Source organism: Massilia putida (assembly GCF_001941825.1).
GTDB lineage: Bacteria > Pseudomonadota > Gammaproteobacteria > Burkholderiales > Burkholderiaceae_D > Telluria > Telluria putida.
In genome coordinates, this window is record NZ_CP019038.1 from 4,972,720 (window position 1) to 5,030,390 (window position 57,671).

General features: G+C 63.3%; 40 protein-coding genes and 2 pseudogenes (1 of these 42 running past the window's edge). 28 read left to right on the forward strand and 14 right to left on the reverse strand.

The annotated features are described in order from the left end of the window. Positions 1–521 carry the 5' portion of an NmrA family NAD(P)-binding protein gene (locus BVG12_RS24325; protein WP_075794637.1) on the reverse strand. It extends 382 nt beyond the left edge of the window, so the window shows 521 of its 903 coding nt (coding positions 1–521); the start codon lies at positions 519–521; its stop codon lies off the left edge, out of view. 61 nt (positions 522–582) lie between these two features. Between BVG12_RS24325 and BVG12_RS24330 the strand changes: the two genes are divergently transcribed. Next, positions 583–1,524: a LysR family transcriptional regulator gene (locus BVG12_RS24330; protein ID WP_229503702.1), complete on the forward strand. Its 942-nt coding sequence runs from the start codon at positions 583–585 to the stop codon at positions 1,522–1,524. Here the strand turns inward: BVG12_RS24330 and BVG12_RS24335 are convergent. Then, positions 1,521–2,408: an AraC family transcriptional regulator gene (locus BVG12_RS24335; RefSeq protein ID WP_075794639.1), complete on the reverse strand. Its 888-nt coding sequence runs from the start codon at positions 2,406–2,408 to the stop codon at positions 1,521–1,523. The two genes, BVG12_RS24330 and BVG12_RS24335, sit on opposite strands and share 4 nt — an antisense overlap. 100 nt (positions 2,409–2,508) lie before the next feature. Here BVG12_RS24335 and BVG12_RS24340 point away from each other — a divergent pair, with 100 nt between their 5' ends. Together BVG12_RS24340 and BVG12_RS24345 are read left to right on the forward strand one after the other, a co-directional pair. Beyond that, positions 2,509–3,417: a DMT family transporter gene (locus tag BVG12_RS24340; RefSeq protein WP_075796535.1), complete on the forward strand. Its 909-nt coding sequence runs from the start codon at positions 2,509–2,511 to the stop codon at positions 3,415–3,417. Between the two features lie 316 nt (positions 3,418–3,733). After that, entirely contained in the window at positions 3,734–5,779 is a 2,046-nt protein-coding gene (locus BVG12_RS24345; protein WP_229503703.1) for a glycoside hydrolase family 97 protein, read from the forward strand. A gap of 12 nt (positions 5,780–5,791) precedes the next feature. Here BVG12_RS24345 and BVG12_RS24350 read toward each other — a convergent pair whose 3' ends face one another. Next, on the reverse strand, positions 5,792–6,274 hold the full coding sequence (locus BVG12_RS24350) for a glutathione peroxidase (protein ID WP_075794640.1): 483 nt from the start codon (positions 6,272–6,274) through the stop codon (positions 5,792–5,794). Between the two features lie 61 nt (positions 6,275–6,335). On the opposite strand from BVG12_RS24350, the gene BVG12_RS24355 reads away from it, so the two are divergent. Continuing rightward, positions 6,336–6,776: a hypothetical protein gene (locus tag BVG12_RS24355; RefSeq protein WP_075794641.1), complete on the forward strand. Its 441-nt coding sequence runs from the start codon at positions 6,336–6,338 to the stop codon at positions 6,774–6,776. 462 nt (positions 6,777–7,238) lie between these two features. Here the strand turns inward: BVG12_RS24355 and BVG12_RS24360 are convergent, their stop codons facing one another. The 3 genes from BVG12_RS24360 to BVG12_RS24370 all read right to left on the reverse strand — a co-directional run bounded on the left by BVG12_RS24360 (position 7,239) and on the right by BVG12_RS24370 (position 12,568). Beyond that, positions 7,239–10,124, reverse strand: a complete 2,886-nt coding sequence (locus tag BVG12_RS24360) for a TonB-dependent receptor (protein WP_075794642.1) — start codon at positions 10,122–10,124, stop codon at positions 7,239–7,241. Between the two features lie 244 nt (positions 10,125–10,368). Next, positions 10,369–11,505, reverse strand: coding sequence for a PilT/PilU family type 4a pilus ATPase (locus BVG12_RS24365; RefSeq protein WP_075794643.1), 1,137 nt, complete (start codon positions 11,503–11,505; stop codon positions 10,369–10,371). A 19-nt stretch (positions 11,506–11,524) separates the two neighbouring features. Continuing rightward, entirely contained in the window at positions 11,525–12,568 is a 1,044-nt protein-coding gene (locus tag BVG12_RS24370; RefSeq protein ID WP_075794644.1) for a type IV pilus twitching motility protein PilT, read from the reverse strand. Positions 12,569–12,631: 63 nt separating this feature from the next. On the opposite strand from BVG12_RS24370, the gene BVG12_RS24375 reads away from it, so the two are divergent. Together BVG12_RS24375 and proC are read left to right on the forward strand one after the other, a co-directional pair. Further along, positions 12,632–13,333, forward strand: coding sequence for a YggS family pyridoxal phosphate-dependent enzyme (locus BVG12_RS24375; RefSeq protein WP_075794645.1), 702 nt, complete (start codon positions 12,632–12,634; stop codon positions 13,331–13,333). A gap of 40 nt (positions 13,334–13,373) precedes the next feature. Continuing rightward, complete coding sequence (gene proC, locus BVG12_RS24380) at positions 13,374–14,192, forward strand: pyrroline-5-carboxylate reductase (RefSeq protein ID WP_075794646.1); 819 nt, start codon at positions 13,374–13,376, stop codon at positions 14,190–14,192. A 3-nt stretch (positions 14,193–14,195) separates the two neighbouring features. Here proC and BVG12_RS24385 read toward each other — a convergent pair whose 3' ends face one another. Beyond that, positions 14,196–15,209, reverse strand: coding sequence for a family 43 glycosylhydrolase (locus tag BVG12_RS24385; RefSeq protein ID WP_075794647.1), 1,014 nt, complete (start codon positions 15,207–15,209; stop codon positions 14,196–14,198). A gap of 213 nt (positions 15,210–15,422) precedes the next feature. Here BVG12_RS24385 and BVG12_RS24390 point away from each other — a divergent pair, with 213 nt between their 5' ends. The 13 genes from BVG12_RS24390 to BVG12_RS24450 all read left to right on the forward strand — a co-directional run bounded on the left by BVG12_RS24390 (position 15,423) and on the right by BVG12_RS24450 (position 33,222). After that, positions 15,423–16,304, forward strand: a complete 882-nt coding sequence (locus BVG12_RS24390; protein WP_075794648.1) for an alpha/beta hydrolase — start codon at positions 15,423–15,425, stop codon at positions 16,302–16,304. A gap of 98 nt (positions 16,305–16,402) precedes the next feature. Beyond that, complete coding sequence (locus BVG12_RS24395; protein WP_075794649.1) at positions 16,403–17,455, forward strand: LacI family DNA-binding transcriptional regulator; 1,053 nt, start codon at positions 16,403–16,405, stop codon at positions 17,453–17,455. Between the two features lies 1 nt (position 17,456). Continuing rightward, positions 17,457–18,368 carry an ABC transporter permease gene (locus tag BVG12_RS24400; protein ID WP_156895722.1) on the forward strand — a complete coding sequence of 304 codons (912 nt, stop codon included), beginning with the start codon at positions 17,457–17,459 and terminating at the stop codon, positions 18,366–18,368. A 4-nt stretch (positions 18,369–18,372) separates the two neighbouring features. Next, positions 18,373–19,296: a carbohydrate ABC transporter permease gene (locus tag BVG12_RS24405; protein ID WP_083685367.1), complete on the forward strand. Its 924-nt coding sequence runs from the start codon at positions 18,373–18,375 to the stop codon at positions 19,294–19,296. Beyond that, positions 19,293–20,909 carry an extracellular solute-binding protein gene (locus tag BVG12_RS24410; RefSeq protein WP_075794651.1) on the forward strand — a complete coding sequence of 539 codons (1,617 nt, stop codon included), beginning with the start codon at positions 19,293–19,295 and terminating at the stop codon, positions 20,907–20,909. Before BVG12_RS24405 ends, BVG12_RS24410 begins: the two co-directional genes overlap by 4 nt. After that, positions 20,906–21,454 carry an SDR family NAD(P)-dependent oxidoreductase gene (locus tag BVG12_RS24415; RefSeq protein WP_075794652.1) on the forward strand — a complete coding sequence of 183 codons (549 nt, stop codon included), beginning with the start codon at positions 20,906–20,908 and terminating at the stop codon, positions 21,452–21,454. The genes BVG12_RS24410 and BVG12_RS24415 overlap by 4 nt, the downstream gene beginning before the upstream one ends. A 27-nt stretch (positions 21,455–21,481) precedes the next feature. Further along, a complete protein-coding gene (locus BVG12_RS24420; RefSeq protein WP_075794653.1) occupies positions 21,482–22,654 on the forward strand; it encodes a glycoside hydrolase family 88 protein in 1,173 nt (390 codons plus the stop codon). A gap of 104 nt (positions 22,655–22,758) precedes the next feature. Further along, positions 22,759–25,614 carry a TonB-dependent receptor gene (locus BVG12_RS24425; RefSeq protein WP_075794654.1) on the forward strand — a complete coding sequence of 952 codons (2,856 nt, stop codon included), beginning with the start codon at positions 22,759–22,761 and terminating at the stop codon, positions 25,612–25,614. Between the two features lie 10 nt (positions 25,615–25,624). Continuing rightward, positions 25,625–27,379, forward strand: a complete 1,755-nt coding sequence (locus BVG12_RS24430) for a glycoside hydrolase family 35 protein (RefSeq protein ID WP_075794655.1) — start codon at positions 25,625–25,627, stop codon at positions 27,377–27,379. Further along, entirely contained in the window at positions 27,376–29,445 is a 2,070-nt protein-coding gene (locus BVG12_RS24435) for a phosphocholine-specific phospholipase C (RefSeq protein ID WP_075794656.1), read from the forward strand. Before BVG12_RS24430 ends, BVG12_RS24435 begins: the two co-directional genes overlap by 4 nt. A gap of 11 nt (positions 29,446–29,456) precedes the next feature. Beyond that, positions 29,457–30,527: an ABC transporter ATP-binding protein gene (locus BVG12_RS24440; RefSeq protein ID WP_075794657.1), complete on the forward strand. Its 1,071-nt coding sequence runs from the start codon at positions 29,457–29,459 to the stop codon at positions 30,525–30,527. Next, on the forward strand, positions 30,524–32,407 hold the full coding sequence (locus tag BVG12_RS24445) for an alpha-L-fucosidase (protein WP_075794658.1): 1,884 nt from the start codon (positions 30,524–30,526) through the stop codon (positions 32,405–32,407). Before BVG12_RS24440 ends, BVG12_RS24445 begins: the two co-directional genes overlap by 4 nt. Continuing rightward, positions 32,404–33,222 (forward strand): NHL repeat-containing protein, encoded by an 819-nt coding sequence (locus BVG12_RS24450; protein ID WP_075794659.1) that lies wholly within the window; start codon positions 32,404–32,406, stop codon positions 33,220–33,222. The genes BVG12_RS24445 and BVG12_RS24450 overlap by 4 nt, the downstream gene beginning before the upstream one ends. Before the next feature lie 116 nt (positions 33,223–33,338). Here the strand turns inward: BVG12_RS24450 and BVG12_RS24455 are convergent, their stop codons facing one another. Beyond that, positions 33,339–36,278, reverse strand: a complete 2,940-nt coding sequence (locus BVG12_RS24455; protein WP_075794660.1) for a polysaccharide lyase family 8 super-sandwich domain-containing protein — start codon at positions 36,276–36,278, stop codon at positions 33,339–33,341. Positions 36,279–36,407: 129 nt separating this feature from the next. Continuing rightward, positions 36,408–36,755: a hypothetical protein gene (locus BVG12_RS24460; protein WP_075794661.1), complete on the reverse strand. Its 348-nt coding sequence runs from the start codon at positions 36,753–36,755 to the stop codon at positions 36,408–36,410. A 116-nt stretch (positions 36,756–36,871) separates the two neighbouring features. On the opposite strand from BVG12_RS24460, the gene BVG12_RS24465 reads away from it, so the two are divergent. The 3 genes from BVG12_RS24465 to BVG12_RS24475 are packed head-to-tail and all read left to right on the forward strand — an operon-like array spanning position 36,872 to position 38,897. Then, positions 36,872–37,270 carry a VOC family protein gene (locus tag BVG12_RS24465; RefSeq protein ID WP_083685372.1) on the forward strand — a complete coding sequence of 133 codons (399 nt, stop codon included), beginning with the start codon at positions 36,872–36,874 and terminating at the stop codon, positions 37,268–37,270. A gap of 49 nt (positions 37,271–37,319) precedes the next feature. Further along, a complete protein-coding gene (locus tag BVG12_RS24470; protein ID WP_075794663.1) occupies positions 37,320–37,547 on the forward strand; it encodes a hypothetical protein in 228 nt (75 codons plus the stop codon). Beyond that, entirely contained in the window at positions 37,548–38,897 is a 1,350-nt protein-coding gene (locus BVG12_RS24475) for an MBL fold metallo-hydrolase (protein WP_075794664.1), read from the forward strand. Positions 38,898–38,953: 56 nt separating this feature from the next. On the opposite strand, the gene BVG12_RS34235 is transcribed toward BVG12_RS24475, so the two are convergent. After that, positions 38,954–39,391 carry a hypothetical protein gene (locus BVG12_RS34235; RefSeq protein ID WP_156895723.1) on the reverse strand — a complete coding sequence of 146 codons (438 nt, stop codon included), beginning with the start codon at positions 39,389–39,391 and terminating at the stop codon, positions 38,954–38,956. A 112-nt stretch (positions 39,392–39,503) separates the two neighbouring features. Continuing rightward, positions 39,504–40,181: a PEP-CTERM sorting domain-containing protein gene (locus BVG12_RS24485; RefSeq protein ID WP_075794666.1), complete on the reverse strand. Its 678-nt coding sequence runs from the start codon at positions 40,179–40,181 to the stop codon at positions 39,504–39,506. 782 nt (positions 40,182–40,963) lie between these two features. On the opposite strand from BVG12_RS24485, the pseudogene BVG12_RS24490 reads away from it, so the two are divergent. Continuing rightward, positions 40,964–42,391: pseudogene (locus BVG12_RS24490) on the forward strand (IS1182 family transposase); the annotation flags it as partial. Between the two features lie 335 nt (positions 42,392–42,726). On the opposite strand, the gene BVG12_RS34240 reads toward BVG12_RS24490, so the two are convergent. Beyond that, positions 42,727–43,341 carry a hypothetical protein gene (locus tag BVG12_RS34240; RefSeq protein ID WP_156895724.1) on the reverse strand — a complete coding sequence of 205 codons (615 nt, stop codon included), beginning with the start codon at positions 43,339–43,341 and terminating at the stop codon, positions 42,727–42,729. A gap of 122 nt (positions 43,342–43,463) precedes the next feature. Between BVG12_RS34240 and BVG12_RS24500 the strand changes: the two are divergent. Both BVG12_RS24500 and BVG12_RS24505 read left to right on the forward strand, forming a co-directional pair. Continuing rightward, a pseudogene (locus tag BVG12_RS24500) lies at positions 43,464–44,891 on the forward strand (IS1182 family transposase); the annotation flags it as partial. Between the two features lie 368 nt (positions 44,892–45,259). Next, on the forward strand, positions 45,260–46,510 hold the full coding sequence (locus BVG12_RS24505; RefSeq protein ID WP_075790971.1) for an IS256 family transposase: 1,251 nt from the start codon (positions 45,260–45,262) through the stop codon (positions 46,508–46,510). A gap of 1,522 nt (positions 46,511–48,032) precedes the next feature. Here the strand turns inward: BVG12_RS24505 and BVG12_RS24515 are convergent. Together BVG12_RS24515 and BVG12_RS34245 are read right to left on the reverse strand one after the other, a co-directional pair. Then, positions 48,033–49,880, reverse strand: a complete 1,848-nt coding sequence (locus tag BVG12_RS24515) for a potassium transporter Kup (RefSeq protein WP_075796538.1) — start codon at positions 49,878–49,880, stop codon at positions 48,033–48,035. A gap of 308 nt (positions 49,881–50,188) precedes the next feature. Then, positions 50,189–50,554, reverse strand: coding sequence for a hypothetical protein (locus BVG12_RS34245; protein WP_156895725.1), 366 nt, complete (start codon positions 50,552–50,554; stop codon positions 50,189–50,191). 1,065 nt (positions 50,555–51,619) lie between these two features. On the opposite strand from BVG12_RS34245, the gene BVG12_RS24520 reads away from it, so the two are divergent. Genes BVG12_RS24520 through BVG12_RS24530 form a run of 3 tightly spaced genes read left to right on the forward strand, consistent with a single transcriptional unit; the run spans position 51,620 to position 57,448 of the window. Further along, on the forward strand, positions 51,620–52,813 hold the full coding sequence (locus BVG12_RS24520; protein WP_083685376.1) for an efflux RND transporter periplasmic adaptor subunit: 1,194 nt from the start codon (positions 51,620–51,622) through the stop codon (positions 52,811–52,813). Between the two features lie 10 nt (positions 52,814–52,823). Further along, positions 52,824–55,979 carry an efflux RND transporter permease subunit gene (locus tag BVG12_RS24525; RefSeq protein ID WP_075794669.1) on the forward strand — a complete coding sequence of 1,052 codons (3,156 nt, stop codon included), beginning with the start codon at positions 52,824–52,826 and terminating at the stop codon, positions 55,977–55,979. Next, positions 55,976–57,448 (forward strand): efflux transporter outer membrane subunit, encoded by a 1,473-nt coding sequence (locus BVG12_RS24530; protein ID WP_229503704.1) that lies wholly within the window; start codon positions 55,976–55,978, stop codon positions 57,446–57,448. Before BVG12_RS24525 ends, BVG12_RS24530 begins: the two co-directional genes overlap by 4 nt. Positions 57,449–57,671: the final 223 nt, after the last annotated feature.

Here is a 57,671-nt window from a genome sequence, read left to right on the forward strand (position 1 = left end):
GCCAGGAACGTCGGCAGGGCGCCGCTGCGCACGGCCTGTCCGACCATCGGGGCCCAGTTTTCCATGAAATAGGCCGCGCGCAGGAAGGTGGCGGGAACACCCGCTTCTCCCAGGCGCTGCTCGAACATGCGGTTCATGTCTATCCATCCCGCTCCGGTCTCGCGGTCGGCGCCCACCGAGGACAGGGCGACGAGCCTGGGCACGCGCGCCGCAACCGCCGCGTGCGCCGTGGTTGCGGCAATCAGGCCGGCCCGCTCGAACAGGTCGTCGAGGTTGTACTGTTGGGGGTTGACGACATAGGCGCCCTGGACCCGGCTGAGCGCCAAGGTCATCGAGGCCAGGTCCGTCAGGTCGGCTACCGCGATCTCTGCACCGCGTTCGGCCCACGGGCGGCCCTTGGCCGGGTCGCGCACGACGACGCGTACCCGGTGACCGGCGCGCAAAAGGGCATCGGCCGCAGCGGCGCCGGTGCGGCCGGTTACGCCGAACACGGCGTACGGGACGGCGGAGGAAGCAGTCATCGAAAATCTCCTGTTAAGTTGAACCGGAAGAGTGCATGATTGCTCGACATGCAACAATGGCATGAAAGTCATAGTGAAAATGCGCCAAGTGGATTTGTCTTCGGTCGACCTCAACCTGTTGAAACTGTTCGACGCGCTCGTCCGGGAGCGCAGCGTCACCCGGGCGGGCTTGCACCTGGGCTTGAGCCAGCCGGCCGCCAGCCGCGCGCTGGCGCGGCTGCGCACGATGCTGGGCGATCGCCTGGTCGTCCGTGGCAAGCTCGGGCTGGAACTGACGCCGCGCGGCGACGTGCTGGCGGGCCGGGTGGCCAGGTTGCTGGACGATGCCCGCGGTATCGTGGCGCCTGCCGTCTTCGATCCTGCTTCCGCGACGGGACGGATCACGATCGCCGCGCACGATCATCTGAGCCTGGTGGTCCTGGCCGGCCTGGTCGCCCGCTTCGAGCAATACGCGCCTGCACTCGGTCTCCATATCGCACAACCGGCCGGGGACAATGTGCGGCTCGTCGAGCATGGGACTGTCGATCTGGCGCTGGGCATGTTCGAGGACCTGCCGGGGAGCCTCTACCGACGCGGCTTGTACACCGACCACTTCGTGTGCGTGGTGCGGGCCGGCCATCCCGGCGTGGCGGGCGGGCTCAGTCTGGAACGTTATGTGAGCCTGCGCCACGTTACCGTGACCATATCGGGCCTGGGAGAGAGTGCGGTCGACGTCGCCCTCGCGGCACGGGGACTCGCCCGCCGCGTCGCGCTGCGCGTTCCGCACTTTATCGCCGGCGCGATGCTGGTGGCGGACAGCGACATGATCCTCACGCTGCCGAGCCGCCTGGCGCGCCGGCTCGCGGACAAGCTCCCGATCGTGCTCCTGGATGTGCCGCTGCCCGTTGCGCCCTTGGCGCCCGCCATGATCTGGCACGAGCGCTTCCACGGCGACCCTGCCCATGTCTGGGTCCGGCAACAGCTTGTCGATATCGTCGCGGCGTTCGATCCGGCCGGAGTCTAACCCGCCGTGGCCTGCCGATAGCGCCGCGGCGAGGTGCCCAGCGCAGCGCGGAAGCGATGTCCCAGGTGCGACAGGTCGGCATAGCCGCACAGATCGGCGATCTGCTGCAACGGCAGGGCAGTGCTCTTCAACAGCGTGCAGGCCAGGTCGACGCGGCGCTGGGCGATCCAGGCCGACGGCGGCATGCCGAACGATACGCGGAACATGCGCGCAAGATGGAATTCCGACAGGCAGGCCAGTTGCGCCAGCATGCCCAGCGTGATGGGCCGCGCCAGGTTCGCGTCGATGTACTCGGCCAGCCGGCGGCGCATCACGGGCGCCAGGCCGCCCTTGCGCCGCGGCTCACGCCGCAGGACGCCTTGCGAGCGCAGCAGCTCGCTCAGTGTGTCGTGGGTGATCTCGTTGGCGCGCAGCAGATTGTCGGCGCCTTCCCACGGCATGCCGACCAGCGACTGGCACAGCCGCAGCAAGCCGGGGTTTTCGAAATAGGTGCGGTCGGCCAGGGTGATCTCGCGCGGTTCGCGGTCCAGTTCCACCACCGCCCGGCGCGTGAAATGCGCCGGCATGAAGTAGACGTGCAGCAGGCGCAAGTGGTCGCGCACCACCCATTCCGATTCATGATCGTCCGGCAGCGTGCACAGACGCTGCGGCGCCCCATACTGCCTGGGCGCGCCGCTGCGCTCGGTGCGGTAGCCGCCCCCCAGGTAGCAGGAGAGGGTATGGTGGCCGGGCCGGGCGTAGACCGTCAGCGCTTCGTCGGTTTCGCGCTGCCAGATCGCCGCCGCCATGCCGTCGCCCAGCCAGACGAATCGCTCGAGCGTGGCGTCGGTGCCGCACATGGTGTCGAACACGGCGTGCGAGATGGGAGCGGGACGGGAGTGCATGCGAAAAGTCTAGCATGCGTCCGTGACGTGGTCCGGCCGGGCAGAGAAAGTGCGCAAGATCAGACAAGTCGGCGCCGGCGCCTGCGCCGACCATGGCGGCATGAATACCTTTCTTTACCTGCTCACCGTCGTCATCTGGGGCACGACCTGGATCGCGATCAAATTCCAGCTCGGCGTCGTCGCGGCCCCGGTGTCGATCGCCTACCGTTTCTGGATCGCGGCCGCCGTGCTGTTCCTGTTCCTGCTCGGCACGCGCCGGCCGGTGTGGCCGCCGCGTCAGGCATGGCGCTACCTGCTGGCCCAAGGCGTCGCTCTGTTCTGTTGTAACTTCCTGTGCTTCTATTACGCGAGCCAGTGGGTCCCCAGCGGCTTGGTCGCCGTGGTGTTTTCGACCGCGCCGATCTGGAACGCGATCAACCTACGCCTGTTCATGCAACGTCCGATACGGCGCCAGGTGCTGATCGGCTCCTTGCTCGGCCTGTCGGGCATCGGGCTGTTGTTCCTGCCGCAGATGCAGGGTCACTGGCGCGACCAGGGCATGCTGCTGGGGCTGGCCCTGGCGCTGTTGGGCACCGTGTGTTTTTCGACGGGTAACCTGCTGTCGACCCGGATGCAGGCGCTCGGGCTGACCCCGCTGCTGACCAACACCTGGGCCATGCTGATCGGCTCGACCATCGTCGGCGGCGGTGCGCTGTTGCTGGGCATGCCGTTCACGATCGACGACAGTCCGCGCTACCTGGGCGCGCTGTTCTACCTTGCCGTCCCCGGTTCCGTGATTGCTTTCACGGCGTACCTGGTGCTGGTCGGGCGCATCGGACCCGACCGCGCGGCGTACTCGACGGTGCTGTTTCCCGTCGTGGCGTTGAGCGTGTCGACCGTGCTCGAGGGCTATCAGTGGACGTTGCCGGCGGTTGGCGGCGTTGCGCTGGTCCTCGGCGGCAACCTGCTCGCGTTCATGAAGCCCGCTGGGCGAGCGGGGCATCCGCGCGTCGCAGCATGCCCTAAATGAGCCTGGGCAAACCTGGCCATGACGTCGAACGCTTCTTTGATTCCAGCAACATCGCCAATATCGCTTTTCTTTGCGTCGTGCTCATACTCGCGGCCTTGATGATCAATTGTCGTTTTTGACTTTACGAAGGTAGGATCAAGCGGATTCACCGGTCAAGAGGCCTGCCTGATTTTGTCAGCCGCACTGCCGGATTTCGCAATTGCAGGGTTCGTAGCGGGGCGTCCGGACATCGCACCGACAGGATAGGTGTGTAGTAATATTACATCTCCTCAATCTTGCCGGATTGCCGCGGCGGCGTCTGGCCTCACGGAGTGTAATGATGCGTGTCCGTCTCCTCGCGCTGGCCGCGATGTTTACGAGCTACATGGCGGCACCCGCCATCTGGGCGCAAACCGTCGTGGCCGCGGCAAGCTCGCCCGGCGGCGTGCTCACCGTCGACGTCCAGCTCGACGGCATGGGCAAGCTGGCCTATGACATCAAGCGCAAGGGCAAGGACATCATCGCGCCTTCGCGCCTCGGCTTCAACCTGGCCAACGCGCCCAAGCTGGACGGCGGTTTTACCTTGAAGGACAAGCGCGTCAGCGACCATGACGACACGTGGGAACAGCCGTGGGGCGAGCGCCGCTACGTGCGCAACCACTACCGCGAGCTGCGTGTCGACGTCGAGCAGAAGAACCGCGCGAACCGCCGCCTGGCCATCGTCTTCCGCATCTACGACGACGGCGTCGGCTTCCGCTACGAATTCCCCGACCAGCCGGCGCTGCGCGACGTCGCCATTACGGACGAGCTGACGGAATTTGCCGTCGCGCAGCCGGCGACGGCGTGGTGGATCCCGGCCGGCGAATTGTCCGGCCTCGAACAGATCATCGAGAAGGTGCCGCTCAAGGAAATCGGCACGGCCAACACGCCGCTCACGCTCCGCCTCGATGACGGTACGCACATCGCCTTCCACGAAGCCGCGCTGGTCGACTACGCGACGATGTGGATCCGCAAGGTCGAGGGCCAGAAGCTGCGCGCGCAGCTGGCGCCGTCGGCGCTTGGCGCAGCCGTCGTGCGCCACGGCGCGTTCGCGACGCCATGGCGCACGCTGCGCATCGCGGACGATGCGGCGGGCTTGTACATGTCGGACCTGGAACTGAACCTGAACGAGCCGAATAAACTCGGCGACGTATCGTGGGTGCACCCGTCGAAATTCGTCGGCGTGTGGTGGGAGATGCACCTCAACAAAGGGACGTGGAACGCGGGGCCCAAGCATGCCGCCAACACGGCGAACGTCAAGCGCTACATCGACTTCGCCGCCGCGAACGGCTTCCGCGGTGTGCTGGTGGAGGGCTGGAACCGCGGCTGGGAAAGCGATTGGGGCCACGGCGGCGCCGACTTCAGTTTTACGCAGCCTTACCCCGACTTCGACTTTCCCGCGCTGGCGGCATACGCGAAAGAGAAGGGCGTCCGCCTGATCGGCCACCACGAGACGGGCGGCAACGTCGCTGCCTACGAGAAGCAGATGGATGCGGCGTACAAGCTGGATGCGAAGCTGGGCGTGGACAGCATCAAGTCGGGCTATGTGCACGAAGCGGGCACGATGCAGTTCGCGGGCCCGGACGGCAAGGTCCATTACGGGAACTACGATTCGCAGGAAGGCGTGCGCCATTTCGTCAAGGCCGTCATGGAGGCCGCGCGCTACCGCATCGCCATCGACACGCACGAACCCGTGAAGGACACGGGCCTGCGCCGCACGTATCCGAACTGGCTCGCGCGCGAGGGTGCGCGCGGCGTCGAATACAACGCGTGGGGCGAGCCGCCGAATGCCGCCGACCACGAAGCGAAACTCGTGTTCACGCGCATGTTGAGCGGCCCGATGGATTACACGCCGGGCGTGTTAAGCCTCGTCGGCGCGGGCGGCAAGACGTTCAATTCGACGCAGGCCAAGCAGCTCGCCAACTACGTCGTGATCTATTCGCCGATCGCGATGGCGGCCGATCTGCCGGAGAACTACGCCAAGTATCCGGCCGCCTTCAAATTCATCCGCGACGTGCCGACCGACTGGGCCGACACGCGCGTGCTGAACGGCGCCGTCGGCGAGTACGCGACCATCGCACGCAAGGACCGTCATTCGGACGCATGGTATGTCGGCGCCGTCACGGACGGCACGGCGCGCACGGTGGCCGTGCCGCTGGCCTTCCTGGATCAGGGCAGGCAGTACGTGGCCGAGATCTACCGCGATGGCGAGCAGGCCGATTACCGCAACGCGCACCGGTTCGATCTCGTCACCGAGACGAAGACCGTGACGGCGACGGATGCGATCAATGTGCGGCTGGCGCCGGGTGGCGGGCTGGCGGTGCGGATCGTGCCGCAGCGCTGAGCGACGGCAGTCTTACTGCTGCAGCGCCTTCTCGATGTCGCCGGCGATGTCTTCCGGCTTGGTCTGCGGCGCATACCGATGCAGCACGCTGCCGTCGCGGCCGACGAGGAATTTGGTGAAGTTCCACTTGATGCCTTCCGTCCCCAGCACGCCGGGTGCCGCTTGTTTCAGGTGCTTGAACAACGGGTGCGCGGCGTCGCCGTTGACGTCGACCTTCGCGAACATGGGGAAATGCACGCCGTAGTTCTTTTCGCAGAACGCGCCGATCTCCGCTTCGTTGCCCGGTTCCTGGCTGCCGAACTGGTTGCAGGGGAAGCCCAGCACTTCCAGGCCGCGCGGGTGCAGTTCGCGGTACAGGGTCTCGAGGCCTTGGTATTGCGGCGTGAAGCCGCATTTGCTGGCGGTGTTGACGATGAGGAGGACCTTGCCGCGGTACCGGGCCAGGTCGACCGGTTTGCCGTCGAGGGAAGTGGCCTGGAAGTCGAACACGTTCATCGGAGTCTCCTGTAATCTGGCGTTAATTCGAGTGCAACAGTGTACGGCAAAGGAGGGCAGCATGCAGACCACCGTGAACATTCCCCTGGCCGTCGGCGCGCTGCTCAGCGCCGTCGCGGCGCTGCTCCACCTGGGCATCATCGCCGGCGGTCCCGCGTGGTACCGCTTCTTCGGCGCCGGCGAGCGCCTCGCGCGGGCGGCGGCGCAGGGGCGGTCGTATCCGGCCATCGTCACGCTGGGCATCGCCGCCGTGCTGTTCACCTGGTCGGCGTATGCGCTGGCGGGGGCGGGCATCGTCACGGGACTGCCGTTCCCGAAGGCGGCGCTGGTGGGCATCACGGCCGTGTATCTCGTGCGCGGGGTCGCGTTCGCGCCGCTGGTACTCGCCAGGGGCGGCAGGGTGACGCCGTTCGTCGTGTGGAGTTCGGTGATCTGCTTTGCGTACGGGGTGGTGCACCTCGTCGGCCTCGTGCAGCAGTGGGCCGTCTTGCCGCGCGCATGAAAAAACGCCCTGCGCGAGGCAGGGCGTAAAAAGCTCGCATGGACTGGCGCAGCGAGCTGAGAGACACTCGGAGGCAGCGGCTGCCCGCGGGTATCGTGGAGAGCCGGTCAGTGCTTCCAGTTCAGCGACAGGCCGGTGGTGCGGTCGTGGCGGCGGGTGTCGCGCAGGTAGAGGTTCTGGTCGTTCCAGTAGTCCACGTACTTGTAATTCAGCAGGTTCGTGCCGGTCAGGGTGATCGACAGGTCCGGGTGATCTTGTCGCTGAGCGAACCGTCCAATGTCTACGTGTAGTCGGCTTCCACGCCGAAGCCGCCCAGGAAGCCCGGCAGCTTGTCGGAGAACTGGCGGCACGTGAACGCCAGGCACTGCAGGTGGCCTTTGTCCGTGTTGAACGGTCGGGCGTTGCGGGTATGAACCGAGCAACGCCCTGTCCGGCTAGCGGGGCCTTCCTGAGCGCCGGGGCTTACATCTTCCAGCGGATGGCAGCCGAGACCGAGCGTCCGATCTGGAGCGTACCGAAATTGCTCACTTGCGCGTTACCCGCGTTGCCGAAGTGGTAGTACTGCTGCTGCACTTCGTTGGTCAGGTTGACACCGCTGATATCGATCGACATGTTGTCGTTGACCTTGTACGAGACCTGCATGTCCACGCTCTTTTCCGGATGACGCCAGATACCGATCGGATTGGCGAACAAGGCGGCTTCGTTGGCGGCCAGGAAGCCGGAGCGCCAGACATAGGACAAGCGCGCACTGACCGGGCCCTTTTCGTACGCCAGGGTGGCGTTGTAGGAGCTGTTGGACACGCCGAAGAACGGTGTCTCGAGCTGGGAGACGATGACGCCGGCATCATTGGCGTCAGGCACGTTCTGCGACGAGTGGAGTCGCGTATAGCTGCCCTGGAATCCCAGACCGTCCAGCAGGCCCGGCAGCCCTTTCGGGAAGTAGATCAGGCCGAGCTCGGCGCCACTGATCTTGCCGTTGGAGGCGTTGGTCGGCGAATTGATGACGTAGTCGTAGCCGTTCGTATGGTCGCCGCCCGAGGTCGAGTTGCGGAACGGGTCGTTCGCCGGATCGACGTGCACCCTGTGCCGCAAGTCCACGACCAGGCCGTCGATCTTGCGATTGAACAGCGTGCCGTAGATTGCGCTGTCCTTCTGGAAATACCACTCAGCCGTCAGGTCGAGGTTCTTGGCGCGCGTCGGTTTCAGGTCCGGATTGCCGCCGCTGCCCGAGCCATAACCCACCTTCGACACGTCGTCACCGAGTTGCAGGATAGGATTCAGGGCACCGAAGCCCGGGCGGCGCAGCGTTTCACCATAGTTGAAGCGCAGCACGACGTCCTTGGATGGGTCGTAAATCAGGGTCATGCTGGGCAGCAACTTGTTGGTCGACTTGCTGGCACCGGACGGCGTGACCGCCTTGGTGGTGGCATCCACCTTGTAGAAGGTCATGTCGGTCTTGACCTTGACGTAGCGCACGCCGAAATTGCCGCGCAGGCTATGGCCGAACAGTTCGTTCTGGGTATTCCCCATCAGGAAGAGGTTGGTCGTCTTTTCATCGACCTCGAACGTCTTCTGCAGGCTCAGTTTGTCCGTCGTCTGGAAGTTCGCATCGGCCGAGTGATAGAGCGTACGCCAGTCGTCGATATGGTCGCGGATGTAGTAGGCATTGGGCTCGACCCATGACCGCGGAACGTCCGAGATGGCCGTGCCGAAGTTCGCGTTGGTCGAGGCATACTCCGGACCCAGCGAGGCGAGGTTGCGGTTCAAGGTGGCCGATTGCGTCCGGTTGGCCTCGGACGCTTTGCGGTCGTCGAAGCGCACGCCGAAGTGGATCGTCTGCAGCGCACCCCAGTCGGCATCGAAGACGCCCGCCAGACTGGCCGTCGCGGCGCTGCCCTTGTTGCGGTTGGCGTTATCGTAGAACTGCGCAACATTCCACTTGGCCGGGTTGGCCAGGTCGGCATCGTTGTTGAAATGGAACGCCGTGTTGTTGTTGCCGTCATTGAAGGCGACGTTGATGGACGGTGCAACGCGATCGATCCGGGTGGCCGTGAATTCCGAGTGATAGGTGCTGGTCTGGTACGACAGGTCACCGTCCAGCTTCAGGCGGTCGCCAACGTTCCACTTGCCGTTCAGGGCATACACGTAGGAATCGGTTGCCGACGTGGTGTAGTCGCCGCTGTTGAAGCCATAGACGTTATTGACGGTACGGCTCTTGATGACGTTCGTTCCCGGGAACGTCGTGATCGACCCGGCAGGATTGCTGCCGAGATCCCCCCACCAGTCGACGAAGCTGAACAGCAACCGGTTGAAGGACTTGTCACGATAACCGTTGTACATCGATTCGAAGGTGTAGACCGAATCGCTGTTCGGTTTCCACTGCAAGGCGATATTGGCGGCAGGACGTTCACGCTCCCCGTGGACGTCGCTCTGGAAAACGGCGTCGCGCGCCAGGTAATAAGGATACGCTTTGCCGTTGAAATTCAGGGTCGAACCCGCTGCCATCGGCAGGCCGGTATGGGTACCAGGCGTCCAGATATTGTTGTCGAAGACGCGCTGCAAGGGCGTGTAACCTGCGGGATCCTCGGCGGCATTCGGGCTGACGAACGGCACCATGGCACCCGGCGTCACGCTTTCATTGCGGTATTTCGTCTTGGTATCCGACAGATTGACCAGGGCACCGAATTCGCCGGCGCCGGTTTCCCAGCGGTTGCTCAACATGCCGCTGAGCTGCGGGTTCGCCTTTTTCGCGGGATCGAGATAGGTTTCACGCGCCGACAGCGACACTTTCGAACCCTTGAAATCGAACGGCCGCAGCGACTTGACGTCGACCTGGCCTGCAATGCCGGTTTCCAGCTGGCTGGCGTCGCGCGTCTTGTAGACGTCGATCTGGCGCACCAGGGTCGAGGGAATGTCCTGGAGCGCGACCTGCGTGCCCGATGCGGTAAAAATAGTGCGGCCGTTCCAGGTGGTCTGGACGTCGGGCAGGCCACGGATGGACAAGGTGCCGACTTCGCCGCCGGCGCGGTTGGTGACCTGGATGCCCGTCACGCGCTGCAGCGCCTCGACGACATTGTTATCGGGCAGCTTGCCGATGTCATCGGCAACGATCGATTCCACGACCTGGTCGTTGGTGCGCTTGATCGCGAGGCTCTTGATCAGCGATGCCCTGACGCCCGTGACGACCACGGTCGCGGTGTCGGTCGGCTCCGTCGTTTCGGCGGCCGCTTGCGCCCACACCGAGGCGCTGCTGAGCAGGCCGGCGCCGGTCAGGGCGAGCACGCACAATTTGAGCTGGAGCGGGGGTTGGGCCGTGTTCCGGCGGCCCTTGGAGGTGTAAAACGACATATTGTCTCCTGAGAAAGTTATGGTTATGTCGAGCATTGATTTGATCTTATTGATGAGAGCCCAGAACAATCCAATGACTTTTTGCCGGAGTTTGATATCGATTTCAGTATGAAAAGCGCTAACATTTTTGACGCTCGTAGGTACAAGCGTCACTATGCTTATTGGAATTGCTCAATAAATGTTAGGGAATTTGTTGTCTAACAACGACGGACGTGGCAAGCCGTTGCCGACTTGCCGCCCCGAATCAGACGAGACCGAGCGTTTCGGTCCCCGCCGAGAAGTCGCGGTTCTTCGCGTTCTTGCTGTTGAGCTTGATATTCAGGCGCAGATCGTTCACGGAATCCGCGTTGCGCAGCGCGTCCTCGTAGGTGATCTTGTCGGCCTCGTACAGGTCGAACAGGGCCTGGTCGAAGGTCTGCATGCCCAGCTCGCGCGACTTCTTCATGATCTCCTTGATCTCGTGGACTTCGCCCTTGAAGATCAGGTCCGAGATCAGCGGCGAATTCAGCAGGATCTCCATCGCGACCACGCGGCCCTTCGCTTCCTTCTTCGGGATGAGGCGCTGCGAGATCAGGCCCTTCAGGTTCAGCGACAAGTCCATCAGCAGCTGCTGGCGGCGCTCTTCCGGGAAGAAGTTGATGATGCGGTCCAGCGCCTGGTTCGAGCTGTTCGCGTGCAAGGTGGCCAGGCACAAGTGGCCCGTCTCGGCGAACGCGATCGCGTGTTCCATCGTCTCGCGGTCGCGGATTTCTCCGATCTGGATCACGTCCGGCGCCTGGCGCAGGGAGTTCTTCAGCGCCGCCTCGAAGCTGTCCGTGTCGACGCCGACCTCGCGCTGCGTGATCACGCAGTTCCTGTGCGGGTGGACGAATTCGACGGGGTCCTCGATCGTGATGATGTGGCCGTGGCTGTTCTCGTTGCGGTAGCCGACCATCGTCGCGAGCGTCGTCGATTTGCCGGAGCCCGTGGCGCCGACCATGATCACGAGGCCGCGCTTGGTCATGATCACGTCCTTCAGCACGTCCGGCAGGTCGAGGTCTTCGAACTTCGGGATCGTCGTCGTGATCACGCGCAGCACCATGCCCACGGCGCCCATCTGCATGAAGGCGGAGACGCGGAAGCGTCCCAGGTCGCCCGGGCTGATGGCGAAGTTGGCTTCCTTCGTCAGTTCGAAGCCGGCGGCCTGCTTGTCGTTCATGATGGCGCGCGCCAGGTCGGCCGTGTGCGACGCGCTCAAGGCCTGGCTGGACACGGGCGTCATGCGGCCGTCGATCTTCATCGCCGGCGGAAAGCCTGACGTGATGAACAGGTCGGAGCCGCCCTTGCTGACCATCAGGCGCAGCAGGTCGAACATGAATTTGGTGGCCTGGTCGCGTTCCATCGTCGTGGTCTTTATTCAGTTAGCCGGGGAAGTTTTCGGGGATCTTGGCGGCGAAGCGTGCGGCCGAGGACGAGATCACGTTGCGGCGCACGAGGTCCGTCAGGTTCTGGTCCAGCGTCTGCATGCCGACGTTGGAGCCGGTCTGGATCGCGGAATACATCTGCGCGATCTTCGCTTCGCGGATCAGGTTGCGGATGGCCGGCGTGCCGATCATGATCTCGTGCGCGGCCACGCGGCCCGACCCGTCCTTCGTTTTCAGCAGCGTCTGCGAGATCACGGCCTGCAGCGATTCCGACAGCATCGCGCGCACCATCTCCTTTTCTTCGGCCGGGAACACGTCGACGATACGGTCGATGGTTTTCGCGGCCGACGAGGTGTGCAGCGTGCCGAACACGAGGTGGCCCGTCTCGGCGGCGGACAGCGCGAGGCGGATCGTCTCCAGGTCGCGCAGCTCGCCGACGAGGATCGCGTCCGGGTCTTCGCGCAGCGCCGAGCGCAGCGCGTTGTTGAACGACAGCGTGTGCGGGCCCACTTCGCGCTGGTTGATCAGGCACTTCTTCGATTCGTGCACGAACTCGATCGGGTCCTCGATCGTCAGAATGTGGCCGTACTCGTTTTCGTTCAGGTGGTTGATCATCGCGGCGAGCGTGGTCGACTTGCCGGAGCCGGTCGGACCCGTCACGAGCACGAGGCCGCGCGGTTTCATCGCCAGGTCGGCGAAGATCTTCGGCGCGTTCAGCTCTTCCAGCGACAGGATCTTGGACGGAATCGTCCGCATCACGGCGGCGGCGCCGCGTTCCTGGTTGTACGCGTTGACGCGGAAGCGCGCGAGGCCGGGGATCGCGAACGAGAAGTCGCACTCCAGCATCTCTTCGTACTGCTTGCGCTGGCCGTCGTTCATGATGTCATAGATCATGCCGTGCACGTCCTTGTGCTCCAGCGGCGGCAGGTTGATGCGGCGTACGTCGCCATGCACGCGGATCATCGGCGGCAGGCCGGCCGACAGGTGCAGGTCGGAGGCTTTGTTCTTGACCGAGAAAGCGAGCAGCTCAGAGATGTCCATTTATAATCCTTGGGCTTTTGAAGCACCCGTGTAACCGAAAAATATTTCCTGTAGAAAACCATTATGTCCACAATCGCAGCCAACTTGCAAGCTGTCGAAGCGACAATCCAGGCCGCTTGCGAGGCCGCACACCGGCCCCGATCCACGGTCCAGTTGCTGGCCGTTTCGAAGACGTTTCCCGCGGAAGCCGTGCTGGAAGCGATCGACGCCGGCCAGCGCGCGTTCGGCGAAAACTATGTGCAGGAAGGCGTCGAGAAGATCGCCGCTGTGGCAAAAGCGCGACCCGGCATGACGCTGGAATGGCATTTCATCGGCCCGATCCAGAGCAACAAGACACGCCCGATCGCGACGAGCTTCCAGTGGGTGCACACGGTCGAACGTTTGAAAATCGCGCAGCGCCTGTCCGAGCAGCGCCCGCCTGAACTGGGGCCGCTCGACATCTGCCTGCAAGTGAACATCAGCGGCGAAGCCACCAAAAGTGGCGCGAAGCCGGAGGAGCTGCTCGACCTGGCCAAGGCCGTCGTCCAGCTGCCGAACCTGCGCCTGCGCGGGCTGATGGCGATCCCGGAAGCGCAGGCCGATCCGGCCCTGCAGCGCGTCCCGTTCGCGCGCCTGCGCGCGCTCGCGCAGGACATCGCCCGCGCCGGCATCCACCTCGACACGCTGTCGATGGGCATGTCCGGCGACCTGCAATCGGCCGTGCTGGAAGGCGCGACCATCGTACGCATCGGCAGCGCGATTTTCGGCGCGCGTCACTACGAATAGACAAGCGTGCGCAGCGCGCACGCAAAATCCAAAGGACACCATGAAGATCAGTTTCATCGGCGGCGGCAACATGGCCACCGCCCTCATCGCCGGCCTGGCCGGCAAGGTCGCACACCCTGCGGACATCCACGTCGTCGACCCGAACGCCGACGCGCTGGCCCGCCTGCAAGGCACGTATGGCGTGACGACGTCGCCCGACATCGGCGCGGCCGTCGCCGCCAGCGACGTCATCGTGCTCGCCGTGAAGCCGCAGCAGATGCGCGACGTCGCCGTCCATTTGCAATCGCAATTGGCGAACAAGCCGCTGCTGCTGTCGATCGCGGCCGGCATCCGCGGCGCGGACCTGTCGCGCTGGCTCGGCGGTTACGGCGCCATCGTGCGCACGATGCCGAACACGCCCGCATTGATCGGGCAGGGCATCACGGGCATGGTGGCGATGGCCGGCGTCAGCGCCGCGCAGAAGGACGCCGCCGACAGCATCATGCGCGCCGTCGGCCAGACCGTGTGGCTGGACGAGGAAAGCCTGATCGATCCGGTGACGGCGGTATCGGGCAGCGGCCCGGCCTACGTGTTCTACTTCCTGGAAGCGATGCAGCAGGCGGCCACGGAGATGGGCCTGTCGGCGGAGCAGGGCAAGGCGCTCGCGCTCGCGACGTTCACCGGCGCGGCCCAGCTGGCGGCGCAATCCGACGAACCCGTCGACGTGCTGCGCCAGCGCGTGACGTCGAAGGGCGGCACCACGCATGCCGCCATCACGAGCATGGAAGCGGCGGGCGTCAAGCAGGCCATCGTCGCGGCGATGAAGGCGGCGGCCGCGCGCGGGCGCGAGCTGGGCGAGGAGATGGGCAAGGACGCCTGAGCGCTAGGGCGATGGCGCCTTCAGCCGGAACGCGACATCCCTGTCGCGATCGACCTCGAGCCAGCCGTCCTTGAACACCAGCTCCGCAACCTGGATGACCGTGCGCTGGTTCCAGCGCGGGTCCGTGGCCGCTTCCGCCTCGTTCGCCTGGTGGACGAAGTAGTAGATGAACGCGCGGTCGCCATCGACGACGACGTCCGCATGCTGCCCCTTGGCCCGGTCGGTTGCGTGGCGGCCCGGTTCGCCGAGGATGTAGCCTTCCTGCTCCGTCCAGCGGGTCGCATCGTCGGAGCGCAGCACCATCAGGCCTTTCCACACGTCGACGACCATCCAGTAATACCCCTTGAAGCGGAACACCTTCGGTCCCTCGCCCTTGGTCGGATTGACCGGCTGGTCGCTGACCTTCTTCCACGTGCGCAGATCCCGGCTGTCGGCGGCCAGGATCCGGCTGCCGGCGCGCTCGTCCTTGTACCACATGCGGTAGCCCTGTCCGATCTTGACGACGGTCGGGTCGATCATGCGGCCGGTGTCCAGCTTGACGGTGCTCTCGCAGTCCCATTTGGACAGGTCGGTGCTGGTCAGGTGCTCGATGCGGCCATCCGCCCCGGGAACGCCCCACCGGTGGAAGATGCCCGGCACGACCGTGAGCCACATGTGATAGACGCCGTTTTCGTACAAGATCTCGGGCGCCCACGACGTCACGTCCGTACACGCCTTGGGAAAATCGGCCGTGCCCTGGTAGCGCCAGTGCACGCCGTCCGGCGACGCGGCAATGCCGATGGCCGTGCCGTGTACCCATGCGACGTCGTTCGGATCGGGCAGCTTCATCGTCGCCCGGCGATTGGTATAGAACATCTTCCACAGTTGGGCGGCGCGGTCGTACACGATGGACACATCCGCCGCGCCGTCGAACACGGGGGCGCGGAACAAAGGCTTGGGCGCGATGTCGGCGGCGCATGCCCAGCTCGACAGGGCCAGCGGTACCGCAATGGCCAGGGTGGCGAGAAAAGACTTCATACGGTCTCCAGGTAGGGTGTGTTTTTCATGGGATTCCTGGCTTGTCGATGGCTGGGAATCAGGGCCGGACGTTAGCAGAATAGTTTGTTCGGCGATAATACCAATTTATAAGATATCGATAACAAAAATAATATCGCGAGAGACATGTACATACCCAAGACGTCGAGATAGCGCTATCATCCGGTGAACCCTATAACAACAAAGGAGACATCGATGAAAAAGCTGTTGGCAGTCTGCGCCGTGGCGCTGACCATGAGCATCCCCGCCCGGGCGCAGCAACCCGCCGGGGAACGCCACTTCGTCCTGGAGAACACGCAGATCATCCCCGTGCAGTCCCAGTCGACGGGTAGAAAGCACGAACTGGTGGTCGTGCTGCCGTCCGGCTACGCGGCGCATCCGGAAAAGCGCTATCCGGTGCTGTACTTCCTCGACGCCTATTGGGATACGCCCCTGCTCACCGCCACCTACGGCAACCTGATTTACGATAACCAGGTCCCCGAATTCATCATGGTCGGCCTGTCGTATCCGGCAGGCAGCAACTATGACGTCGAACGCCGCCGCGATTACACGATCACGGCGACCGATGCCGATTCCGGCAAGGCCGATGCCTTCCTCGGCTTCATCACGAAAGAAGTCGCGCCGCTGATCGAGAGCCGCTTTCGCGCCGAGAAGACCGACCGCGTGATCTCCGGCAGTTCGCTGGGCGGCCTGTTCGCCATCGCGGCCGCGTACAAGGCGCCGGGCTTCTTCGCCGGCCATATCGCGATCAGTCCCGCAGCCGGCTGGGACCATGGCGCGTTGTTCAAGGTCGATGCGGCACATGCCCGCGACCACAAGGCGCTTGCCGCGCGCATGTTCGTCTCGCACGGCAGCATCGAGTATCCCGCGTTCCAGCAACCCATCGTCGCGTTCCAGAAGCAGCTGGCCGGCCGCCACTATCAAGGCCTCGCGCTGCAGACGTGGACGATGGAAGGCCTCGACCACACCGGCGTGAAAGGCGACGGCTATGTGCGCGGCCTGATGTGGGTGTGGCAGCCGAAGAAGCCGGCCGGGCCGAGCGGGCTGACGAAGGCGATGCAGCAGCAGGGCGAGTAAGGCCGGTTTTTTCGACGATGTGCGAAAAGTCTGTTGTGTTTTCAAAAAATCTGGTAACGTTAACGGACTCGAACAGAAAACACGACGGAGAACCAGGAATGCCGGAGACGAAAAACAGCGGCGGCGCCGCGCACGTCACGTCGCACGACGTCGCGCGCAAGGCCGGCGTGTCGGTCATGACGGTGTCGCGCGCCATGAGCGGGGAAGGCTATGTGGCCGAGAAGACGCGCGAAAAAGTGCTGGCCGCCGCGCGCGAACTGGGCTACACGCCCAACCTGTCGGCGCGCATGATGAAGGGCAGCCGCACGAACGTGATCGGCGTGCTGGTCAACGACCTGCTGTCGACGGTGATCAACGAGATCGTCGGCGCCGTCAGCGTCAACCTGCGCAAGTGCGGCATGGACCTCATCATCTACAACTCCATCGAAGACCTCGGCGCGTCCGCCCGCAGCGGCGTGCAGCAGATGATCCGCAATCACTGCGACGGCCTGCTGTTCGTGCTGCCGCGCCTCTCGGAGGGCTATATCGAATTCCTCGAGGCGAGCAGCCAGCCCACGGTCCTCGTCAATTACTGCCGCACCGATACGAGCCTGCCCGTCGTGGGCGGCGCCAACTACGCGGGCGGCGTGGCCGCGGCCGAGCACCTGCTGGGACTCGGCCACCGCCGCATCGGCTTCATCGCCGGTTCGCAGCACACGGGCCAGAGCCAGGAGCGCGAGCGCGGCTACAAGGCGGCGCTGCGCAGGGCCGGCATCCGCACCGACCGCACGCTCGTCGCACAAGGCGACTTCGGCCAGCGGTCCGGCTTCGAGGCCGCCGCAAAGCTGCTGCGCCTTCCCGATCCGCCGACGGCCATCTTCGCCGCCAACGACGACATGGCGATCGGCGCGATCAACGCGGCGCATTCGCTCGGCCTCGCCGTTCCGGAACACGTGTCGGTGGTGGGCTTCGACGATATTCCCAGCGCGTCGCTGCTGCATCCGCGCCTCACGACGTTGCGCCAGCCGCTGGCCGACATCAGCGAGGCCGCGGTGGCTGAGCTGATCCGCCGCATCAACAACGCGGAAGGGCAGCAGCACCGCATCGAATTCCCCTGCGAGCTGGTGGTGCGCGAGTCCACCGCCGCCGCACCACTACGCAATGCGGCCTGACATGGACAAGCTCTCCCGCATCCGCCGCGAACTGGCGCGCAACCGCAGCGTCTACCTGATGCTGGCGCCCGTACTGGCGTACTTCATCGTGTTCCAGTACGTGCCGATGGCGGGCGCCGTCATCGCGTTCAAGGACTTCAATCCCGCCACCGGTGTCGAAGGCAGCCCATGGGTCGGCCTGGACTGGTTCCGCCAGTTCTTCGACAGCCTGTTCGTGGGCCGCGTGATCTCGAACACGATCCTCATCAACGTGTACGACGTCCTCGTCGGCTTTCCCGCGCCGATCGTGCTGGCACTGCTGCTGAACGAACTCACGAGCACCCGCTTCCGCCAGTTCGTCCAGACCGTCACCTACCTGCCGCACTTCATTTCCGTCGTCGTCGTCAGCGGCATGCTGCTGGATTTCCTGGCGCGCGACGGCGTCATCGGCCAGATCGTGGCGGCCTTCGGCGGCACGCCGCAGGCCGTGATGAACGACCCGGACTGGTTCCGCACCGTGTACGTCGGCTCCGAGATCTGGCAGAGCGTGGGCTGGGGCTCGATCATCTACCTGGCCGCGCTGGCGGGCATCAACCCGACCCTGTACGAAGCCGCGCGCATCGACGGCGCCAGCCGCTGGCAGCGCCTGTGCCATATCACCTTGCCGGGCCTGCTGCCCATCATCGCGACCCTGCTCGTGCTGCGTCTCGGGCAGATGATGACGGTGGGCTTCGAGAAGATCATCCTGCTGTACAACCCGGCCACGTACGAAACGGCCGACGTGATCTCGACCTATGTGTACCGCCACGGCATCCTCGATGCGAACTACAGCTATGCGGCCGCCGTGGGCCTGTTCAACTCCGCCGTCGCCATGGTCCTGCTGGTGGTGGCGAATAAGCTGAGCCGGCGCTGGTCCGGCACCAGCATCTGGTGATGCCATGACGACCCGAGTCTTGTCCCGTCCCGAACCCGACATCCGCGCCTGGCGCCCGCGCCAGGGCTGGGGTTCCGCCGCGTTCGACGCCACCAACGCGGCCGTGCTGCTGGCGCTGTGCTTCGTGACGTTCTACCCGTTTTATTACGTGCTGATCGCGTCGTTGTCCGACCCCGTCGCGCTGATGGCCAACCGCGGCTTCATGCTGCTGCCGCGCGGCTTTTCGCTGGAAGCCTTCCACCGCGTGTGGGACAACCCGATGGTGCGCAGCGGCTTTTTCAACACGCTCGTGATCGTCGTCGGCGGCACCGCGCTCAATCTCGCGCTGACCTGCTGCGGCGCGTACGCCCTGTCGCGCCAGCGCCTGCCGCTGGAAAAGGCGTTCATGGTGCTGATCGTGTTCACCATGTTCTTTTCCGGCGGTCTCGTGCCCAACTACCTGCTCGTGCGCGACCTGGGCCTGTTGAATTCGCGCTGGGCCATCATCCTGCCGTTCGCCGTCAGCGCATGGAACCTCATCATCCTGCGCGCCGCGTTCAACGCCGTGCCGAAGGACTACGAGGAAGCGGCGCGCATCGACGGAGCCGGCGACTTCACGATCCTGCTGCGCGTATACGTCCCGCTGTGCATGCCCACCATCGCCGTCGTCGGCCTGTTCTACGCCGTCAGCCACTGGAACGGTTATTTTTACTCGATGATTTATCTGTCCGACCGCGACCTGTTCCCGATCCAGCTCGTGCTGCGCGAGATCCTCGTGTCCGGCAGCACGGATTCGATGATGACGGGCGAAGCCGTCGGCCGCGAAGCGCTGTCGAACACGATCAAGTACGCGACCGTCGTCGTGGCCACGATTCCCGTGCTGGCCGTGTACCCGTTCCTGCAGCGCTGGTTCGTGAAGGGCGTCCTGACGGGAGGGATCAAGGAATGAAAAAAGCCTGTCTTCTTGCGCTGATGCTGGTAACGTTAACGGATTCCGTACGGTCCGCACCCGAACCGATCACGCTACCCATCGTCAAGCAGCCGCTGCACCTGACGTGGTTCGCCAACTTCAACGGCAAGGCGGCCGTGTCGCTGAAGTCGTACGGCGAGCAGAGCGCCTACCACGTGCTGGCCGAGCGCACCGGTATCACGGTCGACTTCCAGCATCCTCCGCTGGGCGCGGAGCGCGAGCGCTTCAATCTGCTGCTCGTGTCGGGCAACTACCCGGACGTCATCGAGGCCGACTGGTTCGGCTATCCGGGCGGCTCGAGCAAGGCGCTGAAGGACGGCGTCGTCATCCCGCTCAACAGCCTGATCCGCCGTTATGCGCCGAATCTGCAGGCGTTGCTCGACCAGCATCCCGAAATCTACCGCCAGATCAGCACCGACGACGGCACGATCTACGCGTTCCCCATGCTGCGCATCGACCCGCAAGTGCGCAGCGTATGGGGCCCGCAGGTGCGCCAGGACTGGCTCGATAAACTGGGCCTGCGGCAACCGTCCACCATCGACGACTGGTACCGCGTGCTGACGGCATTCAAAACGCGCGACCCGAACGGCAACGGGATCGCCGACGAGATCCCGTTCTCCGCGCTGACGATCCCCGGCGAGAAGACCGTGCCCGGCCTGCCGCCGCCGCTGTGGGTCTTCCTCGGCGGCTTCGGGCTCGCGCCGGAGTTTTACCGCTGCGGCACGAAGGTCTGCTACAGCCCCGCGCAGCCGGCGTACCGCGACTTCCTCGCGACGATGCGCCGGTGGTATCGCGAAGGCTTGCTCGATCCGGACTACCTGGCGCAGACGGAGCGCCAGTTCGACGCCAAGATGACCAATGGCCTCGTGGGTGCGTACGCCGGCTATAACGGCAGCGGCCTCGCGCGCTTCACCGCGATGAACCGCGCGCGCTTCCCCGGCTTCAAACTGGTCGCGACGAAGTATCCGCTGGGGCCCGGCGGCAAGCGCTACGTCACGTGGCCGGAAGCGGGGCAGGAATACATGGGCATCGGCGCGGCCATCACGCCGAACAACCGGCACGTCGTCGAGACGGTGAAATTCCTCGACTACGGTTATTCGGACGCGGGCGGCCTGACCCTGAGCTTCGGCCGCGAGGGCGTCAGCTACACGATGGTGAACGGCGAGCCGCGCTACACGGACCGCGTGATGAAAAACCCCAAGCTGTCCGTGGCCGAGGCGATCTTTACCCATGCGAGGCCGCAGCAAGGGCCGCTCGTGCAGGACGTGCGCTACCTGCGCCAGTTCTACTCGATGCCCGAGCAGCTGGACGCCGTGCGCACGTGGTCGGACGCGTCGACGGAACTGTTGCTGCCGCCGCTGGAAGTGGCCAGCAGCGATGCGCGCAAATTCAACGCGATCATGAGCGACATGAAGATCTACGTCGCCGAGATGACGACGCGCTTCATCACGGGCCGCGAGCCGCTGGAACACTTCGATGCGTACCGCCGCAAGCTCGATCAGGCCGGCCTGCCGTTCGTCGTCGCCGCGATGCAGCGCGCGCTCGACCGGTACGACAGCAAAGCGATCCAACCGACGCGGGAGCAGCCATGAAGGATCCGTTTTCGCTGGCCGGACGGCGTGCGCTGGTGACGGGCGGCGCCTCCGGCGTCACGCAGGCCATCGCACGTGCGCTCGCGCAGGCGGGCGCCGACGTGGCGGTCACGGGGCCCGCCGAAGCAGCCGGCGCCGCCCAGCTGGACGCGGCAGAGCGTGTGCACGGCTCCATCGCCATTCTCGTCAATATCGCCGGCCGGCTCGACGCGGCAGACGGCTGGCGCGCCGCATTCGGCGCGAGCCTCGACGCGCCGTGGCGCCTTGCGCAGGAAGCGGCACGGCGCATGGTGGAACGCGGTGGCGGCAAGATCGTCAACGTCGCGTCGCCGCCCGCGGCGCATGGGGCCAGCAGGGATGCACTGGTGGGCTTCACGAAAGCCCTCGCCAATGAATTCGCGGTCCGGTCTGTTAACGTTAACGGGATCGTGCCTGGTGACTTCGCCGCCGACGTCGGCGGTGCCTGTGTATTCCTGTGCTCGCGCGCCGCCGACTCCATCCACGGCCACGTGCTGGCCGTCGGCGGCGGCTGCCTCGCCCGCTGAAACCTCTTCCACAACAATCCAAAGAACATGACGACACTCGACCTCAACGCCACCGACCGGGACCTGTTCCGCGGCGCCCTGGACCAGGCCCTGGCCCAGCTCGAGGGCGCGCTCTCCGAATTCGGCGCGCGCTTCCCCGACGATACGGCGCCGGCAGACCGCTACCGGCCGCGCCGCTGGCTCGATTATCCCGACGGCGCCAACTCCGGCTGGACCACGGGTTTCTGGACCGGCATGCTGTGGCTCGCCCACGAGCTGTCGGGACAAATGGCCTTCCGCGCGGCCGCCCATGCCCACCTGGCCAGCTTCGAGGAGCGCCTGGAAAAGCGCATCCAGATCGACCATCACGACCTCGGTTTTCTCTACATGCCGTCTTGCGTGGCCGCGTGGCGCGTCCGCGGCGACGTGCACGCACGCACCGTCGCGTTGGGCGCCGCCGATTATCTGATGCGGCGCTACCTGCCGCGCGCCGGCATCATCCAGGCGTGGGGCGACCTCGATGACCCGGCGCAGCGCGGCCGCATGATCATCGACTGCCTGATGAATCTTCCGTTGCTGCATTGGGCCGGCAGCGCCGGCGGCGATGCGCGCTACCGCGACGCCGCGCTCAGCCACCTGGAGCGCTCGCGCGACTTCCTCGTGCGTGCGGACGATTCGAGTTTTCACACGTACCACTTCGATCCGGAGACGGGCGCGCCCCTGTACGGCAGCACGGCGCAGGGCCTCGCCGACGATTCGTGCTGGGCGCGCGGCCAGGCGTGGGGCATGTACGGCTTCGCGTTGAACCACCGGCACGCACCGGACCTGGGCCTGCTGGCCGTCGCCATGCGCCAGGCCGATTACTTCATCGCGCACCTGCCGCCCAACGGCATCGCGTATTGGGATCTCGCATTCGGGCCGGGCAGCGGCGAGCCGTGGGACAGCTCGGCCAGCGCGATCGCCGCATGCGGCCTGCTCGAACTGGCGGATCACCTGGATGACGAGGCAAGCGCGCAGCGTTATCGCGACGCGGCGCTGCACATGCTGCGTGGCCTCGTCATGCATTGCGCGGCGCGCGCGCCGGCCAGCAATGCGCTGCTGCTGCACGGCGTGTACAGCAAGCCGCACGGGCAGGGTGTCGACGAACCGAATTTGTGGGGCGATTACTTCTACCTGGAGGCGTTGGCGCGCGTGCTGCACGGCGCTTCCGGTTACTGGTAGGAGATAAAGGTGAAATAAGAAGCGCGGCATAGCCGCAAGGGCGGGCGCGATATACCGCGTCCGGAACAGCAGTGATATCGTGGTATCCGAGACAGGAGTTGGAGATGGCAACGAATAACAAGACTTACAATGTGCACCACCCGTTGAACCCGATGGCGATCGCCGTCGCCTGCGCCATCCTCGGCGCGACCGTGACCGCCTCGGCGCAGACCGCGCACGATGGGCAGGCCATCCAGCAGGTCGAAGTGACGGGCATCCGCGCGTCGAAGCAAAAGTCGCTGGAAAAGAAGCGCAACAACGACACGATGAGCGAAGTCGTGACGGCGGAAGACGTGGGCAAGATGCCCGACAAGAACGTGGCCGACGCGCTGCAGAAGCTCCCCGGCGTGAACACCTTGGCCGGCAGCGGCGGGCAGGGCGGCTACGACGAGAACGACCGCGTGAGCATGCGCGGCACGAGCCCCAGCCTGTCGCTCACGACGATCAACGGCCATTCCGTCGCGACGGCCGACTGGGACGCGAGCGACCAGCTGGCCGGCGGCGCCGGCTCCAGCGGCTCGGGCGCGGCGCGCAGCGTCAGCTTCCTTCTGCTGCCGTCCGAGATCGTCAGCCAGGTCGTCGTGCACAAGAGCGCGGAGGCGGACCAGCTCGAGGGCGGCGTTGCGGGCGCCGTCGACATCATCACGCGCCGTCCGCTCGACAGCAAGAAACCCTTCAGCGCGGAAGCCAGCGTGCAGGGCGTGTACTCCGACCTGGCCGGCAAGACGAATCCGCAGCTGGCGGCCTTCCTCAACTGGACGAACGCGAACCGCACGGCCGGCGTCATGCTGCAGGTGTTCGACCAGAAGCGCAATGTGCGGCGCGACAGCCAGCAGATCACGTGGGGCCGCATCGGCGCCGCGACCAACGCCGGCAAGGCGAACGGCGGCGCGCTCGCGGGCACGCCGTTCGTCTCGGAAGTGATCGAGAGCCTGTTCCAGCAGGAGCGCAAGCGCACCGGCGGCTCGCTCGGCTTTGAACTCAAGGTGACGGACGACTTCACGATCAACGCCGACATCTTCCGCTCCAAGCTCGACGCCAGCTATTCGAACAACCGCTTCGTCGTGCGGCCGACGAATTCCGTCAGCGGCGGGATCGTTCCGACCAACGTGACGGTCGCGAACGGCGCCGTGACGAGCGCGCAGTTCAACAACACCGGCGCGGCCACGGGCACGCAGCTGGAATCGCAGGTCAACCCGAGCGCCGCGTCGCGCACGGGCTATGAAAACGTCGACTTCAAATGGCGCGTCAGCGACGCCCTGCGCGTGACGGGCCGGGGCGGCAGCACGAAGGCCGAGGGCGACACCTACCTGTACTGGAATTATGCGTTCCTGCCGAATACCGCGACCGGCTATGTCTACAACGGTCCGAACGATCCGGTGACGGTGCTGCTGCCGAACGGCGTGTCGGCTGCGAACCTGACGTCGAACCCGGGCAACTCGGGCGCGGACCAAAGCTACAGCCTGCAGCACAGCGAAGACCGCGAGCACTACGGCCAGCTCGACGCCGAGTACAGCTTCGAGAACGGCTTCGTGAACAGCATCAAGGTGGGCGTGCGCGGCTCCGATCACAAGCGCTCGGGGGCGCGTCCGCTGAAGGCCGGCCTGCCCGAGAACGCGGCGCAGAACGGCCAGGTGCCCGCCGCATCGCTGCCCGTCATCGGCTGGACCGGCGCGACGTTCCCGTCCGACTTCGGTAGCAACCTGGGCGCGACCGGCGCCACCGGGCCCTATATCTCGCCCGATGCAGTCGTATCCTGGTCGCAGGCCAACCTGAACGCGAATGAAGCGTTCAACAAACCGGTATCCGGCGTCTTCACCGTGAAGGAAAAAGTGAAGGCCGGGTATGTGATGGCGCGCTTCGGCGGCGAACGGTGGCGCGGCAACGCGGGCGTGCGCCTCGTGCGCACGGAAACCAGCGTGACGACGAACACCGGCCTGCCGTGCGGCGTGCCATCGGCCGTGAACGGCATCACCTACGGCAGCCCCGCACAGGCGGCGGCCTGCGCCGGCTTCGTGCCGGCGGGCGGCAAGCTGACGACCGGTTCGCGCTTCGGCAACTTCTACACCTTGACGACGGATTCCAGCTACACGAAGGCGCTGCCCAGCATGAACCTCGTCTATGACGCGACGAAAGACCTCGTGCTGCGCACGGCAGCGGCACGCGTGATGTCGCGGCCGGACTACAGCGCGCTCGGCGCCAGCATCAGCGGTTTCGGCTACAACCCGGCGGCGATCCCGGTATCGACCGCATCGGGCGGCAACGCGAAGCTGGGCCCCGTCCTTGCCAACAACTACAACGTCGGCGTCGAGTGGTACTTCCAGCCGCGCAGCCTGCTCTCCGCGCAGCTGTTCCTCATCGACTTCGATGCGCTGGTCGGTTCCGGCACGTCGACGCAGCAGCTGCTCAACACGGCGGTGCCGGCATCGCTGGGCGGGCCGCAGGTCGTGAGCACGGTGGTCAGCTCCCCGGTGATGACGAAGGGCCGCTCGAAGGGCATCGAACTCGGTTACGAGCAGCCCGTGTGGGGCGGCTTCGGCATCCAGGCCAATTACACGTACGTCGATGCGAAGGAGGCGAGCGGCCTGCCGATGCTGGGCGCGTCGCGCAACTCGTACACGGCGGGCGGCTTCTACGAGAACGACAAGTTCAGCGCGCGCCTCGTGTACTCGTGGCGCGGCGCCGCTCGCACCGGCCTGTACGGCCTGTCGCAGAACTATGCGGCGGCGTCGGGCACCGTCGCGGCCTCGCTCAACTACACGCTGACGGAGTCGATCACGCTGACGTTCGAGGGCCTGAACCTGAACAGTCCGACGCTGCGCTACTACAACGCCGCCGACGCGAACATCCCGTTCGCCGCGACGACGGCCCTGCACAGCAGCGGGCGCCAGTACTACTTCGGCGCGCGCTTCAAGTATTGAAAGGCGGGAGATGGGTGATTTTCGTATCGAAGGCGACGGCTTCCTGCTGAACGGGCGGCCCTTCCGGATCCTGTCCGGCGCGATGCACTATTTCCGCATCCCGCCCGCGTACTGGGAAGACCGGCTGAGGAAGCTGCAGGCGATGGGACTGAACACGGTCGAGACCTACGTCGCGTGGAATATGCACGAGCCGCGGCCCGGACAATTCGACTTCGACGGCATGGCGGACCTCGTGCGCTTCGTCGAGACGGCGCAGGCGTTGGGCCTGTACGTGATCGTGCGTCCGGGCCCGTTCATCTGCGCGGAGTGGGAATTTGGCGGCCTGCCGGCCTGGCTGCTCGCCGATCCGGACATGGAGGTGCGCTGCTGCTACCCGCCTTATCTGGCGGCCGTGCGGCGCTTTTACGAAGCGCTGCTGCCACGCTTGTTGCCGCTGCAGATCCAGCGCGGCGGCCCGGTCATCGCGATGCAGGTCGAGAACGAGTACGGCAGCTACGGCAGCGACCAGGCGTATCTGGCCTGGCTGCGCGGCCTGATGCTGGAACTGGGCGTCGAGACGCTGCTCTTCACGTCCGACGGCGCGACGGACCACATGCTCACGCACGGCACGCTGGACGGCGTGTGGAAGACGGCGAACTTCGGCTCGCGCGCGGACGGCGAGTTCGCCACGCTGCGCCGCTACCAGCCGGATGCGCCGCTGATGTGCATGGAGTTCTGGAACGGCTGGTTCGACCACTGGGGTGAGCCACACCACACGCGCGATGCGGAGGATGCCGCCGCCGCGCTGGACGAGATTCTCGCGGCCGGGGCCTCCGTCAACGTCTACATGTTCCACGGCGGGACGAGCTTCGGCTTCATGAACGGGGCGAACACCGACCTGGAGACGCGCCGCTACCAGCCGACCGTGAACTCGTACGATTACGACGCGCCGCTGAGCGAAGATGGGCAACCGACGGCGAAATACCACGCGTTCCGGCGCGTGATCGGCAAGCATGTCGACCTGCCGCCGCCGGTCCTGCCGGCGCCGGTGCCGCGGCTCGATCTTGGCGCCATCCGCTTCGCGGACTACGCGGCGCTGGCGGACAACCTGGTCCGGTTGGGCACGGCCATCGAAGCGGCCGCGCCGCGCTCGATGGAAGCGCTGGGGCAGTCGTATGGCTACACGTTGTACCGCACCCGGGCGCGTCATCCGGCCGGCACCGTCCGGCTGTCGGCGGAGCGCGTGCACGACCGCGCCCAGGTCTTCGTCGACGGCGTGCCGGCGGGCGTGCTGGAACGCGACGGCGATCTCGCCATCGACGTCGAGCTGCCCGGCGGCCCGTGCGTCATCGAACTGCTCGTCGAGAACCAGGGCCGGGTGAACTACGGCCCGGACCTGCAGGACCGCAAAGGCTTGCTGGGCTGGGTCAGGCTCGGCATCAATAAGCTGTATCACTGGGAGATGATTCCGTTACCGTTGTGTCATCCGGACGTGCTAGATTTTGGCGCGTACGGTGGCGAACCGATGGATCGTCCGGGGTTCCACCGCGCGGCATTCGACGTGGCGGCGCCGGGCGACTGCTTCCTCGACCTGTCCGGCTGGACGAAGGGCGTCGCATGGCTGAACGGTTTCAATCTCGGCCGCTACTGGGAGCGCGGTCCGCAGCGCCGCCTGTACGTGCCGGCGCCGCTGCTCAAGCGAGGCCGCAACGAATTGATCGTGTTCGAACAGCATGGCAGCGCATGCCGCACGGCGGCGCTGCATGCGGACAGGGGAGAAGCATGACCAGTCTTTCACGCCGCCGCTTCCTCGGGAGCGCCACCGCCGCCAGCGTCCTCGGTGCCATGCCGCCATTGCTGCGTGAGGCGCTGGCGGTGTCACCGAAGCGCGGCACCGGCAGCATCGCGGACGTGCGCCACGTCGTCATCCTGATGCAGGAAAACCGCTCGTTCGACCACTACTTCGGTACCCTGGCCGGGGTACGCGGTTTCGGCGACCGCATGGCGATTCCCGTGCGCGACGGCCGCACGGTCTGGCAGCAGCACAATGGCCGGCGCATCGTCATGCCGTACCGGCTCGACGCCGGCGCGGGCAACGCCCAGCCCGCGCTGGACCTGCCGCACACGTGGCCGGACGCGCAGGCGGCGTGGGACGACGGCCGCCTGAACGCGTGGCCGCGCGCCAAGACGGATGCGTCGATGGCCTATTACACGCGCGCCGAGCTGCCCGTCCAGTTCGCGCTGGCCGACGCCTTTACGCTATGCGACGCCTACCACTGCTCGCTGCAGGGCGGCACGAACCCGAACCGGCTGTACATGATGACGGGGACGAACGACCCGTCGGGGCGTCACGGCGGTCCCGCCATCGACAACCGCATGGAAGGCTTCGGCCCTGTCGAACAGGGTTTCACCTGGACGACTTACGTGGAGCGCCTGGAAGCGGCGGGCGTCAGCTGGAAGGTCTATAACGACATGGCGGACAACTACGGCTGCAATATGCTGGAAACGTTCAAGAGCTTCCGCGCGGCCCACGCTGCGCGCCCGCATCCGCTGGCAGACAAGGGTTTGTCGACGACCTTGCGCGACGCCACGCTGGACGGCCTGCGCGACGACGTCGTGAACGGCCGCCTGCCGCAGGTCAGCTGGGTCATCCCGCCGCGCCTGTACAGCGAACACCCGGGACCGTCCACGCCCGTGCAGGGCGGCGCGTACACCCTGCAGGTGCTGGAAGCGCTGCTCGCGGACCCCGACGTCTGGAGCGGTACCGTGTTCCTGCAGATGTACGACGAGAACGACGCGTTCTTCGACCACGTGCCGCCGCCGGCGCCGCCCGCGTTCGCGCAGGACGGCACGCGCGCGGGCATGTCGACCGTCGACTGCGATGACGAATGCCATCGCGACGGGCGGCTGTACGGCCTCGGTCCGCGCGTGCCGATGCTCGTGATGTCCCCGTGGAGCAAGGGCGGCTGGGTGAACTCGCAGGTGTTCGACCACACGTCGATCCTGCGCTTCCTCGAGCGCCGCTTCGGCGTGCTGGAACCGAACATCAGCGCCTGGCGCCGCGCCGTCTGCGGCGACCTGACGAGCTGCTTCGATTTCGCGTCGCCGGATGCGTCGACGCCGCGCCTGCCCGTCTACGGCACGGCGCAGGCCGACGCGGAGCGCATCCGCCAGCGCGCCGCGCCGGCCATCGAAGTGCCGGCGGAGACCGCGCAGGCGGTGCCGCGCCAGGAACCGGGCACGCGGCCGTCGCGGGCGCTGCCTTACCACCTCGAAGTGCTGGCCGAACCGCGCGCGGACGGCATCGCGCTCGCCTTCGCCAACGCCGGCACGGCCGGCGCCGTGTTTCACGTGTACGACCGCCTGCGCCTCGGCCGCATCCCGCGCCGCTACACGGTGGAGGCGGGCAAGCAGCTGGCCGACGTATGGACGGCGCCGCCCGTCGCCGCGAGCAGCGTGCCGGTGAAAGCCCCGCCGGCCGGGGCCTACGATCTATGGATTCTCGGCCCGAACGGTTTCCATCGTGGCCTGCGCGGCGCGGGCGTGCCGGCCATCGTTGTGCGTGCCATGCGCGACGGCGAGCGCATCGTGCTCGAACTGAGTAACGGCACCGACGCCCCGCACGAAGCGACGTTGACGATGCTTGCCTATGCCTATGCCTATGCCGATCCGGCGCCGGCTGCCTTCAGCCTTGGGCCCGGCGCCGTCGAACGCGTCGCGCTGCCCGGTCCGTGGTACGACGCCGTCGTGCGCAGCGGCGATGCCGCCTGGCGTTTCGCCGGCCGCATCGAAACGGGCTACGACGGCACCAGCGATCCCGCGACGACCCTCGCGTCCACTCAACCCTGGTAGCAGGAGCCAGCATGGCCGACATCCAACTGCAACACGTACGCAAGTTCTACGACAACGGCTACCACGCCGTGAAGGATTTCAACCTGCACATCCACGACGGCGAGTTCGTCGTCTTCGTCGGCCCGTCCGGCTGCGGCAAGTCGACGACCCTGCGCATGATCGCGGGCCTGGAGGAGATCTCCGACGGCAGCCTGCAGATCGGCGGGCGCGTCGTCAACGACCTGCAGCCGAAGGAGCGCGACATCGCGATGGTCTTCCAGAACTACGCGCTGTACCCGCACATGACGGTGCGCGAGAACATGGGGTTCGCGTTAAAACTCGACAAGGTGCCGAAGGGGCAGATCGCCGAGCGCGTCGACGAAGCGGCGCGCATGCTGCACCTGGATGCGCTGCTCGACCGCAAGCCGAAGGAGCTGTCCGGCGGCCAGCGCCAGCGTGTGGCGCTGGGCCGCGCCATCGTGCGCAAGCCGCATGCATTCCTGATGGACGAGCCGCTGTCCAACCTGGACGCCAAGCTGCGCGTGGAGATGCGCGCGTCGATCACGCGGCTGCACCGCAAACTGGGGGTGACGACGGTCTACGTCACGCACGACCAGGTCGAGGCGATGACGATGGGCGACCGCATCGTCGTCATGAAGGACGGCGACATCCAGCAGGTGGCCAGCCCGCTCGAACTGTACGAACATCCGGCCAACCGCTTCGTCGCCGGCTTCATCGGCTCGCCCGCGATGGGCTTCCTCGAAGGCCGGCTGTCCAAAGGAACGCTGGTCGGCGACGGCTTCACCTTGCCGCTGCCGGCCGGGCTGGCCGCCCATGTGGCGGCGTTCGACGGCAAGCTCGTCGCCGCCGGGATCCGGCCCGAGCACCTGGCGCTCGCGGATCATGGCATCGAGGCCACCGTCGACGTCGTCGAGGCGCTCGGCGCGGACACGATGGTCGGCCTCTTGATCGGCAGCCAGTCCATCGTCGCGCGCTTGGCGCCGCACGTGCAGGTGGCGCCGGGGCAGCGCGTGAAGGTGGCGCCGGATCCCGCGCGCGTCCACCTGTTCGACGCCGACGGCGGCGCGAACATCGGCCAATGAAGCGACGGGTTTTTCTCGCCGGCTCCATGCTGGCCTGCACCGCCAGCGGATGGGGCGCGACGCGCACGGCGCCCGCACCGTGGGGCGCTGTCCCGAACGCGCGGCAGCTGCGCTGGCACGCGCTGGAGGCCTGCGCCTTCGTCCACTTCGGCATGAACACGCTGACGGGACGCGAGTGGGGCGACGGCAGCGATCCTCCATCCACGTTCGATCCGTCCGGATTCGACGCCGACCAGATCGCGCAGTGTGCGCGCGACGCCGGGCTGCGCGGCCTGATCTTCACGGCGAAACACCACGACGGCTTTTGCCTGTGGCCCAGCGCGCATACCGAGTACAGCATCCGCAATAGTCCGTTCAGGGACGGCAAGGCGGACCTCGTGCGTGACATGGCCGACGCCTGCCGCCGGCACGGGCTGGCGTTCGGCGTCTACCTGTCGCCATGGGACCGCCACCATGCGGACTACGGGCGCCCGGCCTATGTGGACTATTTTCGCAACCAACTGCGGGAACTGCTGACGCAATACGGCGACATCTTCGAAGTGTGGTTCGACAGCGCGAACGGCGGCGACGGCTATTACGGCGGCATGCGCGGCGTGCGCCGCATCGATGCCGCGAGCTATTACGACTGGCCGACGACGTGGCGCCTCGTCCACGAACTGCAGCCGATGGCGGCCGTCTGGGGCACGGTGGGGTCGGAGCTGCGCTGGGTCGGCAATGAAGCCGGCTACGCGGGCGATCCATGCTGGGCCACGATGGACACGGGGCCGTTCGAGGTCGAGAAAAACCTGCACGGCGTGCGCAACGGCGCCGTGTGGCGGCCGGCCGAGGTGGATGTGTCGATCCGGCCCGGATGGTTCTGGAAGGCGCGCGAGGATGCACAGGTCAAGACGCCCGCCGGGCTGTTGACGATCTATCTGGAATCGGTGGGACGGGGCGCCGGCCTGCTGTTGAACATCGCGCCGGACCGCGCGGGGCGCGTACCGGACCGGGATGCGGCCAGCCTGCGGGACTGGGGCGCGCTGCTGCGGCAGACGTTCGCCACCAATCTGGCACGGGGCGCGAACGTCCAGGCAAGCAGCGAGCATCCGGGTTATGCGGCCGCGCAGCTGATCGCGGATACCGATGGGTATTGGTGCGCGGAGGAGGGCGCGACCTCGGCCGGCGTCGAACTCGTGCTGGCGGGCGAACGCGCCTTCGACCTCGTGCGCCTGCGCGAACACCTGCCGCTCGGGCAGCGCGTCGGCGCGTTCGCCATCGATGCGTGGCGTGACGGCGCATGGGCCGAGATCGCGCACGGCACGTCCGTCGGCAGCCAGCGCCTGTTGCGGCTCGCGCAGCCGGTGCGCACGGATCGGGTGCGCCTGCGCGTGCTCGACGCCGTCGCCAGCCCGGCCTTGCGCGGCTTCGGACTGTTCCTGCTGCCGGCGGCAGCCGCCGTTCCCCGCGCCCCTGCGCAACAGGCGCGGGGGCCGCATCTGCGTGTGCTGGCCGCCAGCTCGCCCGGCGCCGCCGCGCTGTTGGACGGCGACCCGGACACGTTCTGGCTGGCGCGCGGCGCACCGCCGCAGGTCACGCTCGCATTGGACGAGCGCACGACATTGGTCGCCATCGCCCTGCTGCCGGCCCGTCATCTGCCGCCGGGCGCCGGCCATCCGTTGCGCTGCCTCGTACAGGTCGGCACCGACACGGGACACTGGGTCACGACGGTCGATGCCGAACTGGCCAACGTGGCCGCGAACCCCATCGAGCAATACCTGCCATTCGACCGTCCGCACGCGACGCGCTTCGTGCGCGTGCGCATCACGCGCGCCCGCGACGGCCTGCCGGCCGCCATCGCGGGCATTGCCGCCATTCCTTCCAACTCACCTGAATCACCATGACACTCGCATTACGATTCCTCGGCATCGACGAGGGCCGCCAGCGCCTGCACCTGATCGACTCGCAAGACCCGGCCTTCGGCTGGCAGCGCGACCTGGCCGACTTTCCGCTCGCGCGCGACCTGCAGCGCATTGGGCCGAACCGCGCCCTCGTCGGCTTCGAGCGCGGCTTCTTCGAGATCGACATTGACAGCGGCGACATCGTCCGCGTCTGCGACCGCTGGTCCGGCGTGACGGCGGCGCGCCGGCTCGATGACGGCCGCACGCTCGTCACGGGCATGAATCTGGACGGCGGCGACAACGATATTGACGTGCTGACGCTCGACGCCGACCTGCTCGTGATCGCGAGGGCCCGGCGCGACGGCGACTACGTGCGCCTGATGCGCCCGGCGGGCGACGGCTACCTGCTGTGCACGAACGACCATATCCTCGAAACGGATGCGGCGCTGCGGCCCCGGCGCCGGCTGGCCGCGCCGGGGTTCGAGCATGCGTGGAAGGCCGAACGGCTGGCCGACGGGTCGACGCTCGTCGCGGCCGGCTATGGTGCATTCGTGGCGCGCTTCGACGCGGACGGGCGGCTCGTCGGCACGTTCGGCGGCAAGGACGAGGTACCGGAGCAGGTCGCGCCGTTTTTCTACGCGACCTTCCAGGTGCTGGACGACGGCTGCATCGCCGTCGCCAACTGGCAGGGGCATGGGCCGGACAATGGGCGCAAGGGGCGGCAGCTGCTCGTGTTCGATGCGAATGGTACGCTGCTGGATACGTGGTCGGATCCGGTGCGGATCTCGTCGCTGCAGGGGATATTGGTGCTGGAGTAGCATCGTCCCCGCGCAGGCGGGGACCCATACTGAGCTACAGAATTCCATATGCTTGATAGACCAGCTTCGGCAGCTCAGAATGGATTTCCGCTTTCGCGGGATCGACGGAGCAAGATTCAGTGGTAGACCACGTACAGCACCGGCTGATTCGCCGCCGTCGCCTCCCGCGACCCATAGTTCACCCACCCGTTCGCGCCGACATTGGTCGGTGAATCGACCTTCAGCGACACCAGCTTGTCCCCGCCCGCCGCTGCCGTGACGGCCGGTGTCACGTCCAGCATGAGTGCCTGCCCGGCCGCGCCGACGACCCACGTACCGAGCACGGACGACACGGCCGGCATCGTGTTCCACGTGAGCCCCGTTTCCGTCCACGCGGTCGAGGCGAGCACCGACACGCGGTTGCTGAACGTGTTCGCGGCGCCCACGCTCGTCGGCACCATCGCCAAGGTCGCGCCCGCGATCGTGCCGGTGATGCCGGAGACGTCGAACTTGAGCGCGGCCTGGCGCGCATAGCCCACGCCATCGTTCTTGACGACCAGCGTATTCGACGTGCCGAAGTTGGTGCCGGCCGAGGCGCCGTCCTGCACATAGCTGTCGGCGACGGGAGACAAGGCCACGGTCGTTCCTTCCGCCAGCTGCACGGCGTAGCTCCGGCCGGCCGACGCGTTGACGTTCACGGTCAGCTTGATCGTCGGGTACAGCTGCGTCACCGTCACCGCCGGATCCTTGCTGATCACCTGCCACGCGCTGCGATTGAGTTCGAGATCGATCGTGCCCGTGTTGGCCTGGGTCGGGTCGGCGACGCCGATGTGCAGCTCCGATCCCGTGTCGCGCACGGTGACGGACGCCTTGCGGTTGCTCGTCAGGTAGGCGCCGCCCGCATCGTTGACCGTCTTCGCCGCGTCGTTCCAGAAGTTGACGCCCGTGACGCCGGCCGCCGTGTCGCGCGCGGCGTGCGCGTCGACGCTGTTCTCCAGGATGGCGACCGTCGGGCTGGCGGCGAAGGATGCCGTGCGCGCTGCCGTGTAGTTCGGCAGGATCACGTAGGCGTACGACGCGCTCGTCGGTCCGGCGCCGTGGTTCAGCGCCAGGCTGAGGAAGCTGTTCGTCACCGTCGTGGCGGGGCCGCCCGTATTGATCTGCTGCCAGCTGCCGCTGCGGGTCTCGCGCAGGCCGGACAGATTCACGGGGGAGGGGAACCAGTAGCCGATGTCGGCGCCGCTCACGTTGCCGGCCAGGTGCGCCCATTGCACGCTGGTCGTCGTCGCGGACCAGCCGCTCGTCGTCGGCATGGACAGGCCGTTGATGGTCAGTGCGTTGTCGCCGGCCGCGGTCAGCTTGCGGTTCTCGACGATCGTCTCGACCGTGCGGCCGTCCGTGTTCGCGATCCCGGAGCCGAGGGCGATGATCTTATCGCCGAACAGGAACCACGACTTCTTGCCCTGCAAGGTCGATCCCGTGACTTTCGACATCGAGAATTGCAGGCCCGCCGTCGCGTGCAGGTTGTCGATTTCGGAGCCGCCTGCCCAGTTATAGGTGTTCGGGTAGTTGCCGAAGCTGACCGGCGTGCCGCTGCCCGAGCCGTCCGTCGTCGTGCCGGGCAGGCGGGCCTGGTTCACCGTCGGCCAGTAATCGCCGGAGAACTGTTTGAGGTCGTTGTTGTACACATAGGTCATGCCCGCGCCCGTCCACCAGCCTTTGATGTTCTCGCCATTGCCGTATTCGAAGGCCGCTATGCGCGTCGAGAACAGCGACACCATGCTCGAATAGCCCGCATAGCTGTGCAGCGCGCGGTCCATGCTGGCGAAGACGTGCGTCTGGATCTGCTCGGGATCGGGCGTGATGGTGCTGTCCGCGAGGATGCCTTTCAGGTTGGTGATGTCGTAGAGACCGAGGCCCGCGTAGTAGTTGGCGAAAGTCGTGTCGCGCTGCATCCAGTGCTTGACCGTGCTGTTGATGGCGGCGGCGTTCGCGGCCGGCGCGCCTTTCGCGAGGCGCGCCAGCGACACCGTCAGAGAGCGGCCCGCGTCGTGGTCGGTCGATGCCTGGCGCGAGATCGCGCGCCCGCGCACGGCATCCATCACCGCGCCCTGGTAGACCACCGGCTTGTAGCCGTTCGCATACCAGTCGTAGACGTTGCCCGCGTTGGCGTCCGTGACGGCCCATGTCGACCCGTTCAGCAGGTAGTACAGGCGCGCGATGTCGCTCATCAGCACGAGGCCGTAGCTGCCCGTGTAGGCGACGTTCGTGTGCTGGATGAACGAGCCGTCCGCATAAAAGCCGTCGCCGCTGGTCACATAGAGGAGGGCCTGGCTGATGGCGTCACGGCCCTGCGCGATCTTCGTCGCCGACTTGCCGATCACGCCGCGCAGCGCGACGACGGACGCCTTGTCCAGGCGGTTCGCGCCCGTCTCGACGATGGTGGTGCCGGTGCGCTTCGTCGGATCGGGCACGTAGTAATCGATGGCCGCGACATGGTTGGCGATCTGCGTGGCGGAGAGCTGGCCGTACATCAGTACCGTGATGTCGTTCAGCGCCTGCGGAGAGCCGATCTCCCAATCCCACCAGTTGTCGAACTTCGCGATGCCGCTGCCGTAGTGGTTCGCGTTCATCCAGTCCAGCCCCGACAGGATCGCCGCGCCCAGCGACGCGTTCCCCTGCAGCGACGACCCCGTCGTCGAATACGCCAGCGCCATGGCGAGCAGCCGGCTGTAAGTCTGCGTGACCGTCGTCGACTTCGTCCACGTGGCGAGGTCGCTCCACAGATACGTGCGGCCGGATGCCGTCTGCAGCGTGTCCCAATAGCCCTGGGCGGTGCTCGTGATGGTCGCGATCTGCGCGGCGATATCCGGGTCGGCCGTGTTCACGGCGCTGCCGCCCGTCAGCTGCAGGCTCCATTTGGCGCGCAGCGTGTCGTATTCGTCGGTGGTGGCGGCTTCCAGGTGGCCGCCGCCCGACATCGACAGTTGCGCGCCTGTGGAGGCATGCTCCTGCGCGGTGCCGCCGCAGGCGCTCAAGGCAACGGCCAGCAGCAGGAGGGGAATTCGGGTGGGCATGGCGTGGTCTCCATCGTCTGTGTTAACGTTAACGGGATATCGCCATAAAATGATAGCCGAGCAGTACGCGTGCTCGGCCATGAAATTTTTAAATCGGGCGTGGATGTGTTATGGCCTGATACGGACGACTTACTCGTCGAAGTCCTCGGCGAGGTTCTTCCAGCCGCGGCTCTTGGCGAACGGGGCGAATTCCTCGGGCGCCTCGAGCACGATCAGGCGGCTCTCCTGCAGGCCCGGATCGCTGTGGCCGAAGTCCGGTCCCTTGTACCCGACGGCGCGCAGGCGGTCGATGATCTGGCGTACCAGCACGCTATCCTTGTACGCGCCGGGATCGAGCCGGGCCTTGAATTCCACGTACACGTCGATGATTCCGTAGCCCTCGTCGAAAATGCGGATCGCCTTGACGTCGAGGGTACGGCCCTGGCTGTCCTTGACCTGGAATGGGCCGGACAGTTCAATGTCGGAATCGGTAGTCATGGGGGCAGCATACCATTTCACGACTTATTTTTCGCTGGCGTGTCGATTTCGCGCGGCATCGTTCGTCGTCAGGCTGCAGGACCCGTCATCCCATCCACTATTCGACTGAGGACATCATGAACAAGCAGATCATCTTCAACCTGCCGGTCAAGGACCTGGACAAATCCAAAGCCTTCTTTGCCGCGCTGGGCTTCGGCTTCAATCCGGCATACAGCAACGGGAACGCGGCGTTCATGGACGTCGTGGACGGCACGCTCCACGTCATGCTGATGACCGAAGCCTTCTTCAGCTCCTTCACGAACAGGCCCGTCGTGCAGGCGAAGGAGGCGAACGAGGTCATCATCTGCCTGAGCTGCGAGAGCCGGGGCGAAGTCGACAGCCTGATCGCCAAGGCCACCGCCGCCGGCGCCCGCATCCCGCATCCGCCCGAAGATCACGGCTTCATGTACGACCAGGGTTTCGAGGATCTCGACGGCCATTTGTGGAACCTCGTCTGGATGGCGCCCAAGGCTTGAACCGGCGGCAATGGTAGGATAGCGGTCCTGCTACCGTCCGGAGGAATCCATGACCATATTCGCCATGCCCGTATTCGACGCCACCGTCATCTACGAGGGCAAGGAACTGTTCAAGGGGCAGGGGGCCGCGCGCGGCTGGGCCGAGAAGCTCGCCAAGGAAATCGAGAGCCCCGTCACGGTCGAGAAGATCGGCACCGGCTGGGCGCTGTGCGCCCGGCTGGATGGCGTCGATTGCCGCTGGGGCATCCTCGGCCAGCGTCTCAAGCGGCTGGACTGAATGGCCGCGCTGGCGGTGTCGAGGATCCTGCATGCGGGCTACGTGTTCGCATGCGACGGCACGCGCATCGCCTTCGACACCATCTTCGAAAACCCGTTCAGCCGTAACTGCCACGCCTTCCCCGACGTGCGCTTCGACGCGGCGCGCATCCGCCAGCAGCGTTTCGACGCGGTGTTCATCTCGCACTTCCACGACGACCACTGTTCGCTTGAGAGCCTGGACCTGCTGGACCGCGCGACACCGCTGTACATCTACTGCCTGTTCGACGAATTGTTCGACATGGTGCGCCAGCTGGGTTTTACGCGCGTGCACGCGCTGCGCCTGGACGAGGCGGTGGACATCGGCCCGTTCCAGGTCGTGCCGCGCGAACCGATGGATGCCGACGTGGACTCGATGTTCCAGATCCGCGCCGCCGGGCTGAACGTCCTGAACGTGGTCGATTCCTGGATCGACGATGCGGCGCTCGCCCGCCTGGTCGCGGAAAAGCCGTGGGACCTCGTGCTGTGGCCGTTCCAGACGATGCGCGAGATCGAGGTGCTGGCCCCATCGCGCGCCGCGCCCGCGCCGCCCGCGCTGCCGGAGGATGCGCTGGTCCAGCTGCAGGCCCTGGCGCCGCGTTATGTCGTGCCGAGTTCCTGCCAGTTCGCGCTCGAGCCGTGGTCGTGGTACAACCGCGCGTTCTTCCCCATCTCGTATGCGCAGTTCGCGCAGGAGGTCGAGGCCGCGCTGCCGCAGGCGCGGGTGGTGCGCATGAATCCCTCGGCGTCGATGCGCCTGGACGCCGGCGGGCTGCATCCGGCGCCGCCGCTGGACTGGGTCATCCCCGCCGGCGATCAGGACGTCGACTACGTCTACGAAGGCAATGCCGACGCGCCGTCCACGAGCGCGATCGCCCGCCATTTCCCCGCGCTGACGGCAGCACAGTGGACGCGCGTACTGGACTACTGCCGCACCGGCCTGCCGGAGACATACGCCGGCCTTGACGACGCCGGCGAGTATTTCGACACGCCCCGCGTCTGGCAATTGTCGGTCTACGATCACGCGGGCGACGTCACGCGCTTCCGCTACCGCCTGGAGCCGGGCGGCGCGACGCACGGCGGGGACGATGGCGGTCCGCTGGGCTGGACCACCGACATCCCCGCCGCGAAGCTGTACGCGGCGCTGGCGCTGGGCGAGTCGCTGACGTCGATGTACATGAGGATCAACGACGCCGTGTTCGACGCCGGCACGGAGCGCGACCTGGCGGACGCAGACGTCGTCGACGATCCGCTGATCCGCTGCCTGTTCAGCGACAGCTTCGGCGCCTACCAGCGGGCGCAGTTGCGGCGCCTGCTCGCCCTTACAGACTGAAACGTCTCTTACGGCGGCATCGACAGCTTGTCCTGGCTCTGGCCGACACACTGTGCTCATGCGTACAGATCGCCGCCATCCGCGCGTTGACCGCCGCGTCGGCGTCCGCATTCGCCCAAAGCGCAGAATATCGCCGTGGTTACGACGACGGCTACGCCGCCGGCCAGCGCGATGCGCGCGGCGAGGGTGGCCCGCATCGCGGCTGGAGCCGTGTATTCATCGAAGACGCGGAATACGGCGCGTACGGTGCGACGTGCGATGCACGGCGCGCGGTGCGCAATGAAATCGAGCGCAACAACGGGAATGTCCATGCCGGCAACCAGCTGTGCGGCGATCCGGCATGGGGCGAGGTCAAGCGGTTGCGGATTGTATCGCTGCGGCGACAGCGAGGCCGTGCGGGTGATTGCGCGCGAGAATGAGACGTTGCGGTTGAGCTGCCGCCAATGAGAAACCGATCCGAAGTGGCTTTGATATGTCGCGCTTTCACGCGCCACGTAACACCTCCGATAGGGACATCATACCTGTCGAAGGTGTCGGTCGTGGCGGGGAAAGGCCGCGGCTAGCGTAGAGAGCGGCGCTACGCTAGCCGTACAACAATACGAGAACTTATTTCTTGTGACGCCGAGCCGAAGCAAGGCCCGCGAAACCCAGGCCTATCAGGGCAAGAGATGCAGGCTCTGGAACATTATTGCCGGGGCCGCCGGGAGTAGCTTGTGCGTGGCCATAACGTAAATCGTCGAACGCGACGATGTCGTTTGTGGCATTGAAGATGACACTGGAAATAAGGCTGCCGGAGTCAATAAAGCCGATGAACGCACTGCCTCCATTGGTCGCAGAAGGCACATTAATGGTCTGAGTAGTCGATGAACCATCGGTGTAGACGATCGTCTGCTGCGGTACGAGATCCGTCTGCAAGCCGGTAACGTAAAAGCCGAAAGCGTCGACCGGATTAGAAAAGGTGAATGTCACCGAACCGCCAAACAGGCTCCGGAAGAACGATCCACCTGCAGTCGTGTTGAACCCGCACAAGGCGCCACATCCAGAGTTGTCGGTTGTAGTTCCCCCGGTGATGGAAATAGTGGCCGGCACGGGACTTTCAAAATCCACTGTGTTGAGACTGCCGGCCGCGGCAAGAAACGCTGCCTCGGCAGCCGTTGAATTTACCATTTGCGCGAGCGACGATACATTGTTGTCACCACCGATATATGTAACCGGGGTAGCTTGCGCGGCAAGACAAGCACCCGATAAGATCCCTACTGCAGCAAATTTTGATGCGATGGACATAATGGCTCCTTGAGTTGTAGTAAATTGTTGCAGAGCGTTCCAAAGCATTTTTTGTGCCATGAGGATTTTTATCTAGCGCATCAATAACTTGCAATCGTTCCAGCCTTTTGTATTCGATATCCTGTAAAAATTCCCGACAACGGCAACTATTTTAAATCGATTAAATCCGGATCATCCAAAATAAATAAACTCACAAATTAGATCATTCGACATGGATAAGATCTTTCTGAAATGAATTAATATTGTAAAGCGTATTCTCTGCGCAACATAAATAGAATCAAAGAAATGTCCTGGATAGTGCACAAAGCTCGGAAAGTTACTGCGCTGCCTGGGGCGTCGTGCGCCGGATTCGTTGTTCAGTTGAATGCCACTAATTGCGGTCTCGAATGCGTTGACGGATCGAAAGAATTCCGATTGGAACCATTTTAAAACGACAGTGTGGCGGCCGGCGGATGCAGAACATATCTGGTCGTTATATTTGGCGCAAGTGAAGGTTGCTCTTGTCCAATCTCGGCCATATCGACACGGACTACTGTCGGTCTACTGATTGGATCTTTCGGAAATACCCGACCCCGTCAGCACTCTCAGGACGTTCAGCCGGTTCAAACTCCTGGAACCTGGTAACCAGGGCTTGTGAGTTACCTGGGCCTGCCTTATAGCTCTTATAGCTAGGTGTCAGCATTGGGTCCGCTCCTGGCCCAGGCCGTGTAAAAACGCAGGCCCAGGTAAACGGAACCGGCCCAGTAAACGTTGAGTCAGTATCTCATCAATACGGATGCGACATGAAGCGCTTTATCGAAGGCGAGAATCGAGGACAGGGCACGCTGCTGCCCGAGCTCTTGGACGACTACGTTGCCGAGGACAACCCGGTACGCGTGGTCGATGTCTTCGTTGAAGAGCTGGACCTTGGCGGGCTTGGATTCAAAGGTGTGCAGCCTGCGAAAACGGGGCGGCCCGCTTACCACCCGGCCGTGCTTCTGAAGCTTTACATTTACGGCTATCTCAATCGTATCCAGTCGAGCCGGCGACTCGAACGTGAAGCCCAGCGTAACGTCGAATTGATGTGGCTGACACAGCGCCTGAGGCCCGACTTCAAGACGATAGCGAACTTCCGCAAGGACAACGGCAAGGCCATTCGCAATGTCTGCCGCCAGTTCGTTGTGTTGTGCCAGCAGCTGGATTTGTTTTCGGACGCGGTGGTCGCGATCGACGGCAGCAAGTTCAAGGCCGTCAACAGCAGCGACCGCAACTTCACTGGCGCAAAGCTCAAGCGCAGGATGGAGGAGATCGAGGCCAACATCACTCGCTATCTGGCAGAGCTCGACACGGCCGACCGGCAGGAACCTGCTGCCATACAAGCGAAAACTGTCCGTCTCAACGACAAGATCGCGTCGCTGAAGGAGCAGATGACCAAGCTCCGCGAAATCGAAGCGAAGCTGGAAGAGACAGGGGAAACGCAGATTTCGCTGACCGATCCGGACGCTCGCTCGATGATGACACGGGGCAGCGGCATCGTCGGCTACAACGTCCAAACCGCAGTCGACACCCGGCATCATTTGATCGTCGAACACGACGTGACAAACAACGGTAGCGATCGCGATCAACTGTCCGGGATGGCCAAGAAGGCGCGCACAGTCATCGGCACACCGATACTGACCGCGATTGCCGACCGTGGTTACTTCAAGGGTGAGGAAATCCTTGCGTGTCACGAGGCCGGAATCTTCGCCCTGGTGCCACCGACGAAGACCTCGGGCGCCAAGGCCGACGGGCGATTCGACAAGGCTGACTTCATTTATGATCCGCACAAGAACGAGTACCGTTGTCCGGCAGGTGAGGCACTGATCTGGCGTTTTGCGACTGTCGAGAAAGGCATGACAAACCACCGGTACTGGAGCTCGAATTGCCAGGGGTGCCCGCTCAAGGAAAAATGCACGCCGAGCCCGAATAGACGTGTAACGCGATGGGAGCACCAGACCGTACTTGACGATATGCAGACGCGTCTCGAACAAAGCCCCGACGCCATGCGAATTCGGCGCTCCACGGTCGAGCATCCATACGGAACGATCAAAGCGTGGATGGGATCGACGCACTTCTTGACGAAGGGCCTTGAACGCGTGAAGACCGAGATGAGCCTGCACGTGCTTGCCTATAACCTCAAGCGATTGATGGCACTGCTCGGCATCGCCGCGATGATGGATGCGATCAGGGCGTATGCCCTTTTTCTGCGGCGATATGGCCCACTCCGGGCAATTATTTTGACCACCTTACCTGGAAGGCTGAGAAGCAGGTTTGGCGTGACTGGGGCTCTCGCCCCGTGCTAAAACCGGCTTCTCGCGGCCCCGATATTCTGCCTTTTGTTTTCACACAGCCTGGGCCGATTGCGGACGGTCGACTCAGCATAGCATGATGCCGAAGTGAAAAATCTCACCGACTGTCACGACAGGCAGCTACCGATCCAAACCGGTCTATCGGCACTTCGAAAGGTGCTGTTCAGTGTATTCGCGATGGACGTCGTGGACAGGGCTCAGCTCTTGGGGAAACTAATTCATGAATGAGGAATAAGGCCCGCTTCTTTAACAATTTCGCCTATCTCCTCGGGGTGCACTAGCACCTTCTGGTAGATCCAGGTGTAGTGATCGTGAGACCAGAAATCCAATACCGCTCTTGCTCTCAGCTCCCCCATTAGACCTTGATCTGCTCTGTATTCCAAATAGCAGACGATTAGGTGCTCATAGTTGCCATCCTGGTCTTCAGAGCCTTGAGGGTAGCCAAGCGGTATGCGCGGATACATCTTTTTGAGACGGAGAACTGCGGCTTTCGCCTCATGAGGATGAGTAGCGACGAACCAATGCAACTGTTCGTGAACGTATGTGGACAGCAGGAGGTCATCATCCTTCCGATGACGCGTATGAATAGTAAGGATGGGATGGCTATGCGGAATGGCATCTTCATCGACCACCACTTCTCTCGTAAAGGTCCACCTCGACATATCGTTAGCGTCAAGAAGGCGAGTGAGCTGATTTCTTGTCTCTGCTTCGCGAGGACCACCATGTGCCAACCGGATGGAGACATCTTCTGCGCACATTCCACGCTGTCCAGCGAGTAGACAAATCATCAAAAGAAAAGACTGAGCAAATCGCATTTTCGTGTATGAACTCATCTAAAACCCGTGAAGGAAAGGTAATGGAAGCTTGTGGCCCAGGCCGTGTAAAAACGCAGGCCCAGGTAAACGGAACCGGCCCAGTAAACGTTGAGTCAGTATCTCATCAATACGGATGCGACATGAAGCGCTTTATCGAAGGCGAGAATCGAGGACAGGGCACGCTGCTGCCCGAGCTCTTGGACGACTACGTTGCCGAGGACAACCCGGTACGCGTGGTCGATGTCTTCGTTGAAGAGCTGGACCTTGGCGGGCTTGGATTCAAAGGTGTGCAGCCTGCGAAAACGGGGCGGCCCGCTTACCACCCGGCCGTGCTTCTGAAGCTTTACATTTACGGCTATCTCAATCGTATCCAGTCGAGCCGGCGACTCGAACGTGAAGCCCAGCGTAACGTCGAATTGATGTGGCTGACACAGCGCCTGAGGCCCGACTTCAAGACGATAGCGAACTTCCGCAAGGACAACGGCAAGGCCATTCGCAATGTCTGCCGCCAGTTCGTTGTGTTGTGCCAGCAGCTGGATTTGTTTTCGGACGCGGTGGTCGCGATCGACGGCAGCAAGTTCAAGGCCGTCAACAGCAGCGACCGCAACTTCACTGGCGCAAAGCTCAAGCGCAGGATGGAGGAGATCGAGGCCAACATCACTCGCTATCTGGCAGAGCTCGACACGGCCGACCGGCAGGAACCTGCTGCCATACAAGCGAAAACTGTCCGTCTCAACGACAAGATCGCGTCGCTGAAGGAGCAGATGACCAAGCTCCGCGAAATCGAAGCGAAGCTGGAAGAGACAGGGGAAACGCAGATTTCGCTGACCGATCCGGACGCTCGCTCGATGATGACACGGGGCAGCGGCATCGTCGGCTACAACGTCCAAACCGCAGTCGACACCCGGCATCATTTGATCGTCGAACACGACGTGACAAACAACGGTAGCGATCGCGATCAACTGTCCGGGATGGCCAAGAAGGCGCGCACAGTCATCGGCACACCGATACTGACCGCGATTGCCGACCGTGGTTACTTCAAGGGTGAGGAAATCCTTGCGTGTCACGAGGCCGGAATCTTCGCCCTGGTGCCACCGACGAAGACCTCGGGCGCCAAGGCCGACGGGCGATTCGACAAGGCTGACTTCATTTATGATCCGCACAAGAACGAGTACCGTTGTCCGGCAGGTGAGGCACTGATCTGGCGTTTTGCGACTGTCGAGAAAGGCATGACAAACCACCGGTACTGGAGCTCGAATTGCCAGGGGTGCCCGCTCAAGGAAAAATGCACGCCGAGCCCGAATAGACGTGTAACGCGATGGGAGCACCAGACCGTACTTGACGATATGCAGACGCGTCTCGAACAAAGCCCCGACGCCATGCGAATTCGGCGCTCCACGGTCGAGCATCCATACGGAACGATCAAAGCGTGGATGGGATCGACGCACTTCTTGACGAAGGGCCTTGAACGCGTGAAGACCGAGATGAGCCTGCACGTGCTTGCCTATAACCTCAAGCGATTGATGGCACTGCTCGGCATCGCCGCGATGATGGATGCGATCAGGGCGTATGCCCTTTTTCTGCGGCGATATGGCCCACTCCGGGCAATTATTTTGACCACCTTACCTGGAAGGCTGAGAAGCAGGTTTGGCGTGACTGGGGCTCTCGCCCCGTGCTAAAACCGGCTTCTCGCGGCCCCGATATTCTGCCTTTTGTTTTCACACAGCCTGGGCCGATTGCAGACGGTCCGGTCAGCGTAGCAGGTTGCCCACGTGAAAAGTCTCTCCGACTGTCACGAACTTCCGCTTCCGACCCGTTGCGGACGTTGAGAAGTCCGTCAGTGACCGTCTTTTTCGTACCGAGGACCTATGCGAGGGTGTAAATAATATTGTGTAAACGGTCATTTGGCAGGACACTGCCGCCATTAGGAGAAACGATGACCGTTGTAAAGCGTAACAAGCGGGCCAAGCCCGATCCGGAACTGCTCAAACTTGCCGACGGCCTGCTGGCAAACTACCAGAAGCCCGAGGACCTGATCGGCGAAAATGGGCTGCTCAAGCAGCTCACCAAGATGCTGGTCGAGCGCGCGCTGGAAGTCGAGATGACCGACCACCTGGGCCACGACAAAAGCGGCGAGGTGACCAACAGCACTGCCAACACCCGCAACGGCCATAGCATCAAGACGCTCAAGGGCGATTTCGGCGCGCTGCCGCTTGACGTTCCTCGCGACCGCCAGGGCACGTTCGAGCCGCAGATCGTCGTCAAGCATCAGACACGCTGGACCGGCTTCGACGACAAAATCATCTCGCTCTACGCGCGTGGCCTGAGCGTGCGGGAGATCCAAAGCCATCTGGAAGAGATGTACGGCACCGAGGTGTCACCGACCCTCATTTCCAACGTCACGGACGCTGTCAGCGAGGATGTGAAGCTCTGGCAGGCCCGCCCGCTCGACGCCGTGTACCCGATCCTCTATCTCGACTGCATTCACGTCAAGGTGCGCGACAACGGCGCGGTGCGTACCAAGGCGGTCTACCTGGCCATCGGCGTCAACATGGATGGCCACAAGGAGGTGCTGGGCCTGTGGATCTCCCAAACTGAAGGCGCGAAGTTCTGGCTGCAGGTCGTGACCGAGCTAAAAAATCGTGGCGTGCAGGACATATTCATCGCCTGCGTCGACGGCCTGAAAGGCTTCCCGGACGCCATCGAGGCGGTCTACCCGCAGACCTCGGTTCAGCTGTGCATCGTTCACATGGTGCGCAACAGCCTGAATTTCGTGCCCTGGAAAGCGCAGAAGGAAGTCGCCGCCGATCTGAAGTTGATTTACAGTGCAGCCACTACCGACGAGGCTGAACTCAGGCTTGCCGAATTCGAAGATAAATGGGATAAACAGTATAAACCGATAGGTCAGTCCTGGCGCCGTAACTGGGCGCGCGTCATACCGTTCTTCGACTACCCGCCGGAAATCCGAAAGGTGATATACACCACGAACGCTATTGAATCGATTAACATGAGCCTGCGAAAAGTGACCAAGGCCCGCAGTTCCTTTCCGACCGATGAAGCTGTCAGCAAGCTGTTTTATCTTGCCCTGAACAACATCAGCAAGAAGTGGACGATGCCGATACGGGACTGGAAAGCTGCGTTAAACCGCTTCGCCATCCAGTTTGAAGACCGGGTGCCGCAGACTTAAACGAAGAATCGTTTACACAGAATCTGGTACACCCCCACCTATGCCGGTACCAGTCTCCACTAATCTCGACGTCAGCACCCATCCAGAAACGTCATTCCCTTTAGCGTCCCAGTACACAACCTCCGTGAATTTCGTTACGTCGGCATACGCTTGAACTTCGTCATTCGGAATAACGAAAATACCTTTCATCGGACAGGACTCACTTGGAGCGCTATAGAAGAGTGCGCGGCCGCTCCCCACTACTTTCCTTCCAGATGAGTACCCCGGAATTCGCGCTTTCGTCTTTTCTGCCTGTGCTGCTACGTTGTTACACGTCTTGCTGCTTGCGGCAAGAACATCAAGCGACGTTAAGAACGCGACCAGGACACTTAGTCACATCAGGTATTTCACCCGGCACTCCAAGGACAATTAATGGATTTCCGTACGTCGGCTTCTGGCCGGTCTCGGCCGTTCAGTGTACGGCAACTGTCGACCCATACCGGACCTTCACAATCCGCGAGTGAACGTGCAGTTGTCTTGTTACTTTTGCGGCACTTCCGCTGCCAGAGCTCCGCGCCGCCAAACGGCATAGAAGGCCAGGGCACCAACCAGACCGTGTACGCTAAACAGCAAAACGCTCTCGGCATAGGTAAGCCAAGCATAGGATGTTGGCATCCCATTCACGTATGTGTCTACGTACTTTCCGTGCCAGTTTTGACCAGAAGAATATCCCTCAAGCCTACGGGGCCAAGAGAGCGCCGCAGGTAGCATACCCAGGAAGAGGCCGGCAATCGATAGCGAGGTCCGGTTAAGGCAAGCGAATTTTCGAAGCAGTAAAAACGCGGGGATTCCTAGCAAGAGAACAGCCGCTGCGGCGACTACAACCACTGAAGCCAAGAATAGCCCGAGCCCATATACTGGGGTCGAAGAAGCAAAATAGTCCGGGGCGATAAGTACAAAGTAGACCACGGGTTGTACCGCTACTGCAGCGATGGATGCTAGTAATAAGCGCATTTGTGATGGACTGCTGCCCAGTTAGCTTAACAAGGAGAGTTATCGCCCCTCGTGGTTGGTCTTCCACGGCTGAACGTCCGGTTGTGGCCGAACCCGGTCGTTCGCAAGGCTCAGTGTAAAGCCCGTGTTGCTGTGCAGGCAAGAAGGGGTTTTGATAGATATACTAAGCCGTACAATGCCTTGTGCAGGTAGCGCACGACGAATCGTTGCAGCGCACACGCGTTGTGCACAACGGTGGTGCAACTCATCGGAGGTTTCTTGCAGGCTGGCCTGGGTGCACACCGACACGATATGGTTCAAAACTGCAATATGCTCAGGCTTCGACGCTTGCGGCCGGCCGCCAGCGTTACTTGACAGCCCGGTACCGTCGAGTGGATCTCTCGTTGCCATGGCATGTTCCTGCCACATCGGGACAGCATGCCACAGGTACGTTATTGATTTTGTCTACATCTTCTTATTCGGGAACGCACGTAGTCGCGCGTCGTCCGGAGCCAGAACTTACTTGCGCGCTGCCGTAGATGGCTACTGTTCAGATCGAAATCTGGGCACCGAGTTCGATGATGCGGTTGGCTGGCACCCGGTAATAATCCGCGGCGCCGCGCGCGTTACGATAGAGTACGGCATACAAGGCCTCGAGCCAGTGTGGCAAACCATCTCCTGCCGACGCAGGAATCACGGTCTGTCGCGAGATAAAAAACGAGGTTTCCATCAGCTCGAAGGTCAGGCCCTGGGCGTGGCATGAGGCAAGCGCATATGGTATGTCGCGTACATCCTTGAAGCCATAGTACAGGTTGACCTGAAAGCAGTCGTGTCCGAGTGGCTCGACCCGCGCGCGTTCGGCGTCGCTCACGAACGGCACGTTCGTGGTGTGCACGGTCACGAACACGATACGTTCGTGCAATATCTTGTTGTGGACGAGATTGTGCAACATGGCGTGTGGCACGCCTTCGCCGAGCCGGCGAAAGTAGACCGCGGTGCCGGCGACTCGCGGCGGCGGTTCGATGAACAGCGACTCCAGGAAAGGAGCGAGTTGCAGCGCATCCTGCTCGAGATTGTGAGCGATCCGCTGGCTGCCTGTTTCCCACGTCAACATCACGATAAGAAGTACCATCCCCACCACCAGCGGGAACCAGCCTCCCTGCATAAATTTCAGCGTGTTGGCGGCAAATAGCGTGGCGTCGATGACCAAGAAAAAGATGGTCGCCCCCAGACTCACAGCCAGGTTGTATTTCCAGCGGAAGCGAATCACGAAAAAGGTGAGGATGGTCGTGATCAGCATAGTGCCGGTGACCGCGATGCCGTAGGCGGCGCCCAACGCGTCGGAAGACCCGAAGCCGACCACGGCCAGCATGACCGCAATCATCTGCAGCCAGTTCACCAGCGGGATGTAGATCTGCCCGATCTCTTGCTCCGAGGTATGCTCGACCTGCATACGCGGCAGGGCACCGAGCGAAATTGCTTCGTGGGTCATCGAGAAAGTGCCGGAGATCGTGGCCTGCGAGGCGATGACGGTGGCAACGGTGGACAGAATCACCAGCGGATACACGCTCCAGGGGCCGAGCTGCTGAAAGAACGGGTTGGCAATCGCGTCCGGATGGCTCATCAGCAGAGCCCCCTGGCCCAGGTAATTCAGCGCCAGCGATGGCGCGACCACGGAAAACCACGCGATACGGATGGGGCGCTTGCCAAAGTGGCCCATGTCGGCGTACAACGCCTCGGCGCCCGTGAAGGCGAGTACGACCGCGCCGAGCGCAATGAAGGCGAGCATCCTGTTGCGGACCATGAAGTTGAGTGCGTGATAGGGATTGATCGCGGCCAATACGGTGGGCGTTTTCGCAATGTTGATGACACCCATTGTCGCGAGCGCAAGGAACCACACCAGCATGACCGGACCGAACCATTTGCCGATGCTTCCGGTGCCCTTATTTTGAACACCGTACAAGATCAGCAGGACCACGATCGTCAGCGGTACCACATAGGGTTTAAGTGCCGGGGTAGCCACTTCCACACCTTCGATGGCCGAGAGCACCGAGATTGCCGGCGTGATCACGCTGTCGCCATAAAACAGAGCGGCGCCGAGGAGGCCAACCAGCAGCAGACCGTAATAGAATCGCGAGCCGGGCTTTACCGAGGCGCTGGCAAGGGCCATCAAGGCCATGATGCCGCCTTCTCCCTCGTTGTCGGCACGCAGGATCAAGGTGACATACTTGAGCGAGACGACCAGAACGAGGCCCCACAGGATCAGGGAGACGGCACCCAGCAGATTCGGGGTGTCCAGCGCCAGTCCGAATTCCCTGGAAAAGATCGTTTTCATCGTGTACAGCGGGCTCGTGCCGATGTCGCCGTAGACGATGCCCAGCGCAGTCAGCGTGACCATTGCCAGCCGATCAGGCGGCTGCTTGAGTGTCGGCGCGGTCGCCGTGCCGTTGGCCACATTGGTCGCGTCCATGGTCGTAGTCCGTCTCCTGTCGTGCCTACGCAATGGAGGCGGCACTATCGTAGCCGGCGGCACATAAAAATCCTGTAAAAAATGCCATATGCCGACGTACGGGGACGCAAGTAGTCGCGCAGGGAGCATTACCTCCCGGGACGGGGACGCAGGCACGCCCAAGAACGGCTTCGATGCAGGCTCTTGAGACAACCCGGGAAGCAGAGGCGGGAACACGGAAGACGTTCGACATGAAATTACGACCCATCTTTTCGAGGTACGACTGGTTGGGTACAGTCTTTCAGATTGACGAGAACAGTCGTTCCCTCTGCAATACGTGTGCCGGGCGCTACGGGGGCGATGATATGGCGCTGCTTCGGATTGCTACCAAAAAATTTTCCGCTTGAACGAAAGTCAAACTGGACATAGGCATACAGTGACTCGGCCGGCTCCCCTCCCACGTGCTGAATACGACAGTCGATCGCGCCAAGGGGAAACCGTGTTGTACTCGATCCGAGCATTTCGATCTCGCCGGTACGCCAGCCTCGGCTGAACGGATGTTGGCCGTTATCGGGTGTACTGCAAGCACAAGCCAAGGTCGCCATTCCGACTGCCATTGCCATTGAAGTTCTCATATCACTTCGTTCCACGGGTAGGGGGCGATAGGTTGCCTGTCATTGATTCAATAAGTTTCCCAAAGGGTTTTCGATCAGATTCCAAGCGATCAGTCTGGCATCTCCATCGGAGCCCTGTATGTGGACATCCAAAACAATTGAATCGACCAGATCCGCCACGTGAATATTATCCAGCAATGACATTTTTCGTCTTTTAATGATTACTTAACTGTAATCGAAAGCAGACAAAGATGGTCTTATGATAACGATCGAAGCCTCGCATTTGCTTTTCCGCGATACGCCATGCGTCAATATTTACGTGCTGTAAGCATCGTCACGTTTCTTTTGCTCGGTTCGTGCGCGCCATTGGATAGCGATATGGTGGATTGGGCGCATGGCGCCCGGGTTGGAACCGTTCTCGAACCACTGACGGCGCAAACCGCGGAGGCGATGCTTGGGTCGTGTTGGCCGCGAAACGCCGCGTCGTCAGCGGCGCGGCAATATGTGCTGGTGCGCTACCGGGCGGTCAAGTTACCCCACAAAGTAGTCGCGTCAGCTCCGCTGGACCTCGGGCTGCGCCGTGGAGACAAGGTCGAGATTTGGCCGGGCGATTGTGACGCGGGCCAACTATCGCGCGTCGACCGTGTGCTCACGGCGCCATCGACTCGTGATCAATAAGGCGCGTCGGGTTAATGAAGTTTTTCGCTCAGAAGCCCGAGCAAGCTGCACAACATTAAGCCGGTCAGGCCAGGTTGGCTGATTCGTTGAGTGACTTAGAACGCGCAGCAGACCTGCAGTACGGCATGTGCGCTTTTCCTAAAGACATGGCTTTGGACCAATCGATGGATTGCCAATTGAACGTTCCTAGTTAAATTAGGGGCGCCCATTCCACGGGGGCGCGTGATACGCGCAGATTTTTTTGCTGGCGCCTGTTTCTGTCCACGTTTTGCGGCAATTAATATGGCCGAATCGTAATGAAGAAATTGAGTTTTCTTCTTACACTGCGGTATGAATTCCTTCTCGGTGCCATTTGTCCCGGTATGGCAATGGGAAATAATCGATATAAGAAACGAAATGCGAGATATCGGACTGAACAAATTCTCTTTGCTTGCGCGCTCGGCGTTCGCCGCAACACTCGTCGCCATCAACCTGGCTGCCTGCCACCACGACGCGACCGGCGAAGTGGGGACAGGTGCGTTGCGCCAAAACCATCGGGCACCCGATACCGTTGTGTTGGAAGATCAGCAACTCAAGAACGTGCAGGTCGCTACAGTGCAATCTGTACAGTTTGTTCCAACTGTCGAGACGTTGGGTTATATCGATTTTGACCAGGACCGCAGCGTGCCGGTCTTTCCTACTGTTACGGGCCATATTCGTTCGATCAATGTGCAGTCCGGTGATGTTGTTCGAAAAGGGCAGATCCTGTACACCCTCGACAGTCCCGACTTCGTCACCGCCCAGTCCAACCTCATCGCATCGGCAGGAACGCTCAAACTTACGTCGGCGGCTCTGGAACGTGCGCGCAGGATGCTCGAGATCCAGGCAAACGCGCAAAAAGACGTGGAGCAGGCGCAGGCCGATCATCAGAACGCGGAGTCGGCGTACAGGTCGGCCCAGGGCACGCTACGAGTGTTCGGGCTGAGCGACGCTGACATTGCGCGCATCCTCGAGCGCCACCAAGTTGACACGGAACTGCCGGTTCGCAGTTCCATGAACGGGCGTGTTACGGCACGCAATGCGGCGCCCGGCGTACTGGTCCAGCCAGGGACAGGGCCGGCACCGTTGACCATTACCGATGCCACGATCAAATGGATGATCGCCAGCCCAGGGGAAACCGACCTGGCCCATCTACAGGTGGGACAAGCGGTCCTCGTCAAAGTCCAGGCTTACCCGGACCGCACGTTCGGTGGCCGGATCACCAATATCGGTGCCGCATTCGACCCGAACACACATCGCGTTGCGGTGCGTTCCGAGGTTCGGGATCCGGAGAACCTCCTGCGACCGCAGATGATGGCATCGTTCCGGATCGAAACGGGGCCGCCCTCGGTCGCGCTAGCGGTGCCTGCCGACGCGGTCGTGCGGGAGAGCGATGGCACGATGACGTTGTTTGTGACACCCGACGGGCGCAGCTTCATCCGGCGTACAGTGGATATCGGCTATCAACGTGACAACATGATCGCTATCGTGTCCGGCATCCGGTCCGGCGAGCAGGTGGCCACCCGGGGCGCGCTGTTCCTGTCGAACGCACTGGCGCTGCAGTCGCAATGAAGGAGCCGTTTTGATTCGCGCTCTCACGTCCTTTGCATTGACGCGCCGTCCGATCATCCTGCTTGGCTTGCTCGCCTTCACAATTGCCGGCATCGTCGCCTACCTCCGGTTGAATATCGAGGCCTATCCCAACCCCGCGCCTGTGATCCTCGAGATCACGGCCCAGGCGGCTGGCCTGTCTGCGGAGGAAATGGAACGCCTGTACACGCGTCCGATGGAAGTCGGCCTTGCAACCACGCCCGGCGTCGACAATATCCGCTCGACGTCTTTTTATGGCCTCTCTTTCGTCAGGGTGACATTCAAGTACGGAGTCGACTACTACTTCGCATCGACCCAGGCAGCGCTCAACCTGCAGCAGAATGTCAATCTGCCAAATAACGTCCAGCCCCAAATCCAGGCGTCAAGCCTGGTCGGCGAGATTTTTCGCTACCAGGTCGTCGGACCGTCGCATACCGGACTGACGCAACTGCGCACATTGCAGGACTGGGTGATCACCCGCCGCCTGCTGACCGTACCCGGAGTGGCACAGGTCGTGTCCTGGGGCGGCACGACCAAGGAATATCATGTCGAGGTCGACCCGCACAAACTCGAGTCCTATGGCCTCACATTGCAGCAGGTCATTGCAGCGGTCGGCAATGGCAACTTGAATATCGGGGGACGTACGATCAGCCTGGGTCAGCAATCGGTAAACATCAGGGGGGTCGGGTTGATCCGTGATGTGGACGATATTGGCAACATCGTCCTGGCGCAGTCGAACGGCCTTCCGGTATTGGTGAGGAATATCGCGCAGGTCGACATCGGAACGATGCCGCGCCTGGGCGTTGCCGGACGCGATGCCGAAAACGATGTCGTCACGGGCGTGGTCGTCATGAATCGAACCCAGCAGACGGGCGAGATGGTCGAGTGGGTCAAGGCCGAGATCGCGAAGATCAATGGCGACGGCACCTTGCCGCCCGGTGTACACATCGTGCCGTTCTACGACCGCTCGACCCTGGTGAGCGTGACCACCCATACAGTGCTGCATAACCTGTTGTTCGGTTGTCTGCTGGTGTTCTTCATCCAGTGGATTTTTCTTGGCGACCTGCGCAGCGCCGTCATCGTTAGCGCAAATATTCCGATCGCCCTGTTTTTTTCGATCATTATCCTGGTACTGCTTGGCGATTCCGCCAATTTGCTGTCGCTCGGTGCGGTCGACTTCGGTATCATCGTCGACTCGGCCGTGATCCTGGTCGAGAATATCTTCCGCAATTTCCAGAAATCGCCGGCAGAGCGCCAGGAACTACTCGAGAGCGAGCACCAGAGTTTGCTTGCCGCCCATATTCAGAGCAAGGCAAAGCGGCGCTGGGGCCCGCGTCTACGTCTGTTGCTCATCTCTACAAAAGAGGTCGACCGCGCCGTACTGTTCTCGTCGGCGATCACGGTGGCGGCTTTTATTCCTCTGTTCACGATGCAGGGCGTGGAAGGCCAGATCTTCAATCCGATGGCGCGTACTTATGCGTATGCGTTGAGCGGAGCGTTGCTGGCCACATTTACCGTTACGCCCGTTCTGGCATCGCTGTTATTGCCACGGCAAGTTAAGGAAACGGAGACCCGCCTGGTCCGTGTACTGCGCCGCCTATACACGCCGGCGCTCGCGTGGGCGCTGGCACGGCGCCGGACCACTGTCGCATTGGGTCTCCTGTTCCTGGCTGTTGCCGCCTTACTTTTCCCACGTATCGGCAGCGAGTTTCTGCCGACACTCGAAGAAGGGAATCTTTGGATCCGCGCCACGATGCCGCCGACCATTACGCTCGATGCAGGGCGACAGCAGGTCGACCGCATGCGTGCCATCCTGAAACGCCACCGCGAAGTCGTGACAGTGGTTTCTCAACATGGCCGCCCCGACGACGGCAGCGATGCCGCAGGCTTCTATAACGCTGAATTGTTCGTGCCGCTCAGGCCGCTGGACGAATGGCGCAGTGGCTATACGAAGGACATGCTGGTTGCCGATCTGCAGAAGGAATTCGCTGCGGAATTCACCGGGATTGAATTCAATTTTTCTCAATACATCCAGGACAACGTCGAGGAAGGCTTGTCTGGTGTGAAGGGCGCGAACTCGGTCAAGATCATTGGCAGGGATCTGTCCGTGCTAGAAAATCTGGCCGAGCAGATCATGCGAGAAATGCACCAGATCAAAGGCGTCGAGGACCTTGGCGTTTTTCATGTTCTCGGCCAACCGAACTTCAACATCACGGTCGACCGCGCACGCGCGGCACGCTATGGCTTGAATGCCGGTGACATCAACGCCGTGGTGCAGGCAGCGACCGGGGGAACTGAGGTGACCAAGGTGCAGGAAGAGGATCGCCAGTTCTCGCTGACTGTGCGCCTGAGGCCCGAATACCGCAACAACCTGGATGCAATCCGCGCGATCCGGGTCGGTTATCCCTTGCCAAACGGCGGTACCGGTTATGTCGCGTTGCGCGACGTCGCCGATGTCGGGCTGGCCACGGGCGCGTCCTACATCTATCACGAACGCAATGAGCGATACATTCCCGTCAAGTTCAGTGTGCGTGGCCGCGACCTGGGGAGCACCGTGACGGAAGCACAGGCGCGGATTACGCAAAAGATTGCCTTGCCCAACGGCTACCGCGTTGACTGGGCCGGCGAGTTTGACGAATTGCAGCAGGCAAAGCATCGCCTCGCAATCGTCCTTCCGGTCACGATCGTGGTGATCCTGGTGCTGCTGTACACCTTGTTCAATTCGTTCCGCGACAGTCTGTTGACACTCGCTGCCATTCCTTTCTCGATCGCGGGCGGCATCATTGCGCTCTACCTGTCCGGGCTGCATTTCTCGATATCGGCAGCAATCGGGTTTGTTTCGCTCTTTGGCGTATCGGTGATGAACGGCATCCTGATCCTGACCTATTTCAATCATTTGACCCATGAAGGGGCCGCGCCCCTCGAGGCGATGCGCGAAGCCGCCGAACAGCGCATGCGCCCCATGCTGATGACTGCGTTGTCGGCGGCGATCGGCCTGTTTCCTGCTGCAATATCGACAGGAATCGGCAGCCAGGTGCAGCAACCCCTGGCGGTTGTGGTGGTAGGAGGGATGCTTCTCGGCCCCGTGATGTTGTTGATCGTGGCGCCAGCCTTGCAGGTCATGGTATTGGAAAGGAAGGGCACATGATGAAGCAGGTCTTCAATACCGTGCGGATGGCCGGGCTGATAGCCTGTGTCGGGCTTGGCGGCTGTGCCGTGGGGCCGGATTTCAAGCCACCGGCGGCGCCCGAAGTGGGTACCTATACGCGTGGCGCCCTGCAGGCGACCGCGAGCGCACCCGGAGCGGGCGGGACGTCCCAGCATTTTGCAGCGGGGCAGGAGGTCCTGCGCGCGTGGTGGGGCGCCTTTGGATCTGCGGCCTTGAATAGCCTGATCGAGCAGGCCTTTCGCGCCAACCCGAACGTCGCCGCTGCCAAGGCCGCGTTGCGTCAGGCGCAGGAAACTACGGCTGCGCAGCGGTCGGCGTTTTTTCCGACCATTTCAGCGAATTACTCGCCAGGGCGCCAGCGTCAGGGTACCGGCACCGTTTCTCCGAACCTGTCGTCGGGGGAGAATCCGTATACGCTTCATACCGCTCAACTGTCGATCAGCTATGTGCCCGACGTGTTCGGACTGAACCGCCGTACTGTCGAATCCCTGGCGGCACAAGAGGAAGTCCAGCGCTTCCAATTGGAGGCCACCTATTTGTCGCTCGCGGCGAACGTGGCGCTGGCAGCAATCCAGGAAGCGTCTTTGCGGGCCCAGGTCGCCTCCACGCAAGACATGATCCAGGCTGAGACACGTCTCGTCGATCTTATTCAGCGTCAGTCCACCCTGGGCTATGCGTCGGGTCTCGACCTGGCGACCCAGCAGGCGGCGTTGGCCCAGGCCAGCCAGGCGCTACCGCCGCTGACAAGACAGTTGGAACAGTCCAGGAATCTGTTGGCGGTCTTGACCGGCCGTATGCCTTCGCAAGTTACGGATGCTGACCTTGACTTCGATCTCGAGAAGCTGCATCTGCCGGAGACCCTTCCGCTCAGTCTGCCTTCGCAACTGGTGGAGCGACGGCCCGATGTGCGCGCCGCGCAGGCCCAGTGGCACGCTGCCAGCGCGTCGGTCGGGGTCGCCACCGCCAATCGGGTGCCACAATTTTCGATCTCTGCTGCATATGGTGGCAATGCCACCGCGTTCGCACAGATGTTCTCCGGGCAAAACATGTTCTGGGGGGTGACCGGGAACGTCGCGCAGACCCTCTTCGATGCCGGGGCACTCAAGCATCGCCAGGGCGCGGCGGAAGCGGCACTCGACCAGGCGGCCGCGCAATACCGAGCCTCCGTGCTGACTGCGTTTCAAAACGTCGCGGACACGCTCTATGCAATCGACCAAGACGCACAGGCATTGCGCGCCGCTGTCGACGCGGAAGCGGCAACGAAAAAGACCTTCGATCTGACTCGTAAGCAGCGCGAACTGGGCGGTGCCAGTGCGCTCGTGGTATTGAATGCGGAACAATCGTATATGCAGGCACGCGTGACGCGCATACAGTTGCAGGCTGCGCGCTACGCGGACACGGTTGGCCTGTTCCAGGCGCTTGGCGGCGGCTGGAATCGCCGCCAATAAAAATAGGTTCGCGCGTATTGGCGAAAAATCGCTGGCGACTGCGACGGCGTGTTTGTTAGTGGACGCACCAAGTCGGAACGGCATGGCGAATATAATCGTTGCGCGCCGTGATTCGATTCGGCGTGCGCCGCCATGGACGCGAAGCCGTAACTTGCTATTGCTTTAGATGTCTTAAATTGTGCGGCCTTCTGCCAGCGCTTCTGCTCGCAACGATGCTGCCGTG

What these genes read in the sequence shown, in the direction of transcription:
- BVG12_RS24330 (WP_229503702.1), top strand. Translation starts at nt 583, where the DNA reads ATGAAAGTCATAGTGAAAATGCGCCAAGTGGATTTGTCTTCGGTCGAC.
- BVG12_RS24335 (WP_075794639.1), bottom strand. Translation starts at nt 2,408, where the DNA reads ATGCACTCCCGTCCCGCTCCCATCTCGCACGCCGTGTTCGACACCATG.
- BVG12_RS24340 (WP_075796535.1), top strand. Translation starts at nt 2,509, where the DNA reads ATGAATACCTTTCTTTACCTGCTCACCGTCGTCATCTGGGGCACGACC.
- BVG12_RS24345 (WP_229503703.1), top strand. Translation starts at nt 3,734, where the DNA reads ATGATGCGTGTCCGTCTCCTCGCGCTGGCCGCGATGTTTACGAGCTAC.
- BVG12_RS24350 (WP_075794640.1), bottom strand. Translation starts at nt 6,274, where the DNA reads ATGAACGTGTTCGACTTCCAGGCCACTTCCCTCGACGGCAAACCGGTC.
- BVG12_RS24355 (WP_075794641.1), top strand. Translation starts at nt 6,336, where the DNA reads ATGCAGACCACCGTGAACATTCCCCTGGCCGTCGGCGCGCTGCTCAGC.
- BVG12_RS24360 (WP_075794642.1), bottom strand. Translation starts at nt 10,124, where the DNA reads ATGTCGTTTTACACCTCCAAGGGCCGCCGGAACACGGCCCAACCCCCG.
- BVG12_RS24365 (WP_075794643.1), bottom strand. Translation starts at nt 11,505, where the DNA reads ATGGAACGCGACCAGGCCACCAAATTCATGTTCGACCTGCTGCGCCTG.
- BVG12_RS24370 (WP_075794644.1), bottom strand. Translation starts at nt 12,568, where the DNA reads ATGGACATCTCTGAGCTGCTCGCTTTCTCGGTCAAGAACAAAGCCTCC.
- BVG12_RS24375 (WP_075794645.1), top strand. Translation starts at nt 12,632, where the DNA reads ATGTCCACAATCGCAGCCAACTTGCAAGCTGTCGAAGCGACAATCCAG.
- proC (WP_075794646.1), top strand. Translation starts at nt 13,374, where the DNA reads ATGAAGATCAGTTTCATCGGCGGCGGCAACATGGCCACCGCCCTCATC.
- BVG12_RS24385 (WP_075794647.1), bottom strand. Translation starts at nt 15,209, where the DNA reads ATGAAGTCTTTTCTCGCCACCCTGGCCATTGCGGTACCGCTGGCCCTG.
- BVG12_RS24390 (WP_075794648.1), top strand. Translation starts at nt 15,423, where the DNA reads ATGAAAAAGCTGTTGGCAGTCTGCGCCGTGGCGCTGACCATGAGCATC.
- BVG12_RS24395 (WP_075794649.1), top strand. Translation starts at nt 16,403, where the DNA reads ATGCCGGAGACGAAAAACAGCGGCGGCGCCGCGCACGTCACGTCGCAC.
- BVG12_RS24400 (WP_156895722.1), top strand. Translation starts at nt 17,457, where the DNA reads ATGGACAAGCTCTCCCGCATCCGCCGCGAACTGGCGCGCAACCGCAGC.
- BVG12_RS24405 (WP_083685367.1), top strand. Translation starts at nt 18,373, where the DNA reads ATGACGACCCGAGTCTTGTCCCGTCCCGAACCCGACATCCGCGCCTGG.
- BVG12_RS24410 (WP_075794651.1), top strand. Translation starts at nt 19,293, where the DNA reads ATGAAAAAAGCCTGTCTTCTTGCGCTGATGCTGGTAACGTTAACGGAT.
- BVG12_RS24415 (WP_075794652.1), top strand. Translation starts at nt 20,906, where the DNA reads ATGAAGGATCCGTTTTCGCTGGCCGGACGGCGTGCGCTGGTGACGGGC.
- BVG12_RS24420 (WP_075794653.1), top strand. Translation starts at nt 21,482, where the DNA reads ATGACGACACTCGACCTCAACGCCACCGACCGGGACCTGTTCCGCGGC.
- BVG12_RS24425 (WP_075794654.1), top strand. Translation starts at nt 22,759, where the DNA reads ATGGCAACGAATAACAAGACTTACAATGTGCACCACCCGTTGAACCCG.
- BVG12_RS24430 (WP_075794655.1), top strand. Translation starts at nt 25,625, where the DNA reads ATGGGTGATTTTCGTATCGAAGGCGACGGCTTCCTGCTGAACGGGCGG.
- BVG12_RS24435 (WP_075794656.1), top strand. Translation starts at nt 27,376, where the DNA reads ATGACCAGTCTTTCACGCCGCCGCTTCCTCGGGAGCGCCACCGCCGCC.
- BVG12_RS24440 (WP_075794657.1), top strand. Translation starts at nt 29,457, where the DNA reads ATGGCCGACATCCAACTGCAACACGTACGCAAGTTCTACGACAACGGC.
- BVG12_RS24445 (WP_075794658.1), top strand. Translation starts at nt 30,524, where the DNA reads ATGAAGCGACGGGTTTTTCTCGCCGGCTCCATGCTGGCCTGCACCGCC.
- BVG12_RS24450 (WP_075794659.1), top strand. Translation starts at nt 32,404, where the DNA reads ATGACACTCGCATTACGATTCCTCGGCATCGACGAGGGCCGCCAGCGC.
- BVG12_RS24455 (WP_075794660.1), bottom strand. Translation starts at nt 36,278, where the DNA reads ATGCCCACCCGAATTCCCCTCCTGCTGCTGGCCGTTGCCTTGAGCGCC.
- BVG12_RS24460 (WP_075794661.1), bottom strand. Translation starts at nt 36,755, where the DNA reads ATGACTACCGATTCCGACATTGAACTGTCCGGCCCATTCCAGGTCAAG.
- BVG12_RS24465 (WP_083685372.1), top strand. Translation starts at nt 36,872, where the DNA reads ATGAACAAGCAGATCATCTTCAACCTGCCGGTCAAGGACCTGGACAAA.
- BVG12_RS24470 (WP_075794663.1), top strand. Translation starts at nt 37,320, where the DNA reads ATGACCATATTCGCCATGCCCGTATTCGACGCCACCGTCATCTACGAG.
- BVG12_RS24475 (WP_075794664.1), top strand. Translation starts at nt 37,548, where the DNA reads ATGGCCGCGCTGGCGGTGTCGAGGATCCTGCATGCGGGCTACGTGTTC.
- BVG12_RS24485 (WP_075794666.1), bottom strand. Translation starts at nt 40,181, where the DNA reads ATGTCCATCGCATCAAAATTTGCTGCAGTAGGGATCTTATCGGGTGCT.
- BVG12_RS34240 (WP_156895724.1), bottom strand. Translation starts at nt 43,341, where the DNA reads ATGAGTTCATACACGAAAATGCGATTTGCTCAGTCTTTTCTTTTGATG.
- BVG12_RS24505 (WP_075790971.1), top strand. Translation starts at nt 45,260, where the DNA reads ATGACCGTTGTAAAGCGTAACAAGCGGGCCAAGCCCGATCCGGAACTG.
- BVG12_RS24515 (WP_075796538.1), bottom strand. Translation starts at nt 49,880, where the DNA reads ATGGTCACGCTGACTGCGCTGGGCATCGTCTACGGCGACATCGGCACG.
- BVG12_RS34245 (WP_156895725.1), bottom strand. Translation starts at nt 50,554, where the DNA reads ATGGCAATGGCAGTCGGAATGGCGACCTTGGCTTGTGCTTGCAGTACA.
- BVG12_RS24520 (WP_083685376.1), top strand. Translation starts at nt 51,620, where the DNA reads ATGCGAGATATCGGACTGAACAAATTCTCTTTGCTTGCGCGCTCGGCG.
- BVG12_RS24530 (WP_229503704.1), top strand. Translation starts at nt 55,976, where the DNA reads ATGATGAAGCAGGTCTTCAATACCGTGCGGATGGCCGGGCTGATAGCC.